Below are 56,778 nucleotides of genomic sequence, written 5' to 3'. Positions count from 1 at the left end.
GCCGCGCCGGATCGGTGATGGTGTTCGGCCCGGTGGCGGTGAGGCCGGCGTCGATCACCTCCTCCACGACGGCCGGGTCGCACCAGGCCAGGAGGGCCTTGCCCACGGCGGTCGCCGCGGCCGGCATCCGGCCGCCGATCCGGCTCGGCAGCGGGGGCGTCCCGCGGGCCGGCAGGATCTCGATGTAGACCACCTCGGAGCGCTCGAGCACGGCGAGGTGGATGGTGTGGTTGACCGCGGCCCGCAGATCGCTCATCGACGCCGTGGCGATCCGGCGGAGGTCACGGGGCCGGGTGGCGGACTCGCCGAGCTCGAACAGCCGCAGCCCCAGCCTGACCCCCGACCCACCGCGTTCGAGGAACTGATGGTCGACCAGTTCCTGCACTATCCGCGAGACGGTCGACTTGGCCAGCCCGGTCCGCCGGGCGATCTCCGACACGCCCAGGGCGTCGTCATCGGCGGTGAAGGCGTCGAAAACGGCTGCGACCCGGCCCACCATCGATCCCGAGGTGTCCCGCTCAATGGAACGCATCTTGTGAGTATCAGATCATCGCGACGCAAGATGCAACGACGACGGAAGGGATCCTCTGATGAACACACCGGTATCCGGCATGCGGGGTCTGGAACACATCGCGTTCACCGTTCCCGACCTGGAGGAAGCGATCAGGTTCTTCGTCGATGTCCTGGGCTGTGAACACTTCTACGACATCGGGCCGTTCGAGGATCCCGGTGGCGACTGGTTCCGGGTGAACCTCGGCCTCGACCCGCGATCCCGTGTCCCCCGCGCGGCGCTGCTGCGCACCGGCCACGGCTCCAACTTCGAGATCTTCGAGTACGAGGCGCCGGAACAGGTGCGGCGCATGCCCCGCATGAGTGACTGGGGCGGTGTGCATCTCGCGTTCTACGTCGACGACATGCGGCAGGCGCTGGCCGACCTGGACCGCCACGGCGTACGGGTCCTCGGCGGGGCCAAGGACGGCATCGGGGTCGAGGGCGGTGAAGGCTCGTCGTTCGCGCATTTCCTGTCGCCCTGGGGCATGCTGCTGGAGTTCGTCTCCTTCCCCAACGGCAAGCAGTACATGAGCGGGCGGGACCGTCTGCTCTGGACTCCGACCGATCCGTCGGCCTGATCCCACGGGCCTCAGGACTCCACGTCGGGAAAGCAGGCGATGAGGCGGTCCACCATCTCGTCCACCGGCATCGACGGCTCGTTGCGCATCCAGTGGACGGTCATCGCGAGCGTGCCGCTGGCCACGAAGCGGGCCGTGTCCTCGATGTTCAGCCCGGCCGGTACGGTCGGGAGGTGCCGCAGGGCCGCGACGATCGATGCGGCCAGCTCGACCACCGCGGCCTCGAACGCTCCGGAACTGCCGGGCATGCCGAGCACGTTCAGGTAGAGGCCCCGGTTGTGGGCGATGTGCTCGACGTTGCGGTGCAACATGGCGGTGGAGGCCTCGCGCCAGCCGGCGTACGTGGTCCCCCTGGTCTCGTGCTGCTGCGCCGACACCTTCTGCACCATGTCGTGCATGATCGCGATCGTGAGTTCCTCCAGGCCGGAGAAGTGCGTGTAGAACGCCGCCCGGCTGATCCCGGCGCGGCGTACGACCTCACCCACGGTGACTGGCCCGTCGTCGCCGATCGCCTCGACGGCCTCGAAGATCGCCTGCCGCGTTCTCGCCACCTTGGTCGCGGGCGAGCGGCTCATGCTGCGCCTGACCTCTTCGATCGCTGAGCCCGGGGTCGGTTCGTCGGTCATCCGTCAATCCTAGCCAACTAGACATGTTTCTAGTTTGTGATGGACAGATGTCCATTTGGCAACTACGCTGAGTTTTGTCGGCGATCCCTCGCGGCAAGGGAGCGGTCATGTCTCCAGGCACTTCGGCCCCGCGCACCTTGCGCTGGGGCATCAAGGCGGGCTTCCTGCGGCACTTCTCGTCCAGTTCCGGCCCCGACGAGGGGGCCACGCTCGGGCCCGCCGGCGACGTCCGCTTCCCGCTGGCCGACGCCCACGACTTCGACGCCGGCACCGGTGAGGGGCTGCTGATCTTCCGAGGTGTCGTCGGTTTCACCGGGCATCTCGGTCTGTTCTCGGTGCGTCTGGCCGACCCGTGGATCGACCTGGCCGGCGACCGGGGCGTGCTCACGGTCGCGGCCGGTCGATCCGGCCCCGGCGGCCGGCGCAGCCGCATCCCGATCGTCGAGTTTCTGGCCCGGCGAGGCGGCTCGCGGGGCGTCGTCGTCGGCGCGGGAGTGCGCCTGACCCACGCCGGCACCTCGGTGTTCGACGCGAAATACACCGAGGGTGAGCCCTTCTCCGACCTCTACATCGGTGTCCCGGTGGCCGTTGCGGAACCGGCCCCGAGAGCGTCCGCGCATCTGTCGCCGGCCTGAGCAGCCTGGCTCCGGGAGCGTCAGGGCCGCTCCGGCCGGGCTGCGGAGCCCGGTCCGAGAGCTCGGCGCTTCCTCGGCCGGCGTGCGGAGCCCGTCAGCTCGACGGGCGAAGTGACCGGAACGTGGCGCGGACGTCGTCGACCAGCGGACCGGGCTGCTCGAGCGCCGCGAAGTGCCCGCCCCGCGGAGCCTCGCGAAAGAGCACGAGGTCGGTGTAGCGGCTCTCCAGCCACCGTCGCGACTGCCGCACCGGATCGCCCGGGAACTGCGAGTAGCCGGTCGGCACGGTGATCGGGTTATCGGCCGTCGCCAACGGCGCGAAGCCCCCGTGCCTCAGCTCCCAGTAGGTGCGGGCCGAGGTCACGCCGGCGTTGGGCAACCAGTAGAGCATGAAGTGGTCGATCAGGTCGTCCTCGGTGAACGTCCGTAACGCGTTCTCGGGGGTGCCGCACCCCTCCTCGAAGATCGTGTAGAGCCAGGCGGCCAGGCCGGCCGGTGAATCGGCCAGCGAGTAGCCGATCGTCTGGGGCCGGGTCTGCTGCTGCTGAGCGTAGGCGCTCCGGTTGGTCCAGAAGTCCCGCCCGTCGGCCAGGATCCGTTGCTCCTCCGGCGTCGCGTCGGCCGCCTCCTCCGGGGTCGGCTGGGCTGTCGAGAAGTTCAGGTGCATCCCCACGAGCCCGGCGGGATTCCGGGCGGCGATCGTCTCGGAGACCCCGGCGCCCAGATCCCCGCCCTGAAGCCCCCAGTGCCGGTAGCCGAGCCGTTCCATCAGCGTGATCCACGCCGCCGCCGTCCGCTCGAACGACCACCCGGTCGTCGTGGGGGCGCTCGAGAACCCGAAGCCCGGCATGGACGGCGCGATGACGTGGAAGGCGTCCCGCGCGTCGCCGCCGAACGCCACCGGGTCGGTCAGGGGACCGATCACCTTCGTGAACTCGAGCACCGAGCCCGGCCAGCCGTGCGTCATGAGCAGTGGCAACGCCCCGGGCTCGCGCGAGACCGCGTGCAGGAAGTGCACGGTGACGCCGTCGATGTCGGTCTGGAACTGACCGAGCCGGTTCAGCTCCTGCTCGGTCCGGCGCCAGTCGTACTTCTCACGCCAGTGGTCGATCAGGTGCCGGAGGGTGTCGAGCTTTGTCCCCTGGCCGTTGTCGGCGACCGTTTCCCGGGCCGGCCAGCGCGTGCGGGAAAGGCGCGTGCGCAGATCGTCGAGTTCGCTTTCGGAAACGTTGAGTTGGAACGGGCGAACGTCGCTCATCGTGGCTCCTTCATGCTTTACGGAAAAACGGGGGGCGGGTCAGACGGATTCACCCCGGCGGATCTGCGGAGCGCCGGCCAGCAGCGGGCCGATGGCCGCGAGAAAGGCCTGCCCGGCCGGGCTCGCGACGGCGGCGTCCAAGTCATCGGTGGAGGCCCAGTCAATGACACCGAGAACGACGTCGGCCTCGTCGATCTCCGTGAAGAAACGAGCATTCTGTACGCCCGGTTGGGACAGATAGGCCGGTCCCACCTCCTGGACCCGCTGCAGGAATTCGGCCCGGCGACCGGGCTGGACAACGAGGGTGATGATCTCGGTCGGCATGCTTCGACTGCTCCTTCGAGTACGGGGACGACACGAGCATGGGCAGCCGCCGGACACGCGTTCAAGGATGTGACCCACTCACCGGAACGGTCTCCGTTGAGTGAGATGACGCCTTGTTACGGTCGGCCCTATGAGCGCCTGATCGCGTTGATCGACCGCGGAGCAACAATCTGCGACTAAGGAGTACGAGGTGTCAACTGATCTTGCCGGAAAGGTCGCCATCGTTACCGGCGGCGCCAGTGGAATCGGTCGCGAAACCGTCAAGGCGCTCGTCGAGAACGGCGCTCGTGTGGTGGTCGCCGATCTGAGCGAGGACGGCGGGCGGGAAACCGTCGATTATGCCGGCGGGGCGGAGAACGCAACGTTCATCCGCACCGATGTCGGTGATCCGGACTCCGTACGGAATCTGGTCGGGCGTACCGTCGAAATTCATGGCCGTCTCGACATCGCCCACAACAATGCCGGCATCACCTTCGCCGGCCCGTTGCTCGCCGACGTGACGGTGGAGGACTTCAACCGCGTCATCGGGGTCAACCTGGCCGGCGTGTTCCTGTCGATGCGGGCGGAAGTGCCGGCGATGCTCGCCGGTGGCGGTGGATCGATCATCAACACCGCGTCGGGCCTGGGCGAGGTGGCGCTGGCCGGCCAGTCCGCCTATGTCGCGTCCAAACACGGCGTGATCGGCCTGACCAAGGCGGCCGCGATGGAGTACTCGGTGCACGGCGTCCGGGTCAACGCGGTGCTCCCAGGGGTGATCAGGACCCCCCTCATCGAGGCGATCGACAAGGAGCAGCCGGGCTTCATCGAGATGCTCCTCCGCGAGCACCCGATCGGCCGCCTGGGCACGACCCGGGACATCGCCGAGGCGGTGGTCTGGCTCGCCTCGGACGCCGCGACCTTCGTGACCGGTTCCTCGGTCAACGTCGACGGCGGTTACAGCGCGCACTGAACGCGGACGACGTACCTCACTCGGGCTGCCGGGTCCGGTAAGAGAACGGCAGCGGCATGGTCACTATCCGGCCGGATGTGGCGGCGGGCTGTCCCGCTCCGTCCTGGGACGATAGGCATCGGCTATCGGAAGATCGTCGCTAACGCTTTGACGTGCTCCTGGAGCCGGGTCGACGGTGAGTCGAAGTCCTCACCCGACACCCAGGGAGCGATCATGGCGAAGGTGCTGTGCGTGCTGTACGACGACCCGATCGACGGATATCCGACCACGTACGCCCGCGACGACATCCCGGCGATCGACCACTACCCGGGCGGGCAGAGCACCCCGTCCCCGGCCGCGCTCGACTTCATCCCGGGCCGGCTGCTCGGCAGTGTCTCCGGGGCCCTCGGCCTGCGGCGCTTCCTCGAGGACGCCGGTCACGAGCTGGTCGTCACCTCGGACAAGGACGGGCCGGACTCGGTGTTCGAGCGGGAGCTGCCCGACGCCGAGGTGGTGATCTCGCAGCCGTTCTGGCCCGCCTACCTGACCGCCGACCGGTTCGCCAAGGCGTCCAGGCTGAAGCTGGCGGTCACCGCCGGGATCGGCTCCGACCACGTCGACCTGGACGCGGCCGTCGCCCGCGACGTGACGGTGGCCGAGGTGACCTACAGCAACAGCATCAGCGTGGCCGAACACGTGGTGATGATGATCCTGTCGCTGGTCCGCGACTACCTTCCCGCGCACCGCGTCGCCGCCGACGGGGGCTGGAACATCGCCGACTGCGTCGCCCGCTCCTACGACCTGGAAGGCATGCACGTCGGCACCGTCGCCGCCGGCCGGATCGGCTTGGCCGTGCTGCGCCGGCTCGCGCCCTTCGACGTACGCCTGCACTACACCGACCGGCACCGCCTGCCCCGCGCGACCGAGGAGGAGCTGGGCCTGACCTTCCACCCGACCGCCGCCGACCTGGCCACGGCCTGCGACGTGGTCACCATCAACGCCCCGTTGCACCCGCAGACCGAGGGCCTGTTCGACGAGAAGCTGATCGCCTCCATGAAACGCGGCGCCTACCTGGTCAACACCGCCCGCGCGCGGATCGTCGACCGGGACGCCGTCGATCGGGCCCTGCGGGCCGGTCACCTGGCCGGGTACGCCGGTGATGTCTGGTTCCCGCAGCCGGCCCCGGCCGACCATCCGTGGCGGACCATGCCGCATCAGGGCATGACCCCGCACATCTCCGGCTCGTCGCTGTCGGCCCAGGCCCGCTACGCCGCCGGCACGCGCGAAATTCTGGAGAGCTACTTCGCGGGTACGCCGATCCGCGACGAATACCTGATCGTCGACGGTGGTGCCCTGGCCGGCGCCGGCGCTCATTCGTACTCGACGACGACCACCACCTGAGGCGAAACGCGGCGGCCGTCCGGGGCGCATTGACTTATATCAATGGATAGGTTGAGGTAGGCGCATGCGTGTGCGCCTCTCGATCGTCGAACCGCACGCCGGCGTCGCCGCGCTGGCCGCGGTCGTCCTCGTCGCGTCGGCGGCGCCCACCCCGCCCGCGTCGGCGGCACCCGCACCGCCCGCGTCGGCGGCACCCGCACCGCCCGCGTCGGCGGCGCCCACCCCGCCCGCGTCGGCGGCACCCGCACCGATCATGGACGCGATCACGCTGATCACCGGCGACCGGGTCACCGTCGCACCCGGCCGCCCGGCCCGGCTGGATCCCGGGCCGGGCCGCCGGGACGTGGCCTATCGCACGACCGTGGAGGACGGGCACACCTTCGTCGTCCCGGTCGACCAGGAGCCCGCCATCGCCTCCGGTCGGCTCGACCGGCGGCTGTTCGACGTCACCGCCCTCGGCGAGTTCGGATACCGCCGCGACACCCCGGTCCTCGTACAGAATGGACGGTCGGTGTCGCCGGTCAGGAAGGGTGCCGTGGCGCTCGCGGCGGCGACGGCGGGCACGAAGATCTGGCTCGACGGCAAGCGGAGGGTGAGCCTCGACCGCAGCGTGCCGCGGATCGGCGCGCCGGCCGCGTGGGCCGCCGGTTACACGGGCACCGGGGTGAAGGTCGCGGTGCTGGACACCGGGGTCGACGCGACCCACCCGGATCTGGCCGGCCGGATCGCCGAGTCGGCCGATTTCACCGGCGGGCCGGACGCCGACGACAAGGTCGGGCACGGCACCCACGTCGCGTCCACGATCGGGAGCGACGGCGCCAAATACCGCGGTGTCGCGCCGGACGCGCGGCTCCTGATCGGCAAGGTCTGCCCGGACCTGTACTGCCCGGACTCGGCGATTCTGTCGGGCATCGACTGGGCCGCCGAGCGCGGCGCGAAGATCGTCAACCTGAGCCTGGGCGGTGCCGATTCCCCCGGGCTCGACCCCCTCGAACAGGCCGTTCAACGCTATTCGACCGAGAAGGGGATGCTGTTCGTCGTCGCGGCGGGCAACGACGGACCGTACGAGTCGACGGTGTCCAGCCCGGCCTCGGCGGACGCGGCCCTGGCCGTCGCGGCCGTCGACCGTGACGACGAGCCGGCCGCGTTCTCCAGCCGCGGCCCCCGCCGCGACGGTGGCGCGATCAAACCGGAGATCTCCGCGCCAGGAGTGGGCATCGCCGCCGCCAAGGCCGCGCACGGCACCCTCGGCACGCCCGTCGACGACAGCCACGTCGCGATGTCCGGCACCTCGATGGCCACCCCGCACGTCGCGGGCGCTGCCGTCCTGCTCGCGCAGGAGCACCCGGACTGGACCGGCGAGCGCATCAAGGCCGCGCTGATGGCCTCCGCCAAGCCGGCCGCCGGCGTGCCCGTGCTGACCCAGGGCGCCGGGCGGGTGGACCTCGCACGCGCGATCGACGAGCAGGTCGTCGCCTCGCCGGTCGGCGTCTCCTTCGGCACGCAGCTCTGGCCGCACACCGACGACAAGCCGATCGAGCGTACGGTGACCTATTCGAACTCGGGTGCCGAGGCGGTCACGCTCGACCTGACGATCGACAGCTCGGTCCCGGCCGATGCCTTCACGGCCACGCCGTCGCGGGTGACGGTCGAGCCCGGCGGAACGGCCGAGGTCAAGGTCGAGGCCGACACGAACGCTCTCGGTGCGAGGTACGGCAGAGTCGACGGTGCCGTGGTCGCGGCGGCCGGGGACACCCGGGTGCGTACGCCGTTCGAGATCCTCAACGAGCCCGAGGCGTACGACCTGAGCGTGCGGATCCTCGACACCGACGGCGCGCCCGCGCGGTTTCTTTCGACGAGCTTCGTCCGCAAGGACGCGTACCAGTACCAGACCCACCCCCGGCCCGACGAGAACGGCGTCGTCCAGCTGCGCCTGCCGCGGGGCCGGTACGCGATGGGCGCCTTCGTCTACGGCGAGGACGGCGGCACGGACCTGTGGCTTCCGGAGATCGACGCCGACCACGATCAGAAGTTCACGCTCGACGCCCGCGACGCCGGCCCGATCGACGTGCGCCCGGTCGGCGACGACGGGGTGACCGAGGCTCTGGGCGGGTACTCGGTGGAGAACCGCAGCGCCCAAGGCTGGGGCATGAGCTACTCCTTCAGCGCCTGCTGCGGCGGATTCACCCGATTCGAGCAGCGGGTGGGCGTGACCGGCCCGGAGCCGGTCGCGGGCGAGCTGTGGGGCTATCTCCTAAGCACCTGGACCACCGCGCCCGGCGCGGCCGACGCTCGTGTCTACCCCCTCGGCTCCTACTTCGCCGATCGGCTGCCGACCGACTGGACCCGCCGGGCCGACGTGACCACGCTGGCCGAGTCCGACGTCACGCCGCCCGCGATCCAGCCCGGCAACGCGTACATCCAGTGGGCGTTCGTGTACTCGGCCGACCGCGGGGAGCAGGGCGCCGGGCACGGCGTCGATCTCACCGGCGCCACGCGGGTCCGGACCTTCTTCCCGGCCCGGGCGGGCGGTCTCCTCGGCGCCTACCGGTTCGACGAGCGCACGCCCAGCTACGCGAACAGGTGGACCGCGGCCTCACGGCCGGTCGGCCACCGCCGCGGGACCGTCGAGCGGCTCTCGCCGTGGCGGCCGGTGTACGGTCCGGTGCTCACGCCGGTGGGCGAGGGAGCCGACCTGGCTCGGTACGCGGACGACACCGTGGACGCGCCGGCCCGGTACGCGCTGTTCGGCGACAGCTCCGGCAACGTGGGCTGGATTCCGGCCGGATCGTACGAGACGAGGATGAGCCGCCTCGACGTGCCCGGCGAGATCGTCGCCGGCGTGAACGGCCGCTTCCCGCTGCCGGCCGAGAAGGGCCGCTACCGCCTCGCGATGACCGGCAACGCCCCGGCCGGCTTCACCTCGAGCACCCGGGTCGCGGCGAGCTGGGACTTCACCTCCGCACACAGCGACCAGGCCCGCAAGCTGCTGCCGCTCTCGGTGCCCCACTTCGAGCCCCGGCTGGACGCGGGCGGCGCCGCACCGGGCGGGCAGCGGTTCACCGTGCCGGTGAGCGTCCGGTCGTACCCGGGGGCCGGGCCGGCCCGCCGGGTGACCGCGGAGGTCTCCTACGACGACGGCGCCACCTGGACCGCCGCACCGGTCAGGCGTGGCCGCGTGGCGCTTCACCACCCGAGCGGGCCGGGTCACGTCTCCCTGCGAGGAACCGTGACCGACTCCCACGGGAACACCGGCACAGTCACCGTCATCCGCGCCTACGACCTGAACGGGTGAACCGCATGCGCGTCCCTGCCTCGATCGCCGCCCTGCTCGCCACCGCCGCGCTGTTCCCGGCGCCACCGGCGTCCGCATCCGCGCCCGTGGCGCCGGTGAAGGACGAGATCACGCTGATCACCGGCGACCGCGTCACCCTCTTCGAGGGCGGCGCGGTCACCGTGGCCGAGGGACCCGGGCGCAGCCGCGTGACCTTCCAGATGACCCGCGAGGACGGTCACCTGTACGTCGTACCGAGCGACCAACGCGGCGGCATCGTCAGCGGGCGGCTGGACCGGCGGCTCTTCGACGTCACCGCGTTGAAGGAGTTCGGCTATCAGACCCGTACCCCCGTATTGATCCAAGACGGACGGTCGGCGGTCAGCGTGACCAACGGCGCCGTGGCGCTCGGGAGCGCCGCGCCCAAGGCGAAGATCTGGCTCGACGGCAAGCGGAAGATCAGTCTCGACCACAGCGTGCCGCAGATCGGCGCGCCGGCCGCCTGGGCCGCCGGATACACCGGCGCCGGCGTGAAGGTCGCGATTCTCGACACCGGTGTCGACGACACCCACGCCGACCTTCAGGGCCGGATCGCCGAGCAGCGCAACTTCACCGCGGAGCCGGGCACCGACGACACGATCGGCCACGGCACCCACGTCGCCGCCACGATCGCGAGCAACGACGCGAAGTACCGCGGCGTGGCACCGGACGCGCGGCTGCTCATCGGCAAGGTGTGCGAAAGCCAGTACTGCACCGACTCGGCGATCCTGGCCGGCGTCGAGTGGGCCGGCGACAGCGGCGCCAAGATCGTCAACATGAGCCTGGGTGGCGACGACACGCCCGGCGTCGATCCCCTCGAGGAGGCGATCAACCGGATCTCGGCCGAGAAGGGGACGCTGTTCGTCACGGCCGCCGGCAACTCGGGCCCGGAGGAGTCGACGCTGGGCAGCCCGGGCACCGCGGAGGCCGCGCTCTCGGTCGCCGCCGTGGACCGCGAGGACCGGACCGCGCCGTTCTCCAGCCGCGGCCCCAACCTGACCGGCACCGCGCTCAAGCCCGAGATCTCCGCCCCCGGCGTCGAGATCGCCGCGGCCAAGGCCGTCCATGGCTTCATCGGGACACCGGTCGACGACACGCACGTCGCGATCAGCGGTACCTCGATGGCCACCCCGCACGTGGCCGGCGCGGCCGCGCTGCTCGCCCAGCAGCACCCCGACTTCACCGGCGCCAAGCTCAAGGCGCTGCTCATGGGCTCGGCCCAGGCGCCCGTCGGCGGGAGCGTCCTCGAACAGGGCGCCGGCCGGGTCGACCTGACCCGGGCCATCACCCAGACGGTCACCGCCTCGCCGGCCGGCGTCTCCTTCGGCACACAGAGCTGGCCGCACGACGACGACCAGCCGATCGAGCGCGCGGTCACCTACTCGAACCCCGGCGCCGAGCCGATCACCCTCGACCTTTCCTTCGACGTCGGCACCCCGGGCGTCTTCCGCGCCACCCCGTCGCAGGTGACGATCGCGCCCGGGGCCACGGCCACGGTCGAGGTCGCGGCCGACACCTCGGATCTCGGCGACGCGTACGGGCGGATCCAGGGCGCCCTGGTCGCGTCGGGCGGCCCGGCCGTGGTCCGTACTCCGGTCGACGTGCTCTACGAGGACGCCAAGTTCGACCTGAGCGGCACCGTGCACGACTCGGCCGGCCGGCCGATCGGCGGATACCTCGGTCTCTATCGGACCGACGACCGGTCGAGCCAGGACTGGATCAGGGTCAACGAGGACGGGACGTTCAAGACGCGCCTCGACGGTGGAGAGTACGGCGCCGTCGCGCAGGTCGACAACGACACCGAGGTCGCCTACCTGGCCTACTCCCAGCTGACCGTCGACCGGGACCGGAAGATCGAGATCGACGGGCGTCACTCATCCGTCGTGGACCTCCGGCCGAGCGTCGAGGACGGTCTGACCGAGCAGTTCGGTACGGCCAGGATGGTTCACAAGGGCCCGCAGGGGTACGGGCTCGACCTGGGCATCGGGGTGTCCGGCGGCTTCGGCGGGCTGGGCATTCCGCTGCGCATGGGCGGCGACGGTCCCAGCCTGGACATCATGAGCGTCTGGGCCACCCCGGTCAGCACCGCCGGCACCCAGGTCTACAGCCTCGGCTGGAGTTTCCCGAGGATCCCGGCCCGGCTGACGAGGCGGGTCGACCCGAGCTCGATGGCGCTGGTCGACGAGCGGTTGCCCGCCACCCCGCCCGGCGATCACGTCATCGACCTGACGACCATGGGTTCCACGGCGAGCGCGACGGACTCCGGGTTCGGCGTCCAGATCGACGTGCCCGGCGCCACCCGGATCCGGCGCTGGGTGACCACCGCCCGCGAGAGGGTGCGCTGGCGGACCCAGTTCATTCACACCGGCCCCGACTTCCTGGGCAAGCAGTTCGCGTACGCCCCGCTGACCACCTACCGGCCCGGGGCGATACACGTGTCGACGCCGCTGGCCCCGGTCTTCGGGCCGTCGCTGAACTGGATCGGCGACGGCAACGACCTGTCCCGCGACGGCGACGTGGTGAAGGTCCCGGCGCAGACCGGCCTGCTCGGCGACTCGGCCGGCAACCGGGTCTGGAACCCGGCCGCGGCGGTCACGACCCGGATCAGCCGGCTGGACGTGCCGGGCGAGATCAGCCCCGGCCCCGACGGCGCCTTCACGCTGCCCGGGGCGCCCGGCCGCTACCGCCTGGAACGGCACACCGACGGCATCGACGCGAGCTGGGACTTCGGTTCGTCGCGCACGGGCGCCACCACGCCGCTGCCGCTGTCGGTACCGCGCTTCACGCCGGTGCTGGACGCCGCGGGCGCCGCACCCGGTGGACAGGCGTACGCCGTGCCGGTGACCATCCAGTCGTACCGGGGGAGCGGGGCCGGCGAGCCGCGCGTCATCACCGCCCAGGTCTCGTTCGACGACGGGGCCACCTGGACGGACGTGCCGGTCCGCAACGGCCGGATCCGGGTCCGCCACCCGGCCGGACCGGGTCACGTCTCACTGCGCGGCACGGTCACCGACGCCAACGGCAACACCGGTTCCGTCACGATCATCAGAGCCTATGCGCTGATCTGAGGGGTTGCGGGCGCGGCACGATCCACGACGGCGTACCGCGCGCGGTCGTCGTGGCTCGGCGTTCACCCGCCGCCAGGTGGCACGGCCCCACCGCCTTGGACGCGTGGCGGGAAGCTGCCGTCGAGCGTACGGGAAATCGCCCCAGGAAATGCTTACCGATCGGTGACGTTTTTAGATAAGCGAATGGCCTTAATTGCTTCGTAAGATTTACACCGGCCAATGTGGATTAGCGTTCTCCATCAGCGGGTCGTCTGACCACTGAGGAGGATAACTGTGCGTAGGTATGCTGCGGAGTCTGTCGGGACGTTCTTTCTCGTGCTGACCGTCGGCATAGCGGTGACCACCATGAATGTGGCGGCGCCGGTGGCGATCGGCGGGGTCCTCATGGTGATGGTGTACGCCGCGGGCCATGTCTCCGGCGCGCATTTCAACCCCGCCGTCACCGTGGCCGTGCTGGTCCGGGGCCGGATCAGCGGCCCGGCCGCCGGTGGGTACGTGGTCAGTCAGATCGCCGGCGCGCTGCTGGCCGCGGTGACCGTCCGGCTGATCCTGACCGGGCCACGGCCGGCTCAACTCTCGTTCACCGGCAGGCAGATCGCGATGGCGTTCGCCGTCGAGGTGCTGTTCACCTTCGCCCTGGCGTACGTGGTCCTGAACGTCGCCACCAGCCGGAGCCACCCGGAGAACTCGTTCTACGGCGTGGCGATCGGCGGGACCGTGATGGCCGGCGCGTTCACCGTGGGCGCGATCTCGGGTGGCGCGTTCAACCCGGCGGTCGCTCTCGGCGGCGCGGTCATGGGCCTGTTCGCCTGGTCCGCGATCTGGGTCCTGCTGGTGGCCGAGGTCGTCGGGGGCGCGCTGGCGGCGACCGTCTTCCTGGCCCTCAACCGCGACGATCGGGGCCCTGTCGCATCCGCCCCGTCCACCGGCACCGCCTCGCACGACAGCCGTACCGCCGCGGTCACGCGGTCCTAGACCTCCCCGTACGCCACGAAGGGAAACTGATGTCCGACAACCACGAGGACGGGGTCGTGTCCGTGCCGTCCGAGGAACACCAGGCGATCGATCACGACGCGGACGCCGGCGCCGCGTCGACGTGCCCGGTGGCGCACGGCCGCGCGGCTCACCCGACCCAGGGTGGCGGCAACCGCGGCTGGTGGCCGAGCAGATTGAACCTGCGGATCCTGGCGAAGAACCCGGCGGAGATCAATCCGATGGGCGCGGAGTTCGACTACGCGGCGGCGTTCGGAGCCCTCGATCTGGGGGCCGTCAAGCAGGACATCACCCAGGTCCTGACCACGTCGCAGGACTGGTGGCCGGCCGACTACGGCCACTACGGGCCGTTCGTCATCCGGATGGCCTGGCACAGCGCGGGCACGTACCGGATCAGCGACGGACGCGGCGGCGCGGGTGCCGGCCAGCAGCGGTTCGCGCCGCTGAACAGCTGGCCCGACAACGCCAACCTGGACAAGGCGCGCCGGCTGCTGTGGCCGGTGAAGAAGAAGTACGGCCAGGGCCTGTCCTGGGCCGATCTGATGATCCTGGCCGGCAACGTCGCGCTGGAGTCGATGGGCCTGACCACCTTCGGGTATGCCGGGGGCCGGCCCGATGTGTGGGAGCCGGACGAGGACGTCTACTGGGGCCCGGAAACCACCTGGCTCGCCGACGACCGTTACACCGGCGACCGGGAACTGGACGAGCCGCTGGCCGCGGTGCAGATGGGACTGATCTACGTCAACCCGGAAGGCCCGGACGGCAACCCCGACCCGATGGCCTCGGCCCGCGACATCCGCGAGACGTTCGCCCGGATGGCGATGAACGACGAGGAGACCGTGGCGCTGATCGCCGGCGGCCACACCTTCGGCAAGACCCACGGCGCCGGCCCGGCGGAGCACGTCGGTGCCGAACCCGAGGCGGCTCCGATCGAGGAACAGGGCCTGGGCTGGCGCAGCACGTTCGGCACGGGCGCGGGCCCGGACACGATCACCAGCGGCCTGGAGGTCGCCTGGACCACGACGCCGACCCGGTGGAGCAACAGCTTCTTCGAGATCCTGTTCGGCCACGAGTGGGAGCTGTCGACGAGTCCGGCCGGAGCGCACCAATGGGTCGCCCGGGACGCCGCGCGCATCATTCCCGATCCGTTCGACCCGTCGAGCCCGCGTCGACCGACCATGCTGACCACGGATCTGGCCCTTCGGGTCGACCCGGCGTACGAACAGATCTCGCGCCGTTTCCGGGCCGACCCCGACGCCTTCGCCGACGCGTTCGCTCGGGCCTGGTTCAAGCTGACCCACCGCGACATGGGCCCGATCCAGCGTTACCTCGGCCCCGAGGTGCCCGCCGAACGGCTCATCTGGCAGGACCCGGTCCCGGCGGTGGATCACGAGCTGGTCGACGCGGCCGACGTCGCGGTCCTCAAGCAAAAGGTCCTGTCCGCCGGCCTGAGCGGGTCGGAGCTGATCGCGACCGCGTGGGCGTCGGCGTCCACGTTCCGCGGCGGCGACAAGCGCGGCGGGGCCAACGGCGCCCGGATCAGACTCGCGCCGCAGAGCTCCTGGGAGGTCAACGAGCCGGAACAGTTGGCTCGCGTGTTGAGGGTTCTCGGTGCCATCCAGCAGGCGTTCAACACCGACCGCGCCGACGGCCGAAAGATCTCCCTGGCCGATCTGATCGTGCTGGCCGGCTCGGCCGCGGTCGAGCGGGCGGCGGCGGCCGGCGGGCATCCGATCGCGGTGCCGTTCACTCCGGGCCGGACCGACGCCACCCCGGAGCAGACGGACGCCGAGTCGTTCGCCGCGCTCGAGCCGACCGTCGACGGCTTCCGCAACTACCAGGGCAAGGGGCACCGCCTGCCGGCCGAGTTCCTGCTCGTCGACCGGGCGAACCAGTTGACGCTGACCGCACCGGAGATGACCGTGCTGGTGGGTGGCCTGCGGGTGCTGGGCGTCACCTACCAGGAGTCGCCGGTGGGTGTGCTCACCAGCACACCGGGAGCACTGACGAACGACTTCTTCGTGAACCTGCTCGACCTCGACCGCTCGTGGCGACCGGTCGCCGGTGACCCGGACCTGTTCGCGTCGCACGACGCGGACGGCTCGGTCCGATGGATGGGCAGCCGGGTGGATCTGGTCTTCGGATCGAATTCCGAACTGCGGGCCGTGGCCGAGGTGTACGCCGGCGACGACGCGAGAGCCAAGTTCGTCGAGGACTTCGTCGCCGCCTGGGCCAAGGTGATGGACCTGGACCGCTACGACCTGGTCTGAGCCGCGCCGCCCGGCCGGACGCCCCCCGCCGGCCGGGCCGCGTACTGGTTTCCGTCGATGGCCCTCGGCGTGCACAATCGGTCGGCGTTGACAACCGACGACGGGACCCGGGCATGAGCTTCGACGGCTTTATCTCGTACAGCCACGCCGCCGACGGCAAGCTGGCGCCGGCGGTCCAGCGCGGGCTGCACCGGCTCGCGAAGCCCTGGCATCGGCGCCGGGCATTGTGGATCTTCCGCGATCAGACCGGTCTGTCGGTGACGCCGGGCCTGTGGTCGTCGATCCAGAAGGCGCTGGACGGCTCGGAGTGGTTCGTGCTGCTCGCCTCCCCCGCGGCGGCCCGGTCGCCCTGGGTGAATCGGGAGATCGAGTACTGGATCGCGACAAAACCGGCCGGCCGGATCCTGCCCGTGGTGACCGACGGGGAGTGGCGCTGGGACGCCGGGCGCGGCGACCTGTCGGCGGACTCGACGGCCGTGCCGGACGCGCTGCGTGGCGTGTTCGCCGAGGAGCCGCTCTTCCTCGACCTGCGCTGGGCGGACGACGACCGGAAGCTGAACCTGCGCGACTCCCACTTCCGGGACGCGATCGCGGAACTGGCCGCACCCATGCACGGGGTCGGCAAGGACGAGCTGGAGAGCGAGGACCTCCGGCAGCACCGGCAGGGCCGCCGGATGCGCCGGTTGGCGACCGCGGCCGTGGTCCTGCTGACCGTGGTGGCGTCCGGGACAGCCGTGCTCGCCGACCACAACGCCGACCGGGCCACGGCCGCGGCGGTGGAGGCTGAACGCCAGCAGCAGGACGCCTCACACCAGCGCGGCGAGGCCAAGCGCTACGCCGACGAGGCCCGCCGCCAGGAGGAGAACGCGCAGACGCAGGAGTCCCGGGCCCGCGCCGCCACCACCGAACGCGAGCGGCAGGAGAAGCGCGCCGGGGAGCAGCGAGCCGAGGCGCAGCGGGCGGCGGCCGAAGCGGAACGGCAGGAGAAGGCCGCACGCCGCCAGCGGGAGCTGGCGAGACGCGCCCAGGCGCTGGCGCGCGAGCAGGAGGCGGTGGCCCGGGAGCAGAAGGAACTGGCGCGGCAGTCGTCGCGGGAGGCGACAAGCCAGCGGGTCATCGCCGAGGAGCAGCAGCGTCTCGCCGTGGAGGCCACCGCGGAAACCGAACAGCAGCGGCGCAACGCCGAGCAACAGCGGCGGATGGCCGACGAGGCCACGGCGGAGGCCCTCCGGCAGAAGGCCATCGCCGAGGAGAACGAGCGGAAGGCGGAAGAGGCTGCCGAGGAGGCGCGCCGGCAGGAGACCAACGCCGACGAGCAGAAGAAGATCACCACCGGGCGACGCCTGATCAATCAGGCGAAGGTGACGATCGACAGCGACCCGGTGACGGCGTTGCGGCTGGGCATCGCCGCGCAGCGGATCCAGCCGGGCACCGAGGCCCGCACCGAGCTGGCGGGAATCGTCGCCTCCACCCGCCGGGCCGGCACGATGAACAACACCTGGTACGCCGAGTACGGGCCCGGCGACGTCGTTGCCGTCGTCGAGTCCGACTTCACGGCCGCGTTGTGGAGCGTGTCCGACCGGGCCAACCCGGTCCGGCTCGCCCCGCTCGACGGCTTCCTCTTCACCGCCCAGCCCGTCTTCAGCCGGGACGGCCGGATGCTCGCGATCTCCGGCGGCTACGAGCTCGCGCCGCATCTGTTCGACGTGTCCGATCCGGCTCATCCGGTGCTGGTCGGGACCGTGCCCGTGGAGATGGGCAAGTGGACCACGTTCAGCCCGGACGGGAAGACACTCGGCGTCGTCGACTTCGACGGCGTGTGGTCGCTGTGGGACATCGCCGACCCGGCCCGTCCCGCCCTGCTCACCCGGCAGACCAAGGGGTATCCGGCGCCGCTGGCGTTCAGCCCGGACAACCGCGGCGTGGTGACCGCCGGAACGCCCGGAACCGTCTGGGACATCACCGACCGCACCCGTCCCACCGAGGTGGGCACGCTGCCCGGCAGTTGGGCCCGGGTCGCCGTGCACCCGGCCCGCCCCCTGCTGGCGACCAACGACGAGCAGGGGAACCTGGTGTTCTGGGGCCTGGACGACCCGGCGAAGCCGCGGCGGGACGCCACGGCGCCGGGCCGGTCGCACGCCGTGGCGTTCAGCCCGGACGGCCGTACGATGGCCAGCAGCGACGACAACGGGACCGCGCGGCTCTGGGATCTGACCGACATGCCGGTCCCCATGCTCGAACTAAACGACAACGGCGGTTCACCGAGATCGATGTCGTTCAGCTCGGACGGCCGGACGCTGGCCACGGTCGGCGACCTTCGCACATTGAGCCTGTGGAACGCCGCGGCACACGGTGAGCCGGCGGCGGTCGGCCAGGCGGACGGGAGCGCCGGACGAACCGTGACGGCGGCCCTCACCCCGGACGGGCGGCGGCTGACCACCGTGCAGGCCGACGGGACGGCGACGGTGTGGGACGTCTCGGACCGGGCCCACCCGGTCGAGCGCGCCACCGTGCGCGTCCGTGACGGCGACATCGGCCAGGCGGTCGTCAGCTCGTCCGGCGGCCTGATCGCCGCGGGCGGGGTGACGGACGGCGCGCGGGTGACGCTCACCGACGTCAGTGACCCGAGCGCGCCGAGATCAGTCGGTGGGGTGCCCGGCGGCGAACCGGACGGCCGGCTGACGTTCAGCCCGGACGGACGCACGCTCGCCGTCGACGTCGGGGGGTTCACCATCCTGCTCTGGGATGTCACCGAGCCGTCCCGGCCGGACCCGGTGTCCGTGCTGGACGGCGAGGACTGGGTCGAGGCCATCACGTTCAGCCCGGACGGGCGCACCGTCGCGGTGGGCGAAGGGCGGTCGGTCGCTCTCTGGGACGTGACCGACCGGAAGAAGGCGGTGCGGCGTACGACACTCAAGGGACATTCCGACGCCGTGCTCGCCGCGGCGTTCAGCCCGGACGGACGCACGCTGGCGACCGGCAGCGCCGACCGGACGGCGGCGGTCTGGGACCTGACCGGCCGCGCTCGCCGGCAGGCGATCCTGACCGGCACCAAAGCCGCGGTGTGGTCGGTGGCCTTCGGGCCGGACGGGCGGACGCTGATTACCGGATCAGCGGACGGCTCGGTGGCGTTCTGGCAGGTGGGAGAGCTGTCCGGGCCGGTCCGGGCGATGTCGATGCGCCGCGCCGCGCTGGGGTCGAGGACGTTGCTGCCGCACCCGGACGGGCGGACGCTGACGGCCGCCGGTGGGGAATCCGGGAGCCGGCGCGCGGTGCTGTGGGACTACTCGTCGTTGATCGCGTTGCGGGACGAGCCGGCCGCGGTCGCCTGCGGGGCGGCGGGTGGCGGTTTCACGGAGGACGAGTGGGCCGCCTACATCCCGGAGGTGGCGTACCGGCCGACCTGCCCGGGGTGACGGAGAGGGCGCGACGGCCGGTTCAGTCCAATGCGTCCTGCAGCTTCCGCTCGAAGGTCGCCGGGAGTTGTCCGTGCTGTCCCTCGGTCACGGCGGGGTAGAGGTTCTCGATGATGACCGAGGAGACCTCGTAGTAGTTCGGCGTGATGGGGCGGGGTCGGGCCTCCTTGACCGCCGCGAGCAGTTCGCCGATGTACGGGATGCTCTGCGCCTGCGGAGATTTGTACGCCGACTCGGTGGTCGGCACGAACCGTCCGTCGAGAAGCAGTTTTCGCTGCGTCTCGGCGCTGGTGAGGAACCTGATCAGTTCGATCGCCTGGGCCTTGTGCCGGCTCTTCGCCGCCACCGCCAGGTTTTGTCCACCGAGGATGCCGGGCCCGAACAGCCTGCGTACCTCGGGTTGCGGCTGGATCTCGCCGAACCACACCGGCCAGTTGCGCATGGCGGCGGCCTCCTTGCGCTCGAAGGCCCGTGCGGTCTTCTCCTCGGCGGAACCCTCGCCTTTGCCGCCGGGATAGTAGAGCCGACCGGCCCGCACCTCGGCCTGCACCACCGCGAGCGCCTTTTCCCAGTCTTCCTGGACGACCCGCGGGGGAGTCCCGTTCTTGTTCAACAGTTTCGGGTCGACCGCCAGCAACTGCTCGAGGATGTTGACCACGAAAGCCTCGTCCCGGCTGAGCTGGATGGCGACCCGTCTCGGGACGGCGGGGTCGGCGGCCAGCGCCCTGGGCAGTTCCGCCGCCGTCTTCGGAGGGGCGGTGCCGGCCTGGAAGAACAGCAGACCGACATCCGAGTTGTACGGCAACGCGTACAACCTGTTTTTCCAGTAGCAGGTCAGCAGCGGGTTGGGCAGGAAGTCCCGGAGCATGTCCTCGGTGATCGGGTTGGGGACGTCCGGTGCGCTCGCGTCCAGTGCGGCGAGCAGCGGCGGACTCCCGTCGGCGGCGGCGTCCGCGAATTCCGCCACGTGAACGGAATCGAGGTTCACGATGTCGACGTCGTCCGGTTTCGTGGGATCGAGCAAGCTCTTGAACTGGTCACGTTGCCGATCGGCGTTGCCGGCGACCGGGACGATGCGAGCCGGGATGTTCCGGTGCTTGTCGTTCCATTCCCGTACCGCCTGTTCCCGGGCTTTTTTGCTGCTCTCGTCGACCCCGCTGGCGATGAGCAGTTCTTCGCCGGGCGGCAGTGGGGCGAGCGGGCCGGCCGCCGACGCCGAGGGCGGCGCGGGCGGTGGTGGCGGCCCGGTTGACGCGTCCGGGAGGACCAGGAGCGAGAGCGCGGTCACGACGACCCCGACGACGGTCGCCGCGACGAGCGGGAGAAGGGGCGGTGACAGCCGCGGTGAGGTTCTCATCGGCGGGTTCAGGAGGTTCCCTGGTGCCCCGCGGCGGCGGGCCCGCGACCGGTAAGCGCCAGCCAGGCGCCGGTGGCGAAGAAGGCCGCGCCGGCCAGTACGCCGGCGGCGACGCCGGCCCGCAGCGCCCAGACCTCGGAGTGCCCCGACCGCACGATCGCGGCGCAGGCGACTCCGACGACGAGCGACCAGAGCAGGCCCCAGGCCAGGTGCGGCAGCGTCACCTGGGCGTCGCGCGTGGCCGGCTCCGGTTCCGGCTCGGTCAGGCTGTCCAGCATCCCGGCGATGATCGTCGGGTCGGCGTAGTTCTTGAAGATCGGCCGGCGGCCCGCGTACCCGTGGGCCTGCCTGGTCGGCAGCGGGAGGTTGCTGGCCTCCAGCCGTTCATGGGTCCGTACGGCGATCTCCTCGATGCTCACGAATGGCCCTGCGCCCGGCACGCCGTCTTTGCCCAGCACACCGACGAGCTCGTTGGTGAAGGCCGTGAGCCCGGTCGCGGAGTCGGCCCGGGCGGCCCGGTTGGGCCCGGTGGCGGCGAGCACGAACGTGCCCTCGATCGCGAGGTGGCCGTTCAGCGACCCCATGACCCGGGTCGCGTTGCCGGCGTAGCAGCAGTCGAGCACCAGGATCTTGTTCGGGGCGCCGCAGTGGATGAGGGTGTCACGCAGATGCCGGTACTCCAGCGCCGTCGCCTGCCGGTCCTCGGCCGACCCGGAGTGCGTGAGGTACAGCTCGTCCGGGCTCGTCGACGAGCAGAACCCGTGCCCGGCGTAGTACACGAACAGGGTGCCGCGGCACTGCGTGCCGGCGGTTTCGATGGCCGTCAGGATCTCGTCCGCCGACGTCGGGTCCATCACGGCCACGCACCGCGCCGGTTCCAGTCCCCAGGGCACGTCCTGCCGCAGCGTCAATCCCAGCTTGGCCACGTTGGCGGAGACCCCGGGAAGGTTCCGGTCGCTGTAGGAAGGGTGCCGGTACGTGGCGGTGCCGATGAGTACGGCATGCGACAGGGCGGGGTCGCCGACCGGGTCCCGGTCAGCGTTTGTCATCGTCGGCCTCCGCCGGCGCTCCCGGTGCGGACTCGGCCGCGGCGGTGGCCGCCGACAGCGGGCTCCGACCGGAAGGAGCCACGCCGTCGCCGTCGCCGTCGCCGATGACGGTGATCTTTCCCTGGTGGATGATCGTGACCACGAGATCGGGCCGGCCCTTGACCACACGAGCCTCCCGCCACGCCTTGACCGCCACGATCAGCTGGGCCAGCCCGAGGGCCGACTGGAGGATCACGAGCAGGGTGTCCAGGTCACCCGCGCCCATCCGGGTGCCGTCCGGTTCGTCCTGCGGCCGCAGCCGGGAGACCGGCCACCCGCCGCCGAGGACGGCGTTGCCCCGGAGCCAGCCGGCCAGTGCGTCGAGCTCCCGGTCGGCCTCGCGCCCGGCGACCCGCAGGTGCACCGAATCGGCCGGTCCGATCGACGGAATGCCAGACGTCGGTGTGACAACACCCATGTGGGATCAGCTCCTGAATACCGATCTGAGAGGACCGTGACTTTATCATCTCGTCCGGTGTCAACAGGCCTTCCCGCGCCGCCCCCTATTTCCCCGGCGGCCCGCGCCATGATCCGTGATCATGAAAAAGATTCCGCGTCAGGAATGGAAGAATACGCGCCCCGATGATCGAGTTCTGGTATCAGCGTCTCGTGCCGCCGTCAGCGTAGAAATTCGAGCAGCAGCGCGGTGAGTTCCCGCGGTCGTTCCTCGGTGAGCCAGTGACCGGTGCCGGTCATCACCCGGGTCTCGACGTTCGAGGCGTAGCCCTGCCATTGGGTGCCGACGGCGCCGCCGAGCGCCTCGTCGCCGCCGACGGCCAGGATCGGCATCCGCAGCAGCCCGGTCGCACGGAGCTTCTCGTTCTGGGCGATGTCCGTGTGAAGCGCTTGGTACATGTCCATCCACGCCTCGAACCGGCCGGGCTCGCGCAGATACCGGGCGTAGAACTCGTAGTCGGCGGCGTCGAACGCGCCGTCCACGGCGAGGTACTGCTCGATGAACCCCTCGACCAGGTCTCGTTCGTGCCCGCGGACCAGGTCCTGAGCCCAGTCCTTCTGGAAGAATCCGAGGTGCCACGTGGACAGCTCGCCTTCGGGGGAGAACGCGGGGAACGTGTAGAGGGACCGGTCGGGGATGGGACCTTCCATCACCACCATCCGGCTGACCTCGGTGGGCCACGTCGCGGCGTACGGGTAGGCGATCCACGCGCCGATGTCGTGGGCCACCATCTGGACACCCTGGTTGAGCCCGAGCTGGGCGAGCAGCGTATGCACGTCGTCGGCCAGCTGCACCGTGTCGTAGCCGCGCTCCGGAACGGAGGAGTCACCGGTCCCGCGCAAGTCGACCGCGATCACTGTGTGATTCCGGGCGAGCGCCTCGAGCTGTGGCTTCCATTCGGCGGAGGTCTGCGGAAAACCGTGCACGAGTACGACCGGCGAGCCGCTGCCGCCGCGAAGGTAGTGCATCCGGAAACCGTTCACACGCGCGTACGCCGATCGGTAGCCGTTCGGTATCCGGCCCGGCGACTCGACGGCCCGGATGGCGGCGTTCCGCACGACAGCGGACTCCGGCCGCGAAGCCACGGCGGAATCAGCCGAAACCACAGCGGTCCCCACAATGGCGGTGGCCGCGGTAATGGCGGTAACGACAGCCCCGGTCAGTACGGTCATTCTCTTTCGCATTGTTTCTCCTTTAGACGCGATCGGCCTGGTGCGTGTCGATGGCGGCCATGTTGGCCTCGTCGTAGCGGTCGCCGGCGGGCGGCGTCAGGTTGTTCAGCCGGGCGATGTGGCCGTCGGTGAGTCCGACGCGGTCGGCGGCGATGTTCTCCTCCAGCCGGTCGATCCGCGTGGTACCGGGGATGGGGGCGATGTCGTGGCCTTGGGCGAGCAGCCAGGCCAGGGCGACCTGGGCCGGGGTGGCCTCGGCCTCGGCGGCGGCGGCGACGACCTCGTCGACGATGCGCAGGTTGCGTTCGAGGTTGCCGCCGGTGAACCGGGGGTTGGTGCGGCGCCAGTCGTCCGCGTCGAGGCCGTCCAGCGAGCGGATGCCGCCGGTGAGGAACCCGTGGCCGAGCGGCGAGTAGGGGACGAGGCCGACACCGAGCTCGCGCAGGACCGGCAGGACCTCCGCCTCGGGGTCGCGCGTCCACAGTGAGTACTCGGACTGGACCGCGGCGATGGGGTGCACGGCGTGCGCGCGCCGGATCGTCGCTGGGCCGGCCTCGGACAGGCCGATGTGGCGGATCTTGCCCTCGGCGACCAGGTCGGCCAGCGCCCCGATGGTCTCCTCGATCGGGGTGTCCTGGTCCACCCGGTGCTGGTAGTAGAGGTCGATGTAGTCGGTGCCTAGGCGCCGCAGCGAACCCTCGACCGCGATCCGGATGCCGGCCGGTGAGCTGTCCGGTCCGGGCCGGCCGGTGTGCGAGACGAGACCGAACTTGGTGGCCAGCACGACTTCGTCCCGGCGCCCGGTGATGGCGCGGCCCACCAGTTCTTCGTTGACGAAGGGGCCGTAGACCTCGGCGGTGTCGATGTGGGTGACGCCCAGATCAAGGGCGTGCTGGATCGTACGGATGGACTGGTCGTTCCGCCGGCCGGCGCCGGTGTAGAAGGCCGACATTCCCATCGCGCCGAGTCCGATGCGGGAGACCGCCAGCCCCCCGAGTGACGTGGTTTTCATCGTGCTGCCCTCTTCCTGATGTGGGACCAACCGCTTTAAGTTCCGATCGGTCCAGAACGCTAGCACATCAGGACCGCTCGGTACTAAAGTGTGTTGTGACGAAGGTCAGCCCCGGGGCGAGGAGGATGCCGCTATGAGTGGTGCACGGAGCGCGGCGTTCGGCCGCCCCAGAGAGTTCGACATCGACGAGGCGCTGGAGCGCGCCATGCGCGTGTTCTGGGCCCGGGGATACGACGGTACGAGCCTGACCGATCTGACCGGCGCCATGGGAATCACCAAGTCGAGCATGTACGCCGCCTTCGGCAACAAGGAGCAGCTCTTCCGCAAGGCCGTGCGACGGTACGCCGAGGGCCCGGCGTCCTACGCGACGCGCGCCCTGCTCGAGCCCACGGCCCGCGGCGTGGCCGAGGCGTTCCTTCGCGGAGCCGTCCGGACCACGACCTCACCCGGCGCTCCGGCCGGATGCCTGTCCGTCCAGGGCGCCCTGGCGTTGAGCGAGCAGGGCCGACCGGCGCACGATGTCCTCGTCGACTGGCGGCGCGACGCCGGGGTGCGGCTCGAGGAGCGTTTCCGCCGCGCCGTCGACGAGGGTGACCTAGGGGAGGACGCCGATCCGAGGCGTCTCGCGCGTTACGTCATGACGATGGCATTCGGCATCGCGGTCCAGGCCGCGAACGGCCTGAGCACCGACGAACTCGACGAGATCGTCGCCGCGGCGCTGCTCGCGTGGCCGGGCTAGCGCTCCGGTGCCGTCAGAGGCGGAAGGTGGCGACCAGCTCTCGTAGCTCGCCGGCGATGCCGGACAGTTCGCGCGTCGCCTGTTCGGACTGGTCGACCAGTGCGCTGCTGGCCCGGGCCAGGGCGGCCACGTCGCTGCTGTCGGTGGCGATCTGGCCGGCGCCGCTGGCGGCCTCGGCCACGCTGCGGTTCATCTCGCTGGTGGTGGCGGTCTGCTCCTCGACCGCGGAGGCGATCGTGGTCTGGTAGTCGTTGATCTGGCCGATGATCCGGGACACTTCCTGGATCGCGGCGACCGCGCCGGCCGTGTCGGCCTGGATGGCCTGGACCCGGCGGGAGATGTCCTCGGTGGCCCGGGCCGTCTCCTGGGCCAGATCCTTGACCTCGCCGGCGACCACCGCGAAGCCCTTTCCGGCGTCGCCGGCCCGGGCCGACTCGATGGTGGCGTTGAGGGCGAGCAGGTTGGTCTGTTCGGCGATGCTGGTGATCACCTTGATGACAGCGCCGATCTCCTGGCTCGAGACGTCCAGCCGGGTCATCGTCTCGGTGGTGCTGTGCGTGACGGTCACGGCCTGCCCGGCGATCTCGACCGCCTGGCCGGCGTTCTGGGCGATCTCCCGGATCGAGGAGCCCATCTCCTCGCTGCCGGACGCCACCGTCTGGACGTTGCGGGACACCTCGCCGGCGCTGCCGGCCACCCGGTCGGCCTGTGCGGACGATCGCTGCGAGCCGGCTGCCAGCTCGGCCGAGAGGCTGCCGATCCGTTGGCTGGCCGCGTTGAGCGTTTCGGAACCGGCCGCCAGACGGGTGAGCACGGCGCCGACCGCGTCGAGGGCGGCGTTCATCGAGGCGCTCATCCGGCCCACTTCGTCGCGCGCGGAGACATCGAGGCGCCGGGTGAGGTCGCCGCCGGCGACGGCGGCCATGACCTCGCCCGCTTCGGCCAGCGGGTGGGTGATGCTGCGGGCGGTACGCCAGGCGACGAGCACGGCGATCGTGAGGGCGGCGACGAGCAGGCTGGTCATCAGGACGATGAAGGTACTGGCGGTGTGCCGGGCGGCAGCGGTCTCCTTCCGGTTCATGGACTCCTCGAGGTCGATGAACACGTTGATCACCCGGAGCCAGTCGACGAACGCCGGTTTGGCCTGCTCGGTGAGGAGCTTCAGGGCCGTGTCCCGGTCCCCGGCGCGCTGCTTTTCCAGGATCTGGTCGATGAGCGGGAGGGTCCGCTGCTGTACGGCGTTGATGTCGGCGTAGGCGGCCTTCTCGGCGTCGCTCGTGTTCGCCGGGTCGCTGAAGATGGCCTTCATCTTCTCGTCGGACGCGGTGTACTTGTCCGTGAGCGTCTTGATGAGGTCGGCCTCTTTGCCGATCGCGGTCAGATCGCCGCCGGCGATGACGACGTCGCGTACCGCGATGGCCCGGTCGTGCACGCTGCCGCGGAAGTTGATCGCGAAGCGCTGTTTCACCGCGTTCTGGTCGTTGATCGTCGTCAGTCTGCTGTTGATGTCGCGCACCTGGACGACGCCGACCACGACGAGGGCCACCATGCCGAGGATGACGACGAGGAACCCGGCCCCGAGTCTCCTGCCGATGCTCCAGTTGCGCATGTGACAACTCCGTTCACGACCGAGAGAGGCCGACAGGTGGGCCTCAGACGAGGCGATCACTGATGACAGCATCGCCGACCCGAATCCGGAGTTCAGGCGATTGAGAGATTCGGTCCGGTCCACGCCGTTCAAGCCGGCGTCACCGGCGTCACCCTCTCCCGTGAGGAACGTCTGCCAATGGTCCAGCCCGAGAAAGTTGGGGATCGTCATGATCGCCACGTGGCCGCCCATGTAACGCAGGAACTCCAGATCCTCGGAGTCCAGCCGGCCGCCGGTCAGGGTGCGTTCAGTGGTGCGACCTTTCAGGCCACGCCGGAGGTGAGCTCGCTGAAGACCCGGTTCGCGGCCTCCGACTCGAACTGCCGACGCAACTCGGCCCGGGCCACCTGCTTGCGGAATTCGCCCTCGGTCGATGGATCACCGGCGTTGTGCATGACCTCGGTGATCCATGTCGCGAACGCCTGGTAGTTCCAGACGTGGTGCAGGCACGTGTCGGAGTACGCGTCGAGCAGGTCCGGGTCGCCGTCGCGTTCCTGGGCGATGACGGCCCGGGCGAAGGTCTCGGCGTCGAACAGAGCCAGGTGGATTCCCTTGGCGCTCATCGGCGGGACGATGTGGGCGGCGTCGCCGAGCAGATAGACGCTGCCGTAGCGCATCGGGTCGTGGACGACGCTGCGCAGCGCGACGACCTCCTTGCTGAGGATCTCACCTCGGCCCAGAGACTGACCGACGCGGGCTTCCAGCTCGTCCCAGACCCGTTCGTCGGGCCATTGCGCGACCGTGTCCTCGTTCGGGCACTGCAGATAGATGCGGCTGTTCTCCATGCCGCGGGGGATCAGCCCGGCCAGTCCGCGCGTGTGGATGGCCATGCCGGAGGTCTTGGCCGGCACCGCGGCCAGGACACTCAGCCAGGAGTATTCGAACTCGTGGGAATACCGGGTGATCGCGGTGGAGGGAATGCTCCCCCGGGTCACCCCGCGGTCGCCGTCGCAGCCGGCCAGGTAGTCACACCGGACGACGACTGTCGCACCGGTGGCTTCCCGGTATCGCACGACAGCGCCCGGGCCTGTGACGTCCTCGATCGCCACGTCGACCTCGTAGCGAAGGTCCCCGCCCTCACGCAGGAAGATGGCGGCGAGCCGGCGGATCAGGACCTGCTGCGGGATGAAAATGCTGTCATTGTCATTGTCGTCCACCTCGATCGGCATCGCGTGACCGTCGATGAAGAAGCCGCCTCGCACCTCGGGAGTGGGTCCGGTGTCCAGCACCTCATCCAGTCCCCACTGCCGGAACAGCCGGACACCCCGGGTATCAAGAGTTCCGGCCCGCTGCCGCGCCTCGACGTGTTCCCGGCTGCGACGCTCGAGAATGACGCAGTCGACGCCGCCGCGCCGAAGAAGATTGCCGAGTGTCAGGCCGGCGACCCCAGCGCCGACAATGACCACACCGATGTGCCTGTCCGCTTCAACCATGGGGCCAACTATCAGCGGCCACCCGAGCCCCACACCACCGATGAACGCCGGCGCGATGCCGAAAACCCGCCAAGTGTGGAGCCGCCCGCCGGCGGACTCATGGCCGGGGCAAGCCGCGTCCTAGCCGGCTCCGGCGGATGACAACCTTGTAGAACCCGAAGCCGGCCACGCCGATGACGAGGGCGGCCAGGAACGTCCAGAAGACGGCGACGTCGGTCCAGCCGTGCCAGCCGCGTACCACCCTGGCACCCTCCGGGCTGCTCTCCTGGTAGGAGATGGTGACGGTGCTGCCGATCTCCGGAGGCTGGTTGGCGGATGCCATGTCGGTGAAGGTGACGGTCCGTCCGGACGCGGTGGTGAACTCGTACGTGGGCCGGTACGAGGTCGACGCGGGTTTCCGGCTCCGAGCGGTGAGCTCCTCGGCGACGCTGACGACCCGTGCCGTGCCGGTCGTGCCGGCGGGATAGGCGGTCTGCTCGACGCGGGCCTGCAGACCGACCCATAGGGCGCCGCCACCGCAGCAGAGGATCACGACCGCCAGAACGACACCGATCACTGTTCGCACCCCGCCACCGTAGGACGAGGAATCAACCGGTCGCGATCGACCCTGCTCCGGTTCGCCGGTCGCGACGTGCTGCGCGGAGCGACGGCGACACATGGTTGTGGGTTACGTGTCGTTGTTGCGAGGCGCGTCGATGTGGGTGACGAGGTTGATGCCGCCGTCGACGTGGATCACCTCGCCGGTGACGAAGGGGACCTTGACGAGGGCCAGGACCATCGCCGCGACGTCGGATGGTTGCCCGAGCCGGCCCAGCGGTGTCACCGCCCTGGTGCGTGCCGCCCGCGTGGCCAGGCTGTCCGAGGTCAGCCTCGTCTCCACCGGCCCGGGGGCGATCGCGTTCACCCGGATGTCTGGGCCCACGGCCTTGGCCAGCAGCCTCGTCAGGTGGTCGAGCGCGGCCTTGCTGACGGAGTAGGGGATCGAGCTGCCGAGGGGGCGCGAGCCGCCCACTGAGGTGATGTTGATGATCTGGCCGCCGGGCTCCAGGACCTTCACGGCGGCGACGGAGACCTGCCACGTTCCGACGACGTTGACGCCGAGGATCCGGTGCCAGTCGTCGGCGGTGACCGCGTCCAGGTCGGTGTGGGGGACCGGTCGCGACACCCCGGCGTTGTTCACCAGCAGGTCGAGCCGGCCGTGCCGCTCCATGGTGGTCTCGACCAGGCGTACGGCGTCGGAGGGGTCGGCGATGTCGGCCTGGACGTAGCTCGCCCCGGGGAGCTCGGCCGCGAGCCGTTCACCGGCGTCGACCGAGGTGGCCGAGGTGACCACGACGGTGAAGCCGTCGGCCGCGAGCGCGCGGGCGATCCCTTCTCCGATCCCGGAGCTGGAGCCCGTCACGATGGCCACAGGTGGCGCGTTCTCCATGGCTCAGATCTCGCCGGCGGTGTCGGTCGGGGTGGCGGTCCAGAAGACCAGCCATTTCCCGAGTTGTACGACGACCGCGTGCAGGGCGATGCCGATGGCCGACAGCACGACGATCACCGCGAAGGTCCGGGCCACGTCCAGGGTGAAGTTGCTCGCCTGGATGAGGTAACCCAGGCCTTCGGAGCTGCCCACGAACTCCGCGACCACGGCGCCGGTCACGGACAGGATGACGGCGACCTCCAGCCCGGCGAAGATGTGCGGCAGCGCCGACGGGATCTGCAGGTGCCGCATGACCTGCATGCGGGACGCGCCGAAGGATCGGAGCATCTCGACCTGCTCGTAGGCGGCGGACCGGAATCCCAGGATGGCGTTGATGAGGAGGGGGAAGAACGCGATCAGGGCCACGGTCAGCACCTTCGAGCTGATCCCGATGCCGAACCAGACGATCAGCAGGGGCGCCATGGCGACCTTCGGGATGGTCTGGGTGAGGATGAGCAGCGGGAAGAGCACGCGTTCGACCGCCCGGAACTGGGTGATGAGCACCGCGGAGATCAGTGCCGAGCCGACCGCGATGCCGAACCCGATCAGGATCTCCTTCAGGGTGACGACCGACTGGGTCACCAGGCTGCCGTCCTGGAAGCCGTCGACCAGAGACTCGAGGACGGCCGTGGGCGCGGGGACGAGGATGTTGGAGACGTCGAACAACTTCACGACGACCTGCCAGACCACCAACAGCCCGATGAACACCAGCACGCTGTAGGTGATCTCCGGCGGTCGCCGGCGTCGGCGTCGGACCGGGGTGCCCGAGCTCGTCGGGACAGCGAGGGCCTCTGCGGGGCGCTCGGTGTTGATCGACATCAGGACTCCTAGTGGGCGCTGTGCTCGGAGTCGAGCAGCTTGCGGATCTTCAGGACGATCTCCCCGAACTCGGGCGTGTTGATGTTCTCGAGCCGCCGCGGCCGGGGGAGCGCGACCTCGACGACGTCGGCCAACCGGCCGGGTCGCGGTGTCATGACCACGACGCGGTCGGCGAGGAGCACCGCCTCGGGGATGCTGTGCGTCACGAACAGCACGGTCTTGCGGTCCTGGTCCCAGATCTTCAGCAGGTCCAGTCCCATCTGGTCGCGGGTCATCGCGTCGAGGGCGCCGAACGGCTCGTCCATGAGCAGGATGCGCGGGTCGTGCATCAGGGCGCGGCCGATCCCGACCCGCTGTTGCATGCCGCCGGACAGCTCGTGGGGGTACCGGTCGCCGAACTCCTCCAGGCCGAGCATCACCAGCAGTTCGTCGGCCTTGGCGTGGGTCGCAGCGTCCCGGGCGTGGTGCAGGTCGGGCGACGTCAGCAGGTTCTTCCGTACGGTGCGCCAGGGCAGTAGCAGCGGTTGCTGGAAGACCATCCCGAGCTGATTGCGATGGGTGTCCTCGGACGCCCCGAAGGTGACCTGTCCGGAGGTCTGGCGGGAGAGGCCCATGATGATCCGCAGCAGCGTGCTCTTGCCGCAGCCGCTGGGGCCGACGATGGAGATGAACTCACCGGCCCGGACGCTGAGGGAGACGTCGTCGAGGGCCTGGACGGTCCCGCCGGACTTCGTCGGGTAGAGCATGGACAGCGAGTCCAAGCGGATCACGCGGTCGGTGTCGGTGCCGGTCGGCATGTCTGTCCTTTCTCATCTGCTCGGCTCGTCGGGCGGGGAGCGATCAGCCGGTCGCTTCGGGCCATGTGCCGCCCATCTCCTTGGTCAGTCGCTTGCAGGCGGCCTTCAGCGCCGTGGCCTCGCGGGAGTCGAGCGCCTCCGGCAGCATCCGCTCGGTGCCGACGGCCGCGATCGTGGCGCAGATTCCGGCCGCCGCGAACACCGGCGCCGCGAGGACGCAGATGCCGCGGTGGTTGACGTTGCTGCTCATGCCGTCCTGCCGGATCGCCTCGATGCGACGGCGGGTCTCGGCGCGCTGGGGCTCGGGGAGGCTGCCGGTGAGCCGGTCGGCGTGGAACTGGTCGGGTAGGAAGGCCAGGAAGACCTTGGCCTGCGAGGAGTTCAGGGCGAGCTGCGAGCCCACGCGTACGGTCACCAGCGTGGCGTGGTCGGCCTCCTCCACCAGCGAGACCACCGGGCCGGAGGCGCCCCACAGGGACAGCACGATGCTGACCTTGATCTCGAGCGCGAGTTCGCGCAGGTAGGCCGGCGCCATCTGGATGATGCGCTGCTGTCCCAGCGTGAAGCTGCCGAGCTGCAGGATCGACCGTCCGGGACGGACGAGTGCGGAGTCCTCCACGCGATCGAGGAGGCCGGCGCTGATCATCGAGCTGAAGTAGCGGTGCACCGTGGTCCGTTTCAGACCGAGCCGGCGGGTGGCCTCGGCGACGGAGAGCTCCGGAGTCTCCGGACCGAACAGCCCGAGGATCTGGGCTGTCCTGCTCACCGCCTGGATGTCCTGCTCGCGAGCAGTCTCCGGCTTCTCGGCCTGGCCCTCCGTCATTGGCTCTCACCCGTCTCGTTACGTGTCCACAGAGCGTGCGCGATGTTCGCAGTACGGACGGAGACTAGGCGTGACCTACGTCTCTCGGCAAGGTTTCCCTGCGGTTTCTCAACGATGTTGTACGAAACGCAGCCGTCTTGACAGACCGGATAGCGAACTCTCAGTCTGTGATGCGAACACCCGCCCACCGCCTGGAGACTTCATGGCTGACTCACCCGCCGTCATCAAGTTGCTGAACGGCTGCGTTGATCTGCACTGCCATTCCGGCCCGAACCCGTTCCCCCGACGCATCGACCATGCCGAGGCCGGCAAGGACGGCGAACGGCTCGGTATGCGGGGTGTGCTGGTGAAGTCCCACCACCACAACACCGTCATGGACCTGCTGGCGATGCGCGACCGGCTGGCCGGGATCAGCACCCCGGTCTTCGGCGGCATCACCCTGAACAGCATGGTCGGCGGCATCAACCCGCAGGCGGTGGCCATGTCCCTGCGCATGGGCGGCCGGGCCGTGTGGTTTCCGACGTTCTCGGCCGGCCGGCACATCGACTGCCACCCGGAGGGCGTCGGCTTCCCCACGGCGAGCGTCGAGGTGCCGTCGTCCCGGGTCGACATCCACCAGGAGGACGGCGAGCTCATCCCTCAGGTCCACGAGGTGCTCGACCTGGTGCGGGAGAGCAACGCGATGGTGACCGGCGGTCACATGGAGACCGAGTCGATCACCCAGCTGTTCGCCGCGGCCAAGGACCAGGGCGTCACCCGGATGCTTCTCAACCACCCCGACTACGTCATCGGCGCGGACGAGGCGAAGTGCCGTGAGCTCGTCGGCTATGGAGCGTTCATCGAGCACGAGACCGGCTTCTACGACCCCGAGGGGACCAAGAAGTGGGACCCGAAGGCCCTCCTGGACTGGATCGGGAAGATCGGCCCGGAGCACACCGTGATCGCCTCCGACCTCGGTCAGAAGGATCGCCCGCTGCCGGTGGACTCCTACATCCGCGTCGCCACCGCGCTGCTGGACCTCGGCCTGGACGAGCGGTCCCTGCGACAGATCTTTTGCGACAACCCGGCTTTCCTGCTCGGTCTGGAGGACTGATGACCACCCTGGCCACCCCGCCCGACGTGGAGTTCTCCGACCTCGGTGCGGGTGATCCCGACGAGACGACCGCGGGCGGTTCGTCGACCTGGTATTTCCGCGGGCACAACTTCGTGCTCGCCCACACCACGCTGGTCGCCGGCGACGTGCTGGAGCGGGGCGATCAGCCGGACGAGTACGTCGTGATCCTCCCGTACGAGGAGTCCAGCGTCGAGGTCCGTGCGTCGGGGGAAGTCGTGTCGGTCGCGGGCAAGGCGGTGGTGATGGTCCCGCCGGGCCGCAGCGCGATCGCCGGCGTCGACGACTGCACGGTCGTACGGCTGTTCAGCTCTCGGTCCACCGACCTGCTGGACAAGGCGCGCAACAGCGATTCGTACGCGGAGCCACACCCGAATGTCCGGCCGTTCGAGCCGTGGCCGGACCCGCCGGAGGGTTATCGCATCCGGCCCTACCGGCTGGCCGACCTGGCGGTGACGCAGGACGCCGTCCGCCCGGGCCAGATCGTGCGGTGCAGCACCTTCATGGTCAACTTCCTGGCACCCCGGGTCGGTCCGCGTGATCCCGACAGCCTCTCGCCGCACGACCACGACGACTTCGAGCAGTGCTCGCTCGCCGTGGAGGGGGAGTACGTCCACCACCTGCGGACCCCATGGTCGAAGCGTCGCAGCGAGTGGCGTGAGGACCGGCACCTGCGGTGCGGCAGTCCCTCGGTGGCCGTGATCCCGCCGCCCATGATCCACACCAGCGAGGCCGTGGGCTCGGGGACCAACCAGCTGATCGACATCTTCTGTCCGCCGCGTCTGGACTTCTCCCGGACGCCGGGCCGAGTGCTCAACGAAGACACCTACCCCCTCCCCAACCCATAAAGGAAGGTCCCCTCGTGAAGACCAGACGAGCAATGAAGGTCGTATCTGGTGCGGTCGCCGTCCTGTGCGCGGCCGCAACGCTGAGTGCGTGCGGTGCCGACAGCGGGTCCGGCGAATCGACCGGGTCCGGCAAGCTGACGTCGGTGAAGTTCGCGATGGCGTCCCCGAGCTGGAACGCCGGCTTCGCGGTCATGGCCGTCGTGGAGGCCGAGGGGTTCTACGAGCAGGAGGGTCTGAAGGTCACGACCAACCTGTTCCCGTCGGCCACCCAGGCGGCCCAGCAGGTCGCGGCCGGCGGAGCCGATCTCGGTCTCATGACGGTCGAGCCCGTGGCCATCGGGCACGACAAGGACCTGAACCTGGCCTACTTCAGCTCGTACTGGCCCAAGTGGATCTACAGCCTGGAGGTGCCGGCCGGCTCGGCCGTGAAGAGCATCGCCGACCTGAAGGGCAAGAAGATCGGCGTCACCGCGGTCGCGAGCTCCGGCGCGACGTTCGCCCGGACCGCGATGAAGCTCAACGGCATGGGCGAGAACGATGCCAGCCTGGTGCCGATCGGCGCCGGCGCCCAGCAGATCAACGCCATCAAGAGCGGCCAGGTCGACGCGTTGGCGCTCTGGGACATCCAGTACCAGGCGGTCAAGAACGCCGGCATCACCCTGACGCCGCTTCCGGTCAACGAGACGGCGGACGCGTGGGGCGGCGGCTTCGCGGCGACCCGCAAGAACCTCGACGCCAAGAAGGACGTCCACGAACGGTTCGGCCGTGCGGTGGCCAAGGCGTTCGTCTTCGCCCAGGCCAACCCCGAGGCCGCGATCCGCGACCTGTGGAAGCTCCACCCGGAGACCCGCGGGTCCGACCCGGAGGAGAAGGCGCTGGCCGACGGGATCAAGGTCTTGCAGGTACGCCTGGCCGGACAGGGCTTCGACGACAAGACCCTGGGCCGGATCGACGACGCCGCGTTCACCCGTTCGATCGACTTCATGGCCTCGGCCGGGCTGGTCAAGAAGTTCCCGGCGAAGGAGGTCTACACCGACGTGATGTTCAAGGCGTTCAACGACTTCTCGTACGACGACATCCGCCAGAAGGCGAAGGACGCCGCCCGATGAGCAGCTCGTACGTGTACACCTCGGTCCGGACCCCGTTCGGCCGGTTCAACGGAGCCCTGGCCGACACCAGGACCGACGATCTGGCCGCGACCGCTCTGAAGGGGCTCCTCGACCGATCGCCGGGCCTGGATCCCGGCCTGGTCGGTGACGTGTTCTGGGGCAACGCCAACGGTGCCGGCGAGGACAACCGCAACGTCGGCCGGATGGCCGTGCTGCTGGCGGGCATGCCCGTGTCGGTGACCGCCACCACGGTGAACCGGCTCTGCGGCTCGTCGCTGGACGCCGCCATGATGGCCGCACGCATGATCGAGGTCGGCGACGCGGAGATCGCGATCGCCGGAGGCGTGGAGTCGATGACGCGGGCGCCCTGGGTGCTGCCGAAACCGTCGCGCCGGTTCCCGGCCGGCGACGTCACCGCCGTCTCCACGACGCTGGGCTGGCGGCTGGTGAACGAGCGGATGCCGGCCGAGTGGACGGCCTCGCTGGGGGAGTGCAACGAGCAGCTGCGGGAGAAGTTCTCGATCTCGCGCGAGCGGCAGGACGAGTTCGGCGCCCGCTCGCACCGCCTCGCGGCCGAGGCGTGGGAGAAGGGCTTCTACGACGGCCTCGTCGTGCCCGTACCCGGCGCCGACCTGGTCCGCGACGAGAGCATCCGGGCCGGCACCTCGATCGAGGCGCTGGCCGGGCTGAAGCCGGCGTTCCGGCCCGACGGGACGATCACCGCCGGCAACTGCTCACCGCTGAACGACGGTGCGAGCGCGGTCCTGCTGGGCTCGGCGCGCGCGGCCGCGACCATCGGTCGTGACCCGGTCGCGCGGATCGCCGGTCGCGGTGGGGCGGCGCTGGAGCCGCAGCAGTTCGGCTATGCCCCGGTCGAGGCGGCCAACGACGCGCTCGAACGGGCCGGCATCAGCTGGGACGATGTCGGCGCCGTCGAGCTGAACGAGGCGTTCGCCGTACAGTCGATCGCCTGTGTCGACGCCTGGCTCGAGCTCGGGCTGCGGGACGCCGAGGTCGTCAACGCCAAGGGCGGGGCGATCGCCATCGGGCATCCACTGGGCGCATCCGGCGGGCGGATTCTCGGCACCCTCGCGGCGCGGCTCGTGGAGTCCGGCGAACGATGGGGCGTGGCCGCCATCTGCATCGGCGTGGGTCAAGGCTTGGCGGTTGTGCTGGAGAACGTCGCATGACGTTGCTCTGCACCTCGGCCGACGAGGCGGTCAGCGGCATCGCCGACGGCTCGACGGTGCTGGTCGGCGGATTCGGCCCGGCCGGCATGCCGTACGACCTGATCGACGCGTTGATCCGGCAGGGAGCGCGGGACCTCACCGTCGTGTCGAACAACGCGGGCAACGCCGACACCGGGCTCGCGGCGCTGCTCGCGGCCGGTCAGGTGCGCAAGATCGTGTGCTCGTTCCCCCGGCAGACCGACTCCTGGGTCTTCGACGAGCTGTACCGCGGCGGCAAGATCGAGCTCGAGGTCGCGCCCCAGGGGAACCTGGCCGAGCGCATGCGTGCCGCCGGAGCCGGGATCGGCGGGTTCTACACCCGCACCGGAGCCGGGACGCTGCTCGCCGAGGGAAAGGAGACCCGCGAGATCGACGGCCGGACGTACGTCCTCGAGCTGCCCATCGCCGCCGACGTCGCGCTCATCAGCGCCCACACCGCCGACACCCTCGGGAATCTCGTCTACCGCAAGACGGCACGCAACTTCGCGCCCGTCATGGCGACGGCCGCGACGACCACCGTGGTGCAGGTGCAGCACGTCGTCGAGCCAGGCGGGCTGGATCCCGAGGCCGTGGTCACCCCCGGCATCTACGTCGACCGGATCGTGCGGGTGTCGTCATGAGCGTGGTGTCCGCGGGCATCGTCGAGCACACCGGCCGTGGCCCGCTCGGCCGGGACGAGATGGCCCGGGTGCTCGCCGGCGACATTCCCCGCGGGGCGTACGTCAACCTCGGCATCGGCCAGCCCACGACCGTCGCCGACCACCTCTCCCCGGACTCGGGGGTCATCCTCCACACCGAGAACGGCATGCTCGGCATGGGGCCGGCGGCGACGGGTGACGCGATCGATCCCGACCTGATGAACGCGGGCAAGTTCCCGGTGACCGAGCTGCCCGGCGCCTCCTACTTCCACCACGCCGACTCGTTCGCCATGATGCGAGGCGGCCACCTCGACCTGTGCGTCCTCGGCGCCTACCAGGTCTCGGCAGCGGGGGATCTCGCCAACTGGCACACCGGCGAGCCCGACGCGATCCCGGCGGTCGGCGGGGCCATGGACCTCGCCGTGGGCGCCCGGCAGATCTTCGTGCTGATGTCGCTGTTCACCCGGACCGGCCGGCCGAAGCTCGTCCGGGAATGCACCTATCCGCTGACCGCTCTGCGGTGCGTGAACCGGATCTACACCGACGTCGCCACGTTCGAGATCACCGATGGGGACCAGGTCCTCGTCCGCGAGACGTGGGGGATCTCGTTCTCCGAACTCCGCTCGCGCCTCGACGTCCGATTGGAGCGATATGTTCACTAGTTTTTACATCGGGGGTACGTGGGTCGATCCGGCCACGCCGCGGACCTTGGACGTCCTCGATCCCGCCACCGAGAAGACGTTCGCGACGATCAGCCTCGGGACGGCCGAGGACATCGACCGCGCCGTGGTCGCGGCGCGCGCCGCCTTCGCCGCGTACTCGCAGGTGAGCGTGAAGCAACGGCTGCAGTACCTGGAGCGGATCATCGCCGGCTTCCGGGCCCGGCTGCCCGAGATCGCCCGGACGATGACCCGGGAGATGGGGTCGCCGATCACGTTCTCGACGGAACGCCAGGCCACTGTCGCGCTCTTCCACTTCGAGGAGGCGGCCCGCGTGCTCGCGGACTACCCCTTCGAGGAGGAGATGGGAGCCGGGATCGTGCGGCGCGAGCCGATCGGGGTCTGCGGCCTCATCACGCCGTGGAACTGGCCGCTGAACCAGGTCGCGTCGAAGGTGGCCCCGGCCCTCGCCACGGGATGCACCGTGGTGCTCAAGCCGAGCGAGATCGCGCCGCTCAGCGCCATGGTGCTGGCCGAGGTCATCCACGACGCCGGGCTCCCGCCCGGAGTGTTCAACCTCGTCAACGGTGACGGTCCCACGGTCGGTGAGGCCATCGCGGCGCACCCCGGCATCGACATGGTCTCGCTCACCGGTTCGACCGGCGCCGGTATCAGGGTCTCCAAGCTCGCGGCCGACACGGTGAAGCGCGTCGCGCTCGAGCTCGGCGGCAAGTCAGCCAACATCATCCTGCCCGACGCCGACCTGGAGTCCGCGGTCGTCGCCGGGGTGCACGCGTGCTACACCAACGCCGGCCAGAACTGCCAGTCGCCCACGCGGATGCTCGTGCACCGCTCGCAGCGCGACGAGGCGTACGCCGCCGCCCGGCGGGCGGTCGAGCAGGTCCGTCTCGGGGACCCGCTCGATCCGTCGACCACGATGGGGCCCGTGGTGAGCCAGGCTCAGCTGGAGAAGATCACCGCCCTCATGCGGTCCGGGATCGACGAGGGCGCGACGCTCGTGGCCGGCGGCCCCGGTCGCCCCGACCAGCTCGACCAGGGGTTCTACGTCCGCCCGACCGTGTTCGGCGACGTCACACCGCAGATGCGGATCGCGCGCGAGGAGATCTTCGGCCCCGTGCTCTCGATCCTGCTCTACGAGACCGAGGACGAGGCCGTCGAGATCGCCAACGACACGCCGTTCGGGCTGGCGGGCTTCGTGCAGTCGACAGACCCGGACCGAGCCCGCAAGATCGCCAACCGCATCCGCGCGGGACGCGTCTATCTCAACGGCGCTCCGTTCGACCGCAGCCTGCCGTTCGGCGGCTACAAACAGTCGGGGAACGGGCGGGAGTTCGGGCGGTTCGGCTTCGAGGAGTACCTCGAGGTGAAGGCCGTGATCGGATGGTGACCGCCGACCACAGCGAGCGGCTCTCCGTCCTGCTGGACCGCGAGGAGCTCTTCGACCTGGTGCGGCGCGAACGCTTCGCTCGCGACCAGCGGCTCTTCGACGTGATGCGGGACTGCTTCCACGACGACGCCTACGTCCGGACCACGTGGTACGAGGGACGCGGCGGTGAGGCGTACGTCGAGGCGACGAAGACGTGGATGAAGCGCACCGGGAACAGCAAGCACTGGGTCTTCCCCGCCTACGCTCGGGTCGAGGGCGACCGGGCGACCGTCGAGAGCCCCGCGAAGATCTTCAACCGCACCACGGTGGAGGGAGTGGAGGTCGACTTCCACGCCTACTGCCGGTTCTTCTCACGGGCCGTCCGGAACGAAGGGCGGTGGCGGCTGATGAGCTTCGAGGTCCTGCTGGAACGCGACGAGCTGCGCCCCGTCCACGCGGGTGAGCCGCTCCCGGTCGACGTGGCCCGGCTCGCCGGACTCCGGCCGTCCTACCGGTTCCTCACCTGGATCCAGTCGACCCGCGGCGTGACGGTGAGTCAGGACCTGCTCGGCGACGACCGGCCGGCCGAGCTCGACGCGTTCCACCAGGGCGAGACGGCCTGGCTCGCCGGCCGACGCTAACCGCCCCGGCTTCGGCTAGCATCGACTCTGATCGATGGTTCCCATCGCCGGGGGAAGGTAGATGCCATGCGTCTCCGTGCTGCGGTCACCGCCGCGCTGACCGTGCTCACCGCCACAGTCGTCGTCACCGTGGCCTCGCCGCCGCAGCGGGCGGAGGCGCTGGACAACGGGCTCACGCTCACTCCGCCGATGGGGTTCAACGACTGGAACGCCTTCGGCTGCGACGTCAGCGAGAAGCTCATCAAGGACACCGCCGACCTGTTCGTCGCCGGCGGGCTCAAGGCGGCCGGGTACGAGTACGTCAACATCGACGACTGCTGGATGACCCACGAGCGCGACCCGAACACCGGCCGGCTGGTGCCCGACCCGGTGAAGTTTCCCGACGGCATCGACGGCACCGCCGAATACGTGCACGCCCGGGGACTCAAGCTCGGCATCTACGAGGACGCCGGCACCGCCACCTGCGCGGGGTATCCGGGCAGCCTCGGCCACGAGGCGGTCGACGCGCAGACGTTCGCGGACTGGGGCGTCGACTACCTCAAGTACGACAACTGCAACAACGCCGGGTCGACGACGACCGAGGAGTACATCGCCCGCTACTCGGCCATGCGCGACGCGCTCGCCTCGACCGGCCGGCCGATCGTCTACAGCATCTGCGAGTGGGGTGTGAACGCGCCGTGGACCTGGGCGCCGGAGGTCGGCAACCTGTGGCGGACCACCGGCGACATCAGCGACAACTGGGGCAGCCTGAAATCGATCATCAACCAGAACAAACCCCTTCATCCGTACGCGGGACCCGGCGCGTTCAACGACCCGGACATGCTCGAGGTCGGCAACGGCGGGATGACCGACGTCGAATACCGCACCCACTTCGCGCTGTGGGCGATGATGGCCGCGCCCCTGCTGATCGGCACCGACCTGCGCCGGGCCACCCCCGCGACGATGGCGATCCTGACCAACACCGAGCTGATCGCCGTCGACCAGGACAAGCTCGGCAAGCAGGCCAGGCCGATCGCCGACGCCGGCGGCCTCACCGTTTTCGCCAAGCCCCTCGCCGGCGGCGACGTCGCCGTGGCGCTCTACAACGAGACCGACGCACCCGCGTCGATCCGGACCGACGCACACTCGGCCGGCCTGCCGAAGGCGGCCGGATATCTCGTCCGTGACCTGTGGCAGCACAGCACCGCCGAGACCGCGGGCACCATCGCCGCGACGGTTCCCGCACACGGCACCGCCGTCTACCGCGTCTCCGTCGCCGGCCGCGACTGGCGGCGCCATCCGCCGTTGACCCAGCTCTCGGCTACCCTGCCCGATGCGCCGGTCATCGCCGGGCAGGTGCTGGTCGAGCCGGGCCGGCCGGTCACGGTCCGCACCGCGTTCGTCGACGACGGCCGGCAGCCGGTCCGCGACGCGGCCGCGACGCTCACCGCCCCCGACGGCTGGAGCGTCGCCGTCAAGTCCAGCCCGGTCGCGCCGATCCTGCCGACCGGGCACACCTTGAAGACGCGGTGGAAAGTCACGCCGCCGCCCGGCGCCGCCCCCGGCACCTACCAGCTCACGGCCGGCGCCGTGTACGGCTGGGGCACCGGCAAGTGGGGCATCACGAGCACGATCGTGCCGCTCCTCGTCGCCGCGCCGCCCCCGACCGGCACGACCTACCTGTCCGACCTGGCCTGGCTGTCGGCGAGTAACGCCTGGGGACCGGTCGAGAAGGACATGAGCAACGGCGAGACCGCCCCCCGTGACGGACACACCATCACCATCAACGGTGCGACGTACCCGAAAGGCCTGGGCACCAACGCGCCGAGCGAGCTCGACTACTACCTCGGCGGCACGTGTACTGGTCTGCGGGCCGACGTCGGCATCGACGACGAGAAGGACAACAGCCCGGCCAACGCCACGTTCCAGATCTACACGGGCTCGACGCTGAAGGCCGACAGCGGCCCGATGACCTCGGCCGACCCGGCGAAGCCACTGACGGCCGACCTGACCGGTGCGCAGACGCTCCGGCTCGTGGTGACCGACAACGGAACCCCCGACAGCGACCACGCTGACTGGGCCGGCATCCGCATCACCTGCTCCTGACGCACTCGGCCGTTGATCGCCGCGGCCGGGGCGTGGGACGTGGCCCGCTTCCTCGTCGGCCACGCGAACAGCGCGGTTACCAGCCGGGTCGGTCCCGCTACCGGTTGTGGTTTCTCTTCGCTAGAGTGCTACGCGTCGATGCAAAGGGGCAGCCTGTCGTGGAATGGATCGGTCTGGCGGAAGCGGTTCAGCTTCTTCGCGATGAGCTGACGATCGCGCAGGACAACGGATCGGACGAGGCGTTACGGTTCGACGTCGGAACGATCGAGATGGAGTTCTCCCTCGTCGCCCGGCGCACCGGCGGAGGGCGGGCCGGCGTGCAGTTCGGCATCGTCACCGTCGGGGTCGATGGCGCCGTCTCGCAGGAGTCGACGCATCGCGTCAAGGTCACCCTGCAGCCCAAGGAATTCGCGACAGGGCGGGCACCGCAGGTATCGGGCCGGGCGGACACAGTTCCGGACCGGTGACCGGGCGTGGTGACGCGCGAACGAGCCTGTGAGGTCTACGCGCCGCCACTGCGTGGTTCGGGCACCCTGGTAAGGGACCGGCTCGTGCTGACCGCGGCGCATGTCGTCGGCGGGGTCGGCACCGACGCATGGGTGCGTTTCCTCGGCCACAGCGACAATGTCAAATGTCGGGTAGCGGTCCGGGACCAAGCTGCGGACACCGCCCTCTTGCGGATCATCGACCAGGGAACCAGGCAGAGAGATCCGATGTCCGGGGTCCCGTCGGTGCCGTGGGGGATGCTGGTGTCCTCCGGAGCGGGCATCCGCTGCGAGGCACTCGGCTTCCCGGAGGTCCGGGTGACGCCGGACAAGGTCCATGAGGTCGAGCATCTGTCCGGCACGATCAACCCGGTCGGCGGCGACAAGACGAGCCGCCTCGCCGTGGACGTGGACACGTCGCCCGCACCTGCCCCGCGATCCCAGCAGTCGCGGTGGGCCGGCACGTCCGGTGCCGGCATATTCGTCGACCGGTTCCTGGTCGGCATCGTGTCTGAAGATGCCCACGGGTACGAGAGCCGTCGCCTGACCGTGGTGCCCGCCACGGAGTTCGGCCCGGACGTGGCCCAGATGGTATGGCCCGAGGTCGAGGACGTCCGGTCCGTCCTCGAGCCGGTCGAGTTGGCTGGGCTGCAGGCCTTTCTTCCAGAACCGCTATCGCCGGCGGCCCTGTTGCGGGCCGACGTGCGGGCCGTGCCGTTTCGCCGGCACAACCGTGAGAAGCCTTTCGACGAGTTGCGCCGGTGGTGCGAGACGCCGGAGCCGTTGTCCGTTGCCCTGGTAACCGGGCCGGGCGGGCAGGGCAAGACCCGGCTCGCCCTCGAACTCGCCGAGGAACTCCGTGGCGCCGGTTGGAAAATCTCGCGCATGGGCCGGTACGCCGGGCCGGAGGCGTTTCGGTTCCTTTCCACGGTGGCGGTGCGGCTGCTGGTCGTCGTGGACTATGCGGAACAGCGCCGAGATCAGATGATCATGCTCGACCGGGCACTGGCCGGACGAGACCCCCTTCTGCCGCCGGTGCGGGTGTTGCAGCTGGCCCGTCAGGACGGAGAGTGGCGCCGTGGGCTGGACGGGGCACTGCCGCTGGACAAGGTCGGCTGCGACATAGAGTTGGCCGCACTGCATCCGGACCCCGCTGAGCGGGCGCAGGCGTTCACCACGGCGGTCCACGCATACGCCGGCCGGCTGCGCCACCTGCCCGGCTACCAGGACATCGACTGGTCGGCGGCGGCCAATCGCGTACCGATGCCAGATCTGACCGACCAAGCGACCGCCCTGGCGGTACAGGCTCAGGCTGTGGCCGGTCTCCTCGATGCGGGACAACTGGTCGACGAACCGGTGGGTCCCGCCGCCGCGACGAACGACGTCCTTGATGATCATGAATCTCGATATTGGGCGGGTGCGGCCGCGCGCTGCGGCCTGGACTTGGCCGCGACGACCCAGCGGTACGCGATCGCGATGGCGGTTCTGCTGCCGGCAACCGATCTCGACGAGGCCCTACGCGTCCTCGCCTGTGTGCCCGGGCTTCGGGACTCCGACGAGGACCGACGTATCAAAGTAGCCGAATGGCTCGCCGGTCTCTATCCGCAACGAGGTGCGCAATGGGGCGAAGTCTTGCCCAACCTCATGGCCGAGCGCCTCGTGGGTGCCGTCCTGGCCACCAGCCCGCACCTTCTGGACCAAGTCCTGCCGGCCGCATCGGCAACGCAGGCTCACCAAGCCCTCACCGTGCTCGCCCGGGCGTCCGCGCACCAGCCCCGGCTCCGGCCGATCATCACGCGGCTCGTGGCCGAGGGCACCGAGACGCTCCGAGCGACCGCCGCCGCCGTTGCCATCGAGACGCCCCAGCATCGTCCGCTGACGACCGGAATCGACCGGTACATCGACGGTCACCGCGACGACCCTGATCGGTTGACCACACTGTACGAGGCGTTTCCGGCCGGAGGACACCTGCATGCGGACCGTGCGGCCGAAGTCGGTCAGCTCATCGTCGCCGGCCGTAGGCGGCAGTTGCCGACCCGACCGTGGATCCTCCGAGTCCTGCACTGGAGACTGCGTCCGCGAGAGGTGCCGGCGCACACGAGCCTCGCCACGGCGGTGACCGCGATGTCAAGTCGGTTGGCGGCCGCGGGCCAGTCGACGGGCGCGTTGGCCGCGGCGGAGGAAGCGGTCGGGCTGTACCGCCGGCTGGCGCGAGCCAAACCCGACATCCATCAGGCCGAGAACGCGGATGGCGCCGGCGATCTCGCCCGGTCGTTGGGCGTGCTTTCGAGGCGCTGTGTCGCTGCCGGACAACACAAGGCCGCCCGGTCCGCGGCCGAGAAGGCAGTGCGTCTGCTCCGCCGTCTGGACCGGCGCGATCCTGGCCGATACGGAGCCGACCTGGCCCGCGCGTGGGTGACCCTCGCCGGTCGCCGGGCGGCCCTGGACGACCACAAAGGCGCTGTCGCCGCGTCGGAGGCGGCGGTGTCCGCCTACCGGAATCTGGTGGCGACGAACCCCGGCCGCCACGATGCCGACCTGGCGGGAGCGCTCGACGACCTGTCGAGCCGCTACGCGAATGTGTCGCACGGGCGTGCCGCTCTCGACGCGACGGACTCCGCCGTCAAGGTGTATCGGCGACTTGCTGACCGGGAGCCGCACAGGTTCGAGCCGGACCTGGCGAGGCTGCTCGGCGTCTTGTCCGATCGCCGCGCCGATCTCAGCCTGCTCGAGGACGCCCTCGCCGCCGCGAGTGAGGCCGTGACACTCTACCGACGGCTGGCAACCACTCGGCCGTCGATGTACGAACCGGAGCTGGCCGGATCACTGGAGACCCTGTCCCGCCGCATGGCAAGCCTGAACCTGCTGCCAGGGGCGCTCGCGACGATCATGGAGGCGGTCGCCGTCTACCGGCGGCTGGCCGGGGCCCACCCGGGGGCGTTCGAGCCGGGCCTGGCCCGGTCGCTGGAAGACTTGTCCGACCGGCTGGCCGCCGTAAACAAGCTGGCGCCCGCGCTGGCCGCCGTGACCGAGGCGGTTGAACGGTACGGCCGACTGGCCGACGGCGACCCGGGCGCGTACGAGCACGCGTTGGAGAGGTCGCTGGCGACATTGTCGAACCGGCTCGAAGCGCTGTCGCCGGTGGAGGACGCGCTCGGCGTCGTCCGGGGCGCCATCGATGTCTGCCGCCATCTGACCGAGCAGGAACGGGCCCCGATCCGCCCCCAGCTGGCTCGGTCGCTGGGCAAGTATTCCAAGGATCTGGCCTACCTCAGCCACGGCGACGAGGCATTGACCACCGCCCAGGAGGCGCTCTCGCTGTATCGTGACCTCGCCGCCGCGGATCCTGACCGCTATGAAGCGGATCTGGCCATGTGCTTCGTGACGATGGCGAACAGATTCACGGCACTTGGTCGCGACGAAGACGCCCTTGCCGCCACCGAGGATGCCGTCCGCAGCTATCACCGACTGGCCGAGAAGCAACCCGAGATCTTCGAGAACCGGTATGCCAATGCGTTGGTCAGCCTGTCGGCCGACCTTGTCGCGGCCGACCGGCGCGGCGAGGCGCTGTCTGTGTCCGAGAGAGCCGTCGACGTGTACCGCCGCAGGGTCGCAGCCCGGCCGGACGACACATCCGTACTCGAACTGGCTCAGGCGTTGGAAAATCTCGCGGCCGACCATTTCGCCCTCAGCCAGCACCGCGAATCGGAGATCCACACCTACGAAGCTCGTCGCCTGTACCAGGTTCTTGGAATGAGAACGTCGGATACGTCTTCACCGGTCACACACGAGGAGCATGATCGCATCGAGCAACGATCGAGAGACCAGGAGCCCGGTTAGTCCAACAACGTGGTCATCGAGCCCGCAGCCGCGGTCGTGCTCTACACCGACGGCCTCGTCGAACGGTGCCGCACCCACCTGGCCGTCGCCCGGCAAGGCCGGCACGGCCGTTCCTCGCCTAGCTCTGTGCGGGTTCGGGCAGGCTGAGGAATTCGAGCACGCCGGTGATCTCGAGGATGCGTCGCACGGCCCGGGTGGGGTTGCGTACGGCGAACCTGCGTCCGGTGTTGTCGGCGTGCTGGTAGGCGCTGATGAGGGCGCCGAGGGCGGCGGAATCCAGGAAGGTCACGTCAGCCAGGTCGGCGACGACGGTGGTGGTCTCCTGGGTGTCGAGCTCGGTGATCAGCAGGTCGCGCAGCGCTTTGGCGGCGACCATGTCGAGCTCGCCCTTGAGAAAGGCGATGCAGCTCTGGCCGGCTGTGGTGATGCGCGCGGACCACAAGGGTGCGGGAGGCATCGGGTGTCCTAGCGTCGGTGGGTGTGCGGCTCGGCCTGCGGGCACCGCGACGCCTGAATAGTCCTACCGTACCCACGGTGGACGGCCGTCACGCGCGCCGCAGCTGTGAGATTCGCGGTTGATCACCGTGGGGTCGTACGGCCATCAGGGCGACGTCGTCTTCGTGGTCGTTGCCGGCGAACCGTTGGTAGAGCGTGTCCAGGAGCTCGGGAAGCGGCAGGTGGCCGAGCGTGGCGACGGCGGCGTGGAGTTCACGTTCGCACTCGTCGAAGGGGCGTCGCCGGGTCTCGATCAGCCCATCGGTGTAGAAGAGCACGGTCGCGTCGGCCGGTAGGGCATGGGTATGGGTGGTCCGCGGGGTGAGGTGTGGCACCCCGATCATGGGGTCGCGCCCGTCGAGCGCGGTGACACCGGTGCCGGTGATCAGCAGCGGGCTGGGGTGTCCGGCGTTGGACCAGCGCAGCTGGTGGCCTCGGCCGCCGGCGTCCGGGGAGAGGTAGGCCAGCAGGAGGGTCGCGGTGATCCGATCGTCGAGGGCGCGGTTGGCGGCGTCGAGGCGGCGGATGAGCGCGGCGGGTGGTTCGTGGCGGTCGATCAGGAGCAGGCGCAGTTTGCTGCGGAGCTGGCCCATGCGGGCGGCGGCGCCCATGTCGTGGCCGGTGACGTCGCCGATGACCAGGGCGAGCTGCCTGGGGTCGAGGCGGACGGCGTCGTACCAGTCGCCGCCGACATGCTCCCCGCGAGCGGCCGGTTCGTACCGGGCGGCTACCTCGTAGGGCGCTGTGTCGGGAAGGTCGGTCAGCATCGCTCGTTGCAGCACGGTGGCGACGTTCTCCCGGGAGAACAGGTAGTCGGCGCGTTGCAGCGCTTGCGCGACGAAGCCGGCCAGCGCGGCCAGGACTGCCTGGTCGGCCGGATCGAGCACGCACGGCTGTCTCCAGACGAAAGTGAGCGCGCCGATCGGCCCGCCCAGGCCCGGCAGCGGCACGCTGGCGGCGGACTGCCAGCCCAACTCGGTGAACGTGTCGGCGGCGTCGGGCGTCAGCGCCCGCACCGAGGCCAGGTCGGGCAGCAGCACCGGGGCGCCGATCCGGGCGGCCAGGGCCGAGGGGGTGGCCGCGGTTCCGGGGTAGCGTTTCCAGCGCTCCGCGACGGATGCCGGTAGCGACATGCCGGACTGCAGGGTGACACGGCCGGCCGGATCGAGCAGGGACACTCCGACGTAGGCGGGGTTCAGGGAGCTGGTGACCAGATCGCGTACGACGCCGACGACGTCGTCGCCGGTGCTGGTGTCGGCCAGCGCGACACTGGCGCGCAACAGCAGCTGGGTGCGGTTGAATGCCGCGTCGGCCGTGGCGCTTCGCTTGCGGAGGTCGTCCTCGCCCTGCCGGGCGGCGCGGGTCGCGATCCGTAGTCGCAGCATGTCGCTGCACGCCGCGGCCAGGTCGGCCAGCACGGTGAGCTCGCGAGAGGTCCACCGCCGCGCAGCGCTGTCGATCGCGCACAACGAGCCGAGGACGTTTCCGGCGTCGTCGGTCAACGGCATCCCGGCATAGCCGACGACGTTCAGATCCTCGATCGCGGGATTTCCGGCGGTCCGGGGGTCGGTGCGGGCGTCCTCGACGATCAACGGTGCGGCCGTGACGACGACATGCCGGCAGAACGAGTGCGACAACGGGGTCTGCCGCTGCTGCTGCCAGGGGTGCCCGAGCCCGCAGGCGCCGGGGAAGATCTGCCGGTCGGCCTCGACTAGGCTGACCAGGGCGACCGGTACGGCCAGGACGGTTCGGACCATCGCGGTGAACCGATCCAGCGCCGGATCCGGGGTAGCGGTGAGCCCGGTGTCGGCCAGCGCCGAGAGGCGGCCCGCGGCGGACAGGGACTCCGATGGCTGGTGAGGGGTCACGCCACCTCTTCGGTGGGTGCACCGCACAACCGGGCACAGTTGGAGTCGTCCGCCGCCAGGCGGTCCCACGAGTACATTGCCGCATCCTGACATACCGTGGACCACTACGCGCCGGACGGTTGTTCGCCCGGCGCGGGTGTCGTGGACGGCCTGGTGTCTCGCAGGCGGGCAGGCGGGTCAGCGCACGACAGTTCAGTGGCTGGGCCGGGTGTTTCGCAACGAGGAAGAAGGCGGTCGACCGGCCCGGGGAGATCACGCTGATACGGATCTCGACCAGGGGCGGCCGGCCGCCGTCATTGCCGGCCGAACCCGTGTTCGGGTCGCCGGGTCGCTTCGCTCAGAGTGGGCGGATGTTCTCCGCCTGCGGGCCCTTGGCGCCCTGGGTCACGTCGAACTCGACGCGCTGGTTCTCGTCCAGGGAGCGGAAACCAGAGGTCGCGATCGCCGAGAAATGCGCGAAAACGTCAGCGCCACCACCGTCCGGGGTGATGAAGCCGAAACCCTTGTCGCCGTTGAACCACTTCACTGTTCCGGAAACCACTGAATTTCTCCTGCCGAATTTCGAGTTGCCGCACCGTGCGGAAACTCTGTCGCTGTATCGATGATCCCGGAAACGAAGCTCCGCGCAAAACGGAAAAAGCCTGATGGGCTGAGATGCCCGTCAGGCGTGGAAACGTCTTGGGAAATCAAACCTATAACATGGGTACGCTAGCACGGATGTTCGCCCGGTGCGAACGGCGTTGAATTTCGGATCCGGGCTGACGGGCGCCGGCGTGCTACGTTGGCCAGGTCGAGCTTCGATTTCCGTTGATGTCTCTGACGGGTGACCCAAAATTCCGTTCAGGAATTTTTCGTTCTGGTGTCGTTCGACGTAAGTGATAAACGCGGCGGTGTCGGTTGCGCGGGCGGAGACGTCCGTGGACTTCGACCTCACCTGCGACGAACGGCGGCTCGACTGGTTCAGCGGGTCGCCGTTCGGCTTTTGCTGCCCACGATGCACATCTTTGGAGAGGTGATGGCGATGATGACATATTCGGGTCCCGCGCGACTGATCCTGGCCGGCGGCACGTCCGTTTCGGGCATGGCCTCCCTCAAGACCAACTCTCATGGTGACCTCAACGGCTGGGGCGGCACGTTCCGTCCGGACGAGATCACCGCGGACCTTCGCGATGCGGAGGACGGGCTGCAGATGGAACTCCCGTACGACCGGATCGGCAGCGTCGCCGTCACCCGTAGCCGCAAACTCCTCGCCACGCAGGTGCTGATGTCGCTGGCCGGCAGCGGGCCCGCGCCGTTCTGATGTGCGGTGCGGCCGCCTGACGCGCGGACACGGCGATCGGTCGTCCGTGTCCTCCAGGAGATCAATGCGGCTCCTGGTATCGGGGCGGGCGCGAGGTGAGTGGCCGCGCATCGTCGGCCATCGGCGCCTGGGTACGCCGGCTTTCCGAAGGCGTACAGTGATATGAGCCGGTGACTCCGTCAGCGGCGCCGGCTCCGGCCGGCATGCGTCGCGGCGAGTGCCGCGCCTGCAGCTCACCGGCCTCGGTGGGCCCCGACCTCGCCTTCGTCATCGGGTTGGGCCCGTGCCTGCGTTGGTCCCGACGACGGGAACGCACCTTGGCAGCACCGGTTCGACCGATGGATCCGGCACACCGTCCGGAAATCTCCGTCCTTCCCCACGCCGGCGGCCCGGCGGTCCGTCCGGCCGGCCCTCGTATCACCAACGAAGCCTTCTACCAGGCGATCGTGGCGGCCGGGAGGGCGCCCTCGGCGTACAACGCGCAGCCGTGGCGATGGCGGGTGACCGGCGGTCAGGTGGACCTGTACGCCGACCACGACCGGATGTCGAGGTTCGCCGATCCGGAGGGACGGCTCACCGTGATCAGCTGCGGCGCCGCTCTGCACCACGCCCGCCTCACCCTCGCCGCCCGCGGCTGGCGGGTGACCGTGACCCGGCTACCCGACACCGGCGACCCGGACCATCTGGCGCGGCTGTGCATCGACGGCGAAGCGCCCGTGAGCCCGGACACCGCGGAGCTGGCGCGGTTGATCGAAGAGCGGCACACGGATCTCCGCCCGGTCACCGGCGACCCGATCGAGGAGGCGGATACCCGGACCGTCGCCGTCGCGTTCGAGACGCAGCACGTCGGTCTCGCGGTGCTGCGCCCGGACCAGATCCTCGAGCTCGCATCGGCCACCGCACCCGACGGCGACACCGTGCCCGACGGCGCGCAGTGGCATACGGCCCTGGCGGAGTGGGCCGGCACCCACAAGATCGCCGGCGGCCCGCGGTTGTCCGTCACGTCCGGCGAGCATGACCGGGCGGCGACCTTCGCGGTGATTCATGGCCCGGACGATGAGCCTCTCAGCTGGCTGCACGCCGGGGAGGCGCTGTCCGCGGGCTCACTCGTCGCCGCCGGTCTCGGGGTGTCGATCCTGCCCTTCAGCGCACCAATCGCCGGTGTCGCCGCGGCGTCGGCCCTGCGGCGTGCGGTGCCCGATGTCGGCCACCCCCATTTGATGGTGCGCTTGGCGCGGTACGCGACTGAACCCAAGGCCCAGCACACGACGCGACGGCCGGCCGAGGAGAGCATCGACCGTCCGTAGTGACGGGGGTTCGGCGCCCCGCGTCAGGGCTCGGCCGGCGCCGGCGACGCCTGTGCGCCGGAGGGTCACGTGTCCCGGTCCCGCCAGCGAGGCGACGTGGAGGAGGTCGCCTGTCGCGATGTCGCGCCCGGCCGCTGTCACACGATTGGTCTCACCGCGGCCGAACCCGAGTAGCTTCGTAACATGGCGACTACAGTGCTGCGGGTGAGGCTCGTCGGTGGCGACAGCATGGACATCACGTACGACGAGCCCGGCATCTCCGATCAGCACCAGTTGCTGGAGAACGCGATCACGATCCTGGCGCAGGATTCCGGAGCGTTGCGTACACGACACGGTGACCGGCTCGTGGTGCTTTACGGGCGAGGTGTCGCCGCGATCGAGGTCGGGCCTCGCGGCGCCGTGGTTTGAGGACGCGCCGTGTCGCCGGTGTCATCAGGACCGGGCGCCGGAGTCGTGCGGGTCGGGTGAGGGGCGCACCATATCGGAGCAGCGGCGACGTAGGTTCTTGCCAAGTGCGGTGACCTGGCCGGCCGCAGCCGTCAGCAGCCGGGCGCGGCGCCCGCGGCCGGCGCCAGCTCCCGCCAGCCGGCGTCCGATCCACGCCACGCGCCGGCGACGATCACGGCCGAACCGCTGCTCGGGCAATCCTGCACGCGATAGCGACCGGCCGTCCCGCCGATCTGCACCAGCACGTCCCAGTGGCGCCCGTCGCTGCGGATGTAGACGTCACGACGAAAGCGCGCCGTCTTGCTGCCGTTCCACCAGTGCCGTTGAACCATCACCCGGTAACCGTACAAGCTGCGCCCCGGCCGCGACCATCCACAGAGGACGGATGTGGGCGGGGTGGCGCGATGCGAGATCGCGCCGGCTCAGCGGGACGCCGGGGGCGTACCGCCATGGTCGCTCTCGCGCCGGGGCTGACCGCAACAACCTTCCGCCTGGGCGGTCCCGCTCGACGGGACGTCACCGGACGTGCTCGATGCCGGTCAGCAGGTCGGGCGTCCGGCGCCGGTCGGCGGTGTCCGCGGCGGCGGCCAGGGCAGCGTCGGCCGATGCCCGAGTAGCCGCCGGCGGAACGACGAGAAGGTCGAAGCGGTCGTTCCCGAAGTCGGTCATGATGGTGATCAGTCCCGCCGGCTGGGATGTGTACCAACCGAGCCGCACCGTCCGGCCGCTCACTGCCGCTCGCCGCGGGTGGGGGAGGTCCCACTCGGCACCGTTCATCAGCACGTGCGTGATCTCGCCGCGTAGTCCCGCCAAGGCCTGCACCAGCCCGGGAAGTTCGGCTACCACATCCGTCGATCGCGGCCACCAGCCCCCGTCGAGGACGGTCTTCCGAGAAGAATCCTGATCCAATCGCAGCCGTACGGCGTCATCCGCCGCTCGCGTCGGCGCGGTCAGGGTGGTCGGTGCCATGGCGGCTACCTCTCGCCGCCTCATCGGCGGGCTAACGACGCACGGCCCTACGCCGGATGACGCCGATCGCCGCCGTACCGAGGAACAGAATGAGCCCGATGATGGCCAGCCATATCAGCCCTTTGATCGCGAAGCCCACGACCGTCAGGATGAGCCAGAGCACAAGGAGAACGATGAGCAGAACGAGCATTTTCATCCCTCCGGACGCGACATCCGTCGTCAGTGCGAGAAGACACAGCACCAGGGTCCGGAGTGCCGTTCTCACCGTACTCCTGATTGCCGCACGGTGAACGTCAGAGCCCTCACCTCACCGTTCTGTCGCAGCTCATCGGTGGCGTCGGCGACGGATCACACCGAGGGAGGCCGGCTGCCACCGGCGATGCGCTGCGCCGGGCGCTCGGGCACAGTGAGACTCCCGGTTCCGGCATCAGTCACCCGCGCCTGATGCCAGGCTCAGGCCACGGGCGTACTCTCTCAATTGCCGCCCCAGACTCCGGCGTCGCGCTCCGCTCTTCACGAAGCATTTCGACGAGGGAATCACCGTCTTCTGGTAACCCGACGTCGACCCGGCCGGGCCACCACGGCACCGGCCCGCCGCTCGCCACACACGCTGGCCGGATGGTGCCGTCATCGCGTGAGGCCGGGCCGGTGATCGACTGCCGCGGGCCGATGACCGAAGGGCACGGCCCATGACCATCAGGTTCGGATTTCTCAGCACCCATCCACCCACCCACTGCGGACTCGCGGCCTTCAACTCCGCGCTCGCCGCCCACCTGGACGGGTCCGGCGTCGTGCGTGTCGCTACCACCAGCGACGACCTGACACCCGCTCCCGGCGTGGTGCACACCTGGATGGCGACGACACCGGCCGGCTGGCGGGACGCCGCCGAGGCGCTCAACAGCTTCGACGTCGCCATCGTCCAGCACGAGTACGGCATCTATCCCGGCCGTGACGGCGGCGAGGTCCTGTCCGTGCTGCACCGGCTCACCGTGCCGAGCATCGTCGTCCTGCACACCGTGCTGACCCACCCCTCCCCGAGCCAGAAGTCACTGCTCGAAGAAATCGTGGCGGCCGCGGGAGCGGTCGTCACCATCACCACCGCCGCGTATGACCGGCTGCTCGTCGGCTATTCCGCCGACGCCGCGAAGGTATCGGTGATCCCGCACGGTGCCTCCGGCTACGCCGGCGTGGTGGCACCCCGGCCGGGACCGCCACATATGCTCACCTGGGGCCTGCTGGGACCGGGCAAGGGCATCGAGTGGGCGCTGCGCGGTCTGGCCCTGTTGCAGGACATCGAACCGGCACCCGTCTACACCGTGGCCGGCCGAACCCACCCCAGAGTGATCGAGCTGCAGGGCGAGGCGTACCGAGCGGGCCTGCATCAGCTCGGTGCGACCCTCGGCATCGCGCACCGGGTGCGCTACGAGGCGGCTTACCTCGACGACGCGGCGCTCGGGCAACTGGTGCGCTCCGCCGATGTCATCGTGCTGCCCTACGATTCCACCGAGCAGGTCACCTCGGGCGTCCTCGTCGAGGCGGTAGCGGCCCGGATCCCTGTGGTCGCCACTGCCTTCCCGCATGCGGTGGAACTGCTCACCGACGGGCCCGGCCTGCTCGTACCCCACCGCAAGCCGGTCGCCCTGGCCGCCGCGATCCGGAAGATCCTGACCAAACCGAAGGTGGCCGCCGCGCTGCGCGGGCGCAACGGTCATGCCGAGCCGGCACGGCAATGGCCGGCCGTCGCGCGGCGGTACCACCACCTTGCCGCGACCCTCATCACCGCCCGCCCGGTCGCCGTGGCCGGCGCGTGATCGTCCGCACAACGACCGTGGCGCCCAGCGCGGACTGGGACGTTCCTGTGCCCACGTTCGCTCACCTGGCTCGGCTCACCGACGACACCGGCCTTTTCGAGCATGCCCGCCACGCCACGGCCCGCCGCGAGCACGGCTACTGCACCGACGACGTAGCCCGCGGACTGGTCGTCGCCAGCCGCGAGCCCGTCCCGTCCGCCGAGGTGATCCGGCTCGCGGAGTGCTATCTGACCTTTCTCACCCACGCGCAGGACGCCGACGGCGCCTTCCACAACCGGCTCGGGTTCAACCGCGCCTGGACCGACCAGCCCGGCCTCGGCGACTGGTGGGGGCGCGCTCTGTGGGGCCTCGGCGTCGCCGCCGCCCGGAGCCCGGTTCCGTGGATCCGCCGGGAAGCCCTCCTCGCCTTCGACCGGAGCGTCTGGTGCCGGGCCACCGCCCCGCGGGCCATGGCCTTCGCCGCGCTCGGGGCCGCTGAAGTGCTCCGTGCCGACCCCGGCAACGCGTTGGCGGCCGAGCTTCTCTCCGCCGCCGTCGCCGTCATCGGCCGTCCCGGCGCCGACCCCGGCTGGCCGTGGCCGGAGGAACGGCTCAGCTACGCCAACGCCGCCCTCGCCGAAGCTCTCATCGTCGCGGGTGACCTCCTCGACGATCCGCCGGCACTCGCCGCCGGTCTGCGGATGCTGACCTGGTTGCTGCACATCCAGACCAGCGACAACCACCTCTCGGTGCTGCCGTCGTCGGGCTGGCAATCCGGCGGCCCCAGGCTGCGCCACGACCAGCAACCGATCGAGGTGGCGGCCCTGGCTGATGCCTGCGCCACCGCGGCCGTCGTCACCGGCGACCCCGCCTGGCACGTCGGGTTACGCCAGTCCGTTGACTGGTTCTTGGGCGCCAACGACATCGGCGAGCCGATGTGGGATTCGGCGACCGGTGGCGGCTACGACGGGCTGACGCTTCGTGGACCAAACCTGAACCAGGGCGCCGAGTCCACCCTGGCGCTCATCTCGACCCTGCAGTACGGAAGCGCGCGGGCGCGGGTGCTGGCGTCTCCCTCGCCGGATTCGCCTCAGGACCGTCTCGATACAGTGCCGTCACCTGGCTTGCCAGGCCGGCGTGCCCATGAGGCGGTGCCTTCGGGGTGACTCTCCGGCCGTGAGCGGGTTCAGCGCCCGCCGTCGTCGAGCAGCCTTTCGTAGACAGCCAGGTAGTCGGCGACCATCCGGCCGGCGCTGAAGCGTTCGCGGGCCCGCGTGCGGCAGCCGGCCCGATCGATCGTGTGGACCGAGTGCACGGCCGCGACGGCCTGGTCGACGTCGCGTACGAGACGACCGGTGACGCCCTCGTCGAGGATCTCGGGCAGAGCGCCACGCGGGTAAGCGACGACCGGCGTGCCACAGATCATCGATTCCACCACCGACAGACCGAACGGCTCGTCGAAGTCGATCGGATGCAGAAGGGCCGCCGCGCCGCCGAGGATCTCGCTGCGGCGCTGCGGCCCCACCGGGCCGAGGAAGACGACCCGGTCACCGTCGATGTGGGGCGCGACTTCCTCGGTGAAGTACCGCTCGTCCTGGATCGGACCGCACAGGGTGAGCTGACGTCCGGCCCGGCGGGCGATCTCGATCGCCACGGCGGTGCCCTTGTCCGGGTGGATCCGGCCGAAGCTGACCAGACCTGATCCCCCGGAGGGATTGAACGGGAGTCCGTCGACGTCGACGCCGTGGTACACCGTCGCGACATAGTCGAGGTCCGGGCTCCGGTCGGCGTCCGAGATCGACACGAACGAGGAGCCACTCGCCCGATAGGCCGGCAGGATCCGAGGGCTGGAGAAACCGTGCACGGTCGTGAGCAGAGGTGCGCGGCAGTGCTGCGCGAAGGCCAGGGGGAGCCAGTCGAGGTGACTGTGTATGACGTCGAATTCGGGCGACCGGGCCAGGGCGTGCGAGACGTGCATCGCCTCGGCTATCCGGCCGTCCGTCGACGGATCGTCCGCGTACCCGCGTGGGCACTTGCCGTCGAGCCGGGCTGTGGTGATCGAATCCAGGGTCGCGAAGAGGGTGACGTCGACCCCCGTGGCCACGAGGCCGTCCGCGAGCAGGCCGGTCACCTGCTCCCAGGGACCGTACGCCCGTGGCGGGGTCCGCCACGCCACCGGCCCCAGGAGGCCGATCCTCACGCGGTCTCGGATCCGGCCAGCCCGGCAAGATCAATGTGGAGCATGGCCAGCAGACCGCTGTGCCGGGAAGGGTCGATGCGATCGGGTAGCTCCCGGTCGACGAAGCCGGCCCGGTCGTGCTGACCACGTGCACGAAGAATGGCGACGACATCTGCTTTGGATATGGTCATTGTCTGCTTCCTGGAGTCACCTTGC

Annotated in this window: 50 protein-coding genes (1 of these 50 cut by a window edge); 26 read left to right on the top strand and 24 right to left on the bottom strand. The window is 70.1% G+C overall.

Annotated features, from left to right (window positions below; translation table 11 throughout):
• Positions 1 to 532, bottom strand: the 5' portion of a protein-coding gene (locus ACGFIO_RS28510; RefSeq protein ID WP_392830273.1) for an IclR family transcriptional regulator. Its footprint begins 239 nt before the window's first position; the window shows 532 of its 771 coding nt (coding positions 1-532); its start codon is at positions 530 to 532; the stop codon falls past the left edge of the window.
• Positions 533 to 590: 58 nt separating this feature from the next.
• On the opposite strand from ACGFIO_RS28510, the gene ACGFIO_RS28505 reads away from it, so the two are divergent.
• Complete coding sequence (locus tag ACGFIO_RS28505) at positions 591 to 1,130, top strand: VOC family protein (protein ID WP_392830272.1); 540 nt, start codon at positions 591 to 593, stop codon at positions 1,128 to 1,130.
• A gap of 11 nt (positions 1,131 to 1,141) precedes the next feature.
• Here ACGFIO_RS28505 and ACGFIO_RS28500 read toward each other — a convergent pair whose 3' ends face one another.
• Positions 1,142 to 1,756, bottom strand: a complete 615-nt coding sequence (locus tag ACGFIO_RS28500) for a TetR/AcrR family transcriptional regulator (RefSeq protein ID WP_392830270.1) — start codon at positions 1,754 to 1,756, stop codon at positions 1,142 to 1,144.
• Positions 1,757 to 1,863: 107 nt separating this feature from the next.
• Between ACGFIO_RS28500 and ACGFIO_RS28495 the strand changes: the two genes are divergently transcribed.
• Entirely contained in the window at positions 1,864 to 2,391 is a 528-nt protein-coding gene (locus ACGFIO_RS28495) for an HtaA domain-containing protein (protein WP_392830268.1), read from the top strand.
• Between the two features lie 94 nt (positions 2,392 to 2,485).
• On the opposite strand, the gene ACGFIO_RS28490 is transcribed toward ACGFIO_RS28495, so the two are convergent.
• Complete coding sequence (locus ACGFIO_RS28490) at positions 2,486 to 3,649, bottom strand: alpha/beta fold hydrolase (RefSeq protein ID WP_392830266.1); 1,164 nt, start codon at positions 3,647 to 3,649, stop codon at positions 2,486 to 2,488.
• Positions 3,650 to 3,688: 39 nt separating this feature from the next.
• On the bottom strand, positions 3,689 to 3,973 hold the full coding sequence (locus ACGFIO_RS28485; RefSeq protein ID WP_392830264.1) for a putative quinol monooxygenase: 285 nt from the start codon (positions 3,971 to 3,973) through the stop codon (positions 3,689 to 3,691).
• A gap of 190 nt (positions 3,974 to 4,163) precedes the next feature.
• On the opposite strand from ACGFIO_RS28485, the gene ACGFIO_RS28480 reads away from it, so the two are divergent.
• The 7 genes from ACGFIO_RS28480 to ACGFIO_RS28450 all read left to right on the top strand — a co-directional run bounded on the left by ACGFIO_RS28480 (position 4,164) and on the right by ACGFIO_RS28450 (position 19,362).
• A complete protein-coding gene (locus tag ACGFIO_RS28480) occupies positions 4,164 to 4,922 on the top strand; it encodes an SDR family NAD(P)-dependent oxidoreductase (RefSeq protein ID WP_392830262.1) in 759 nt (252 codons plus the stop codon).
• A gap of 213 nt (positions 4,923 to 5,135) precedes the next feature.
• A complete protein-coding gene (locus ACGFIO_RS28475; RefSeq protein WP_392830260.1) occupies positions 5,136 to 6,302 on the top strand; it encodes an NAD-dependent formate dehydrogenase in 1,167 nt (388 codons plus the stop codon).
• Between the two features lie 64 nt (positions 6,303 to 6,366).
• Entirely contained in the window at positions 6,367 to 9,597 is a 3,231-nt protein-coding gene (locus ACGFIO_RS28470) for a S8 family serine peptidase (RefSeq protein ID WP_392830258.1), read from the top strand.
• Positions 9,598 to 9,602: 5 nt separating this feature from the next.
• The gene (locus ACGFIO_RS28465) at positions 9,603 to 12,683 is read left to right on the top strand and encodes a S8 family serine peptidase (RefSeq protein WP_392830256.1); all 3,081 of its coding nucleotides are present in this window, start codon (positions 9,603 to 9,605) and stop codon (positions 12,681 to 12,683) included.
• Between the two features lie 273 nt (positions 12,684 to 12,956).
• Positions 12,957 to 13,658 (top strand): MIP/aquaporin family protein, encoded by a 702-nt coding sequence (locus ACGFIO_RS28460; protein WP_392830254.1) that lies wholly within the window; start codon positions 12,957 to 12,959, stop codon positions 13,656 to 13,658.
• A 29-nt stretch (positions 13,659 to 13,687) separates the two neighbouring features.
• Positions 13,688 to 15,946 (top strand): catalase/peroxidase HPI, encoded by a 2,259-nt coding sequence (katG, locus tag ACGFIO_RS28455; RefSeq protein WP_392830252.1) that lies wholly within the window; start codon positions 13,688 to 13,690, stop codon positions 15,944 to 15,946.
• A 113-nt stretch (positions 15,947 to 16,059) separates the two neighbouring features.
• Positions 16,060 to 19,362, top strand: coding sequence for a TIR domain-containing protein (locus ACGFIO_RS28450; RefSeq protein ID WP_392830250.1), 3,303 nt, complete (start codon positions 16,060 to 16,062; stop codon positions 19,360 to 19,362).
• 22 nt (positions 19,363 to 19,384) lie between these two features.
• On the opposite strand, the gene ACGFIO_RS28445 is transcribed toward ACGFIO_RS28450, so the two are convergent.
• From ACGFIO_RS28445 to ACGFIO_RS28425, 5 genes are all read right to left on the bottom strand, one after another.
• Positions 19,385 to 20,719 (bottom strand): extracellular solute-binding protein, encoded by a 1,335-nt coding sequence (locus ACGFIO_RS28445; RefSeq protein ID WP_392830248.1) that lies wholly within the window; start codon positions 20,717 to 20,719, stop codon positions 19,385 to 19,387.
• An 8-nt stretch (positions 20,720 to 20,727) separates the two neighbouring features.
• Positions 20,728 to 21,768: a caspase domain-containing protein gene (locus ACGFIO_RS28440; protein WP_392830246.1), complete on the bottom strand. Its 1,041-nt coding sequence runs from the start codon at positions 21,766 to 21,768 to the stop codon at positions 20,728 to 20,730.
• Entirely contained in the window at positions 21,755 to 22,225 is a 471-nt protein-coding gene (locus ACGFIO_RS28435) for a hypothetical protein (protein WP_392830244.1), read from the bottom strand. The genes ACGFIO_RS28440 and ACGFIO_RS28435 overlap by 14 nt, the downstream gene beginning before the upstream one ends.
• A gap of 200 nt (positions 22,226 to 22,425) precedes the next feature.
• Positions 22,426 to 23,322, bottom strand: coding sequence for an alpha/beta fold hydrolase (locus ACGFIO_RS28430; RefSeq protein ID WP_392830242.1), 897 nt, complete (start codon positions 23,320 to 23,322; stop codon positions 22,426 to 22,428).
• A 136-nt stretch (positions 23,323 to 23,458) separates the two neighbouring features.
• Positions 23,459 to 24,448 (bottom strand): aldo/keto reductase, encoded by a 990-nt coding sequence (locus tag ACGFIO_RS28425; protein WP_392830240.1) that lies wholly within the window; start codon positions 24,446 to 24,448, stop codon positions 23,459 to 23,461.
• A 133-nt stretch (positions 24,449 to 24,581) separates the two neighbouring features.
• On the opposite strand from ACGFIO_RS28425, the gene ACGFIO_RS28420 reads away from it, so the two are divergent.
• Complete coding sequence (locus ACGFIO_RS28420) at positions 24,582 to 25,187, top strand: TetR/AcrR family transcriptional regulator (protein ID WP_392830238.1); 606 nt, start codon at positions 24,582 to 24,584, stop codon at positions 25,185 to 25,187.
• Positions 25,188 to 25,200: 13 nt separating this feature from the next.
• Here ACGFIO_RS28420 and ACGFIO_RS28415 read toward each other — a convergent pair whose 3' ends face one another.
• The 7 genes from ACGFIO_RS28415 to ACGFIO_RS28385 all read right to left on the bottom strand — a co-directional run bounded on the left by ACGFIO_RS28415 (position 25,201) and on the right by ACGFIO_RS28385 (position 32,175).
• Complete coding sequence (locus tag ACGFIO_RS28415) at positions 25,201 to 26,796, bottom strand: methyl-accepting chemotaxis protein (RefSeq protein ID WP_392830236.1); 1,596 nt, start codon at positions 26,794 to 26,796, stop codon at positions 25,201 to 25,203.
• Positions 26,797 to 27,098: 302 nt separating this feature from the next.
• A complete protein-coding gene (locus tag ACGFIO_RS28410; RefSeq protein WP_392830234.1) occupies positions 27,099 to 28,268 on the bottom strand; it encodes a 4-hydroxybenzoate 3-monooxygenase in 1,170 nt (389 codons plus the stop codon).
• 97 nt (positions 28,269 to 28,365) lie between these two features.
• Positions 28,366 to 28,833 carry a DUF3592 domain-containing protein gene (locus tag ACGFIO_RS28405; RefSeq protein ID WP_392830232.1) on the bottom strand — a complete coding sequence of 156 codons (468 nt, stop codon included), beginning with the start codon at positions 28,831 to 28,833 and terminating at the stop codon, positions 28,366 to 28,368.
• A gap of 102 nt (positions 28,834 to 28,935) precedes the next feature.
• A complete protein-coding gene (locus ACGFIO_RS28400; protein ID WP_392830230.1) occupies positions 28,936 to 29,679 on the bottom strand; it encodes an SDR family NAD(P)-dependent oxidoreductase in 744 nt (247 codons plus the stop codon).
• Positions 29,680 to 29,700: 21 nt separating this feature from the next.
• Entirely contained in the window at positions 29,701 to 30,555 is an 855-nt protein-coding gene (locus ACGFIO_RS28395) for an ABC transporter permease (RefSeq protein ID WP_392830228.1), read from the bottom strand.
• A gap of 8 nt (positions 30,556 to 30,563) precedes the next feature.
• Positions 30,564 to 31,352, bottom strand: coding sequence for an ABC transporter ATP-binding protein (locus ACGFIO_RS28390; protein WP_392830226.1), 789 nt, complete (start codon positions 31,350 to 31,352; stop codon positions 30,564 to 30,566).
• A gap of 43 nt (positions 31,353 to 31,395) precedes the next feature.
• Positions 31,396 to 32,175, bottom strand: a complete 780-nt coding sequence (locus tag ACGFIO_RS28385; protein ID WP_392830224.1) for an IclR family transcriptional regulator — start codon at positions 32,173 to 32,175, stop codon at positions 31,396 to 31,398.
• A gap of 202 nt (positions 32,176 to 32,377) precedes the next feature.
• Between ACGFIO_RS28385 and ACGFIO_RS28380 the strand changes: the two genes are divergently transcribed.
• The 11 genes from ACGFIO_RS28380 (at position 32,378) to ACGFIO_RS28330 (ending at position 46,207) form a co-directional block, all read left to right on the top strand.
• Positions 32,378 to 33,268, top strand: a complete 891-nt coding sequence (locus tag ACGFIO_RS28380) for a DUF6282 family protein (RefSeq protein WP_392830223.1) — start codon at positions 32,378 to 32,380, stop codon at positions 33,266 to 33,268.
• The gene (locus ACGFIO_RS28375; protein ID WP_392830221.1) at positions 33,268 to 34,134 is read left to right on the top strand and encodes a hypothetical protein; all 867 of its coding nucleotides are present in this window, start codon (positions 33,268 to 33,270) and stop codon (positions 34,132 to 34,134) included. Before ACGFIO_RS28380 ends, ACGFIO_RS28375 begins: the two co-directional genes overlap by 1 nt.
• Positions 34,135 to 34,277: 143 nt before the next feature.
• On the top strand, positions 34,278 to 35,243 hold the full coding sequence (locus ACGFIO_RS28370) for an ABC transporter substrate-binding protein (protein ID WP_392830219.1): 966 nt from the start codon (positions 34,278 to 34,280) through the stop codon (positions 35,241 to 35,243).
• Positions 35,240 to 36,433, top strand: coding sequence for a thiolase family protein (locus ACGFIO_RS28365; RefSeq protein WP_392830217.1), 1,194 nt, complete (start codon positions 35,240 to 35,242; stop codon positions 36,431 to 36,433). Before ACGFIO_RS28370 ends, ACGFIO_RS28365 begins: the two co-directional genes overlap by 4 nt.
• A complete protein-coding gene (locus tag ACGFIO_RS28360) occupies positions 36,430 to 37,092 on the top strand; it encodes a 3-oxoacid CoA-transferase subunit A (RefSeq protein WP_392830215.1) in 663 nt (220 codons plus the stop codon). Before ACGFIO_RS28365 ends, ACGFIO_RS28360 begins: the two co-directional genes overlap by 4 nt.
• Positions 37,089 to 37,772: a 3-oxoacid CoA-transferase subunit B gene (locus ACGFIO_RS28355; protein ID WP_392830213.1), complete on the top strand. Its 684-nt coding sequence runs from the start codon at positions 37,089 to 37,091 to the stop codon at positions 37,770 to 37,772. The genes ACGFIO_RS28360 and ACGFIO_RS28355 overlap by 4 nt, the downstream gene beginning before the upstream one ends.
• Positions 37,762 to 39,177 (top strand): aldehyde dehydrogenase family protein, encoded by a 1,416-nt coding sequence (locus ACGFIO_RS28350; RefSeq protein ID WP_392830211.1) that lies wholly within the window; start codon positions 37,762 to 37,764, stop codon positions 39,175 to 39,177. The genes ACGFIO_RS28355 and ACGFIO_RS28350 overlap by 11 nt, the downstream gene beginning before the upstream one ends.
• A complete protein-coding gene (locus tag ACGFIO_RS28345) occupies positions 39,171 to 39,797 on the top strand; it encodes a nuclear transport factor 2 family protein (protein WP_392830209.1) in 627 nt (208 codons plus the stop codon). The genes ACGFIO_RS28350 and ACGFIO_RS28345 overlap by 7 nt, the downstream gene beginning before the upstream one ends.
• Positions 39,798 to 39,863: 66 nt before the next feature.
• Positions 39,864 to 41,882 carry an NPCBM/NEW2 domain-containing protein gene (locus ACGFIO_RS28340; protein WP_392830207.1) on the top strand — a complete coding sequence of 673 codons (2,019 nt, stop codon included), beginning with the start codon at positions 39,864 to 39,866 and terminating at the stop codon, positions 41,880 to 41,882.
• A 158-nt stretch (positions 41,883 to 42,040) separates the two neighbouring features.
• The gene (locus tag ACGFIO_RS28335; protein ID WP_392830205.1) at positions 42,041 to 42,349 is read left to right on the top strand and encodes a trypco2 family protein; all 309 of its coding nucleotides are present in this window, start codon (positions 42,041 to 42,043) and stop codon (positions 42,347 to 42,349) included.
• A gap of 84 nt (positions 42,350 to 42,433) precedes the next feature.
• A complete protein-coding gene (locus tag ACGFIO_RS28330; RefSeq protein WP_392830203.1) occupies positions 42,434 to 46,207 on the top strand; it encodes a hypothetical protein in 3,774 nt (1,257 codons plus the stop codon).
• Positions 46,208 to 46,325: 118 nt separating this feature from the next.
• Here the strand turns inward: ACGFIO_RS28330 and ACGFIO_RS28325 are convergent, their stop codons facing one another.
• From ACGFIO_RS28325 to ACGFIO_RS28315, 3 genes are all read right to left on the bottom strand, one after another.
• A complete protein-coding gene (locus ACGFIO_RS28325) occupies positions 46,326 to 46,664 on the bottom strand; it encodes an STAS domain-containing protein (protein WP_392830201.1) in 339 nt (112 codons plus the stop codon).
• A gap of 88 nt (positions 46,665 to 46,752) precedes the next feature.
• Complete coding sequence (locus ACGFIO_RS28320) at positions 46,753 to 48,570, bottom strand: GAF domain-containing SpoIIE family protein phosphatase (protein WP_392830199.1); 1,818 nt, start codon at positions 48,568 to 48,570, stop codon at positions 46,753 to 46,755.
• Between the two features lie 337 nt (positions 48,571 to 48,907).
• A complete protein-coding gene (locus ACGFIO_RS28315) occupies positions 48,908 to 49,111 on the bottom strand; it encodes a cold-shock protein (RefSeq protein ID WP_392830197.1) in 204 nt (67 codons plus the stop codon).
• 480 nt (positions 49,112 to 49,591) lie between these two features.
• Between ACGFIO_RS28315 and ACGFIO_RS28310 the strand changes: the two genes are divergently transcribed.
• From ACGFIO_RS28310 to ACGFIO_RS28300, 3 genes are all read left to right on the top strand, one after another.
• Positions 49,592 to 49,870 (top strand): hypothetical protein, encoded by a 279-nt coding sequence (locus tag ACGFIO_RS28310; RefSeq protein WP_392830195.1) that lies wholly within the window; start codon positions 49,592 to 49,594, stop codon positions 49,868 to 49,870.
• Between the two features lie 338 nt (positions 49,871 to 50,208).
• Positions 50,209 to 51,177: a nitroreductase gene (locus ACGFIO_RS28305; protein WP_392830193.1), complete on the top strand. Its 969-nt coding sequence runs from the start codon at positions 50,209 to 50,211 to the stop codon at positions 51,175 to 51,177.
• A 183-nt stretch (positions 51,178 to 51,360) separates the two neighbouring features.
• Positions 51,361 to 51,585 carry a hypothetical protein gene (locus ACGFIO_RS28300; protein ID WP_392830191.1) on the top strand — a complete coding sequence of 75 codons (225 nt, stop codon included), beginning with the start codon at positions 51,361 to 51,363 and terminating at the stop codon, positions 51,583 to 51,585.
• Positions 51,586 to 51,716: 131 nt separating this feature from the next.
• Here ACGFIO_RS28300 and ACGFIO_RS28295 read toward each other — a convergent pair whose 3' ends face one another.
• The 3 genes from ACGFIO_RS28295 to ACGFIO_RS28285 form a co-directional block, all read right to left on the bottom strand.
• Positions 51,717 to 51,956 carry a hypothetical protein gene (locus ACGFIO_RS28295; RefSeq protein ID WP_392830500.1) on the bottom strand — a complete coding sequence of 80 codons (240 nt, stop codon included), beginning with the start codon at positions 51,954 to 51,956 and terminating at the stop codon, positions 51,717 to 51,719.
• Between the two features lie 184 nt (positions 51,957 to 52,140).
• Complete coding sequence (locus tag ACGFIO_RS28290; protein WP_392830189.1) at positions 52,141 to 52,593, bottom strand: DUF5994 family protein; 453 nt, start codon at positions 52,591 to 52,593, stop codon at positions 52,141 to 52,143.
• Between the two features lie 31 nt (positions 52,594 to 52,624).
• The gene (locus ACGFIO_RS28285; RefSeq protein WP_392830187.1) at positions 52,625 to 52,783 is read right to left on the bottom strand and encodes a hypothetical protein; all 159 of its coding nucleotides are present in this window, start codon (positions 52,781 to 52,783) and stop codon (positions 52,625 to 52,627) included.
• 499 nt (positions 52,784 to 53,282) lie between these two features.
• Here ACGFIO_RS28285 and ACGFIO_RS28280 point away from each other — a divergent pair, with 499 nt between their 5' ends.
• The gene (locus ACGFIO_RS28280) at positions 53,283 to 54,404 is read left to right on the top strand and encodes a glycosyltransferase (RefSeq protein ID WP_392830185.1); all 1,122 of its coding nucleotides are present in this window, start codon (positions 53,283 to 53,285) and stop codon (positions 54,402 to 54,404) included.
• Positions 54,405 to 54,451: 47 nt separating this feature from the next.
• On the top strand, positions 54,452 to 55,549 hold the full coding sequence (locus ACGFIO_RS28275) for a glycosyltransferase (protein WP_392830183.1): 1,098 nt from the start codon (positions 54,452 to 54,454) through the stop codon (positions 55,547 to 55,549).
• A gap of 20 nt (positions 55,550 to 55,569) precedes the next feature.
• Here ACGFIO_RS28275 and ACGFIO_RS28270 read toward each other — a convergent pair whose 3' ends face one another.
• Positions 55,570 to 56,583: a glycosyltransferase family 4 protein gene (locus ACGFIO_RS28270; protein WP_392830181.1), complete on the bottom strand. Its 1,014-nt coding sequence runs from the start codon at positions 56,581 to 56,583 to the stop codon at positions 55,570 to 55,572.
• A complete protein-coding gene (locus ACGFIO_RS28265) occupies positions 56,580 to 56,753 on the bottom strand; it encodes a hypothetical protein (RefSeq protein WP_392830179.1) in 174 nt (57 codons plus the stop codon). Before ACGFIO_RS28265 ends, ACGFIO_RS28270 begins: the two co-directional genes overlap by 4 nt.
• Between the last annotated feature and the right edge of the window lie 25 nt (positions 56,754 to 56,778).

Source organism: Actinoplanes sp. NPDC049265 (genome assembly GCF_043197135.1).
GTDB lineage: Bacteria > Actinomycetota > Actinomycetes > Mycobacteriales > Micromonosporaceae > Actinoplanes.
This window is presented reverse-complemented; position numbering and strand designations above follow the sequence as displayed.

Excerpts from the sequence above, each read along its gene's own strand:
- ACGFIO_RS28505 (WP_392830272.1), top strand. The coding sequence starts at position 591 with ATGAACACACCGGTATCCGGCATGCGGGGTCTGGAACACATCGCGTTC.
- ACGFIO_RS28500 (WP_392830270.1), bottom strand. The coding sequence starts at position 1,756 with ATGACCGACGAACCGACCCCGGGCTCAGCGATCGAAGAGGTCAGGCGC.
- ACGFIO_RS28495 (WP_392830268.1), top strand. The coding sequence starts at position 1,864 with ATGTCTCCAGGCACTTCGGCCCCGCGCACCTTGCGCTGGGGCATCAAG.
- ACGFIO_RS28490 (WP_392830266.1), bottom strand. The coding sequence starts at position 3,649 with ATGAGCGACGTTCGCCCGTTCCAACTCAACGTTTCCGAAAGCGAACTC.
- ACGFIO_RS28485 (WP_392830264.1), bottom strand. The coding sequence starts at position 3,973 with ATGCCGACCGAGATCATCACCCTCGTTGTCCAGCCCGGTCGCCGGGCC.
- ACGFIO_RS28475 (WP_392830260.1), top strand. The coding sequence starts at position 5,136 with ATGGCGAAGGTGCTGTGCGTGCTGTACGACGACCCGATCGACGGATAT.
- ACGFIO_RS28470 (WP_392830258.1), top strand. The coding sequence starts at position 6,367 with ATGCGTGTGCGCCTCTCGATCGTCGAACCGCACGCCGGCGTCGCCGCG.
- ACGFIO_RS28465 (WP_392830256.1), top strand. The coding sequence starts at position 9,603 with ATGCGCGTCCCTGCCTCGATCGCCGCCCTGCTCGCCACCGCCGCGCTG.
- katG (WP_392830252.1), top strand. The coding sequence starts at position 13,688 with ATGTCCGACAACCACGAGGACGGGGTCGTGTCCGTGCCGTCCGAGGAA.
- ACGFIO_RS28450 (WP_392830250.1), top strand. The coding sequence starts at position 16,060 with ATGAGCTTCGACGGCTTTATCTCGTACAGCCACGCCGCCGACGGCAAG.
- ACGFIO_RS28445 (WP_392830248.1), bottom strand. The coding sequence starts at position 20,719 with ATGAGAACCTCACCGCGGCTGTCACCGCCCCTTCTCCCGCTCGTCGCG.
- ACGFIO_RS28440 (WP_392830246.1), bottom strand. The coding sequence starts at position 21,768 with ATGACAAACGCTGACCGGGACCCGGTCGGCGACCCCGCCCTGTCGCAT.
- ACGFIO_RS28435 (WP_392830244.1), bottom strand. The coding sequence starts at position 22,225 with ATGGGTGTTGTCACACCGACGTCTGGCATTCCGTCGATCGGACCGGCC.
- ACGFIO_RS28425 (WP_392830240.1), bottom strand. The coding sequence starts at position 24,448 with ATGAAAACCACGTCACTCGGGGGGCTGGCGGTCTCCCGCATCGGACTC.
- ACGFIO_RS28420 (WP_392830238.1), top strand. The coding sequence starts at position 24,582 with ATGAGTGGTGCACGGAGCGCGGCGTTCGGCCGCCCCAGAGAGTTCGAC.
- ACGFIO_RS28415 (WP_392830236.1), bottom strand. The coding sequence starts at position 26,796 with ATGCGCAACTGGAGCATCGGCAGGAGACTCGGGGCCGGGTTCCTCGTC.
- ACGFIO_RS28410 (WP_392830234.1), bottom strand. The coding sequence starts at position 28,268 with ATGGTTGAAGCGGACAGGCACATCGGTGTGGTCATTGTCGGCGCTGGG.
- ACGFIO_RS28395 (WP_392830228.1), bottom strand. The coding sequence starts at position 30,555 with ATGTCGATCAACACCGAGCGCCCCGCAGAGGCCCTCGCTGTCCCGACG.
- ACGFIO_RS28390 (WP_392830226.1), bottom strand. The coding sequence starts at position 31,352 with ATGCCGACCGGCACCGACACCGACCGCGTGATCCGCTTGGACTCGCTG.
- ACGFIO_RS28385 (WP_392830224.1), bottom strand. The coding sequence starts at position 32,175 with ATGACGGAGGGCCAGGCCGAGAAGCCGGAGACTGCTCGCGAGCAGGAC.
- ACGFIO_RS28380 (WP_392830223.1), top strand. The coding sequence starts at position 32,378 with ATGGCTGACTCACCCGCCGTCATCAAGTTGCTGAACGGCTGCGTTGAT.
- ACGFIO_RS28375 (WP_392830221.1), top strand. The coding sequence starts at position 33,268 with ATGACCACCCTGGCCACCCCGCCCGACGTGGAGTTCTCCGACCTCGGT.
- ACGFIO_RS28365 (WP_392830217.1), top strand. The coding sequence starts at position 35,240 with ATGAGCAGCTCGTACGTGTACACCTCGGTCCGGACCCCGTTCGGCCGG.
- ACGFIO_RS28360 (WP_392830215.1), top strand. The coding sequence starts at position 36,430 with ATGACGTTGCTCTGCACCTCGGCCGACGAGGCGGTCAGCGGCATCGCC.
- ACGFIO_RS28355 (WP_392830213.1), top strand. The coding sequence starts at position 37,089 with ATGAGCGTGGTGTCCGCGGGCATCGTCGAGCACACCGGCCGTGGCCCG.
- ACGFIO_RS28350 (WP_392830211.1), top strand. The coding sequence starts at position 37,762 with ATGTTCACTAGTTTTTACATCGGGGGTACGTGGGTCGATCCGGCCACG.
- ACGFIO_RS28345 (WP_392830209.1), top strand. The coding sequence starts at position 39,171 with ATGGTGACCGCCGACCACAGCGAGCGGCTCTCCGTCCTGCTGGACCGC.
- ACGFIO_RS28340 (WP_392830207.1), top strand. The coding sequence starts at position 39,864 with ATGCGTCTCCGTGCTGCGGTCACCGCCGCGCTGACCGTGCTCACCGCC.
- ACGFIO_RS28325 (WP_392830201.1), bottom strand. The coding sequence starts at position 46,664 with ATGCCTCCCGCACCCTTGTGGTCCGCGCGCATCACCACAGCCGGCCAG.
- ACGFIO_RS28310 (WP_392830195.1), top strand. The coding sequence starts at position 49,592 with ATGATGACATATTCGGGTCCCGCGCGACTGATCCTGGCCGGCGGCACG.
- ACGFIO_RS28305 (WP_392830193.1), top strand. The coding sequence starts at position 50,209 with ATGGATCCGGCACACCGTCCGGAAATCTCCGTCCTTCCCCACGCCGGC.
- ACGFIO_RS28300 (WP_392830191.1), top strand. The coding sequence starts at position 51,361 with ATGGCGACTACAGTGCTGCGGGTGAGGCTCGTCGGTGGCGACAGCATG.
- ACGFIO_RS28295 (WP_392830500.1), bottom strand. The coding sequence starts at position 51,956 with ATGGTTCAACGGCACTGGTGGAACGGCAGCAAGACGGCGCGCTTTCGT.
- ACGFIO_RS28290 (WP_392830189.1), bottom strand. The coding sequence starts at position 52,593 with ATGGCACCGACCACCCTGACCGCGCCGACGCGAGCGGCGGATGACGCC.
- ACGFIO_RS28285 (WP_392830187.1), bottom strand. The coding sequence starts at position 52,783 with ATGCTCGTTCTGCTCATCGTTCTCCTTGTGCTCTGGCTCATCCTGACG.
- ACGFIO_RS28280 (WP_392830185.1), top strand. The coding sequence starts at position 53,283 with ATGACCATCAGGTTCGGATTTCTCAGCACCCATCCACCCACCCACTGC.
- ACGFIO_RS28265 (WP_392830179.1), bottom strand. The coding sequence starts at position 56,753 with ATGACCATATCCAAAGCAGATGTCGTCGCCATTCTTCGTGCACGTGGT.